55 protein-coding genes and 3 tRNA genes (1 of these 58 running past the window's edge) are annotated in these 55595 nt (G+C 72.5%); 27 read left to right on the forward strand and 31 right to left on the reverse strand.

Annotation, left to right across the window (positions count from 1 at the left end; genetic code table 11):
- The 6 genes from OO62_RS37025 to OO62_RS18830 all read right to left on the reverse strand — a co-directional run.
- The coding region (locus tag OO62_RS37025) for a WXG100-like domain-containing protein (protein WP_106974871.1) at positions 1–2407 on the reverse strand (2407 nt) is incomplete at its 3' end.
- A 123-nt stretch (positions 2408–2530) separates the two neighbouring features.
- On the reverse strand, positions 2531–3034 hold the full coding sequence (locus OO62_RS18815; RefSeq protein WP_033268636.1) for a hypothetical protein: 504 nt from the start codon (positions 3032–3034) through the stop codon (positions 2531–2533).
- Between the two features lie 115 nt (positions 3035–3149).
- Positions 3150–3566: a hypothetical protein gene (locus OO62_RS38035; protein ID WP_033268637.1), complete on the reverse strand. Its 417-nt coding sequence runs from the start codon at positions 3564–3566 to the stop codon at positions 3150–3152.
- Positions 3567–3614: 48 nt separating this feature from the next.
- Complete coding sequence (locus OO62_RS40720; protein ID WP_228332440.1) at positions 3615–4112, reverse strand: hypothetical protein; 498 nt, start codon at positions 4110–4112, stop codon at positions 3615–3617.
- On the reverse strand, positions 4109–4906 hold the full coding sequence (locus OO62_RS18825) for a maleylpyruvate isomerase family mycothiol-dependent enzyme (RefSeq protein WP_078617246.1): 798 nt from the start codon (positions 4904–4906) through the stop codon (positions 4109–4111). Before OO62_RS18825 ends, OO62_RS40720 begins: the two co-directional genes overlap by 4 nt.
- Positions 4907–5146: 240 nt before the next feature.
- On the reverse strand, positions 5147–7096 hold the full coding sequence (locus tag OO62_RS18830; RefSeq protein ID WP_033268639.1) for an APC family permease: 1950 nt from the start codon (positions 7094–7096) through the stop codon (positions 5147–5149).
- 337 nt (positions 7097–7433) lie between these two features.
- On the opposite strand from OO62_RS18830, the gene OO62_RS18835 reads away from it, so the two are divergent.
- On the forward strand, positions 7434–8096 hold the full coding sequence (locus OO62_RS18835) for a hypothetical protein (protein WP_063739031.1): 663 nt from the start codon (positions 7434–7436) through the stop codon (positions 8094–8096).
- Positions 8097–8153: 57 nt separating this feature from the next.
- Here the strand turns inward: OO62_RS18835 and OO62_RS18840 are convergent, their stop codons facing one another.
- The 4 genes from OO62_RS18840 to nirB all read right to left on the reverse strand — a co-directional run bounded on the left by OO62_RS18840 (position 8154) and on the right by nirB (position 12283).
- The gene (locus OO62_RS18840; protein ID WP_033268640.1) at positions 8154–8459 is read right to left on the reverse strand and encodes an ArsR/SmtB family transcription factor; all 306 of its coding nucleotides are present in this window, start codon (positions 8457–8459) and stop codon (positions 8154–8156) included.
- A 164-nt stretch (positions 8460–8623) separates the two neighbouring features.
- Positions 8624–9118, reverse strand: coding sequence for an SRPBCC family protein (locus tag OO62_RS18845; protein WP_051733415.1), 495 nt, complete (start codon positions 9116–9118; stop codon positions 8624–8626).
- 109 nt (positions 9119–9227) lie between these two features.
- Positions 9228–9662, reverse strand: a complete 435-nt coding sequence (gene nirD / locus OO62_RS18850; protein WP_033268641.1) for a nitrite reductase small subunit NirD — start codon at positions 9660–9662, stop codon at positions 9228–9230.
- Positions 9662–12283, reverse strand: a complete 2622-nt coding sequence (gene nirB / locus OO62_RS18855; RefSeq protein ID WP_033268642.1) for a nitrite reductase large subunit NirB — start codon at positions 12281–12283, stop codon at positions 9662–9664. The genes nirD and nirB overlap by 1 nt, the downstream gene beginning before the upstream one ends.
- 146 nt (positions 12284–12429) lie before the next feature.
- On the opposite strand from nirB, the gene OO62_RS18860 reads away from it, so the two are divergent.
- On the forward strand, positions 12430–13782 hold the full coding sequence (locus OO62_RS18860; protein ID WP_051733416.1) for a sensor histidine kinase: 1353 nt from the start codon (positions 12430–12432) through the stop codon (positions 13780–13782).
- Between the two features lie 11 nt (positions 13783–13793).
- Positions 13794–14453 (forward strand): response regulator transcription factor, encoded by a 660-nt coding sequence (locus tag OO62_RS18865; protein ID WP_033268643.1) that lies wholly within the window; start codon positions 13794–13796, stop codon positions 14451–14453.
- 52 nt (positions 14454–14505) lie between these two features.
- On the opposite strand, the gene OO62_RS18870 is transcribed toward OO62_RS18865, so the two are convergent.
- Positions 14506–16545 (reverse strand): glycoside hydrolase, encoded by a 2040-nt coding sequence (locus tag OO62_RS18870; protein WP_033268644.1) that lies wholly within the window; start codon positions 16543–16545, stop codon positions 14506–14508.
- A 287-nt stretch (positions 16546–16832) separates the two neighbouring features.
- On the opposite strand from OO62_RS18870, the gene OO62_RS37030 reads away from it, so the two are divergent.
- The gene (locus OO62_RS37030; RefSeq protein ID WP_129322960.1) at positions 16833–17894 is read left to right on the forward strand and encodes a Vgb family protein; all 1062 of its coding nucleotides are present in this window, start codon (positions 16833–16835) and stop codon (positions 17892–17894) included.
- Positions 17895–17915: 21 nt separating this feature from the next.
- On the opposite strand, the gene OO62_RS18880 is transcribed toward OO62_RS37030, so the two are convergent.
- A complete protein-coding gene (locus OO62_RS18880; protein WP_033268645.1) occupies positions 17916–18335 on the reverse strand; it encodes a MarR family winged helix-turn-helix transcriptional regulator in 420 nt (139 codons plus the stop codon).
- A gap of 102 nt (positions 18336–18437) precedes the next feature.
- Between OO62_RS18880 and OO62_RS18885 the strand changes: the two genes are divergently transcribed.
- The gene (locus tag OO62_RS18885) at positions 18438–19259 is read left to right on the forward strand and encodes an SDR family oxidoreductase (protein WP_033268646.1); all 822 of its coding nucleotides are present in this window, start codon (positions 18438–18440) and stop codon (positions 19257–19259) included.
- Between the two features lie 135 nt (positions 19260–19394).
- Complete coding sequence (locus OO62_RS18890) at positions 19395–19805, forward strand: RidA family protein (RefSeq protein WP_033268647.1); 411 nt, start codon at positions 19395–19397, stop codon at positions 19803–19805.
- A gap of 116 nt (positions 19806–19921) precedes the next feature.
- Here OO62_RS18890 and OO62_RS18895 read toward each other — a convergent pair whose 3' ends face one another.
- Positions 19922–20785 carry a hypothetical protein gene (locus OO62_RS18895; RefSeq protein ID WP_033268648.1) on the reverse strand — a complete coding sequence of 288 codons (864 nt, stop codon included), beginning with the start codon at positions 20783–20785 and terminating at the stop codon, positions 19922–19924.
- Between the two features lie 316 nt (positions 20786–21101).
- Here OO62_RS18895 and OO62_RS18900 point away from each other — a divergent pair, with 316 nt between their 5' ends.
- The gene (locus OO62_RS18900) at positions 21102–21605 is read left to right on the forward strand and encodes a hypothetical protein (protein WP_033268649.1); all 504 of its coding nucleotides are present in this window, start codon (positions 21102–21104) and stop codon (positions 21603–21605) included.
- Positions 21606–21725: 120 nt separating this feature from the next.
- On the forward strand, positions 21726–22466 hold the full coding sequence (locus OO62_RS18905; protein ID WP_033268650.1) for a class I SAM-dependent methyltransferase: 741 nt from the start codon (positions 21726–21728) through the stop codon (positions 22464–22466).
- 45 nt (positions 22467–22511) lie between these two features.
- Here the strand turns inward: OO62_RS18905 and OO62_RS18910 are convergent, their stop codons facing one another.
- From OO62_RS18910 to OO62_RS18920, 3 genes are read right to left on the reverse strand one after another with little or no spacing between them, the layout of a single operon-like run.
- On the reverse strand, positions 22512–23702 hold the full coding sequence (locus OO62_RS18910; RefSeq protein WP_033268651.1) for a M20 metallopeptidase family protein: 1191 nt from the start codon (positions 23700–23702) through the stop codon (positions 22512–22514).
- Positions 23703–23713: 11 nt separating this feature from the next.
- Positions 23714–23935 (reverse strand): DUF397 domain-containing protein, encoded by a 222-nt coding sequence (locus OO62_RS18915; RefSeq protein WP_033268652.1) that lies wholly within the window; start codon positions 23933–23935, stop codon positions 23714–23716.
- Positions 23932–24762: a helix-turn-helix domain-containing protein gene (locus OO62_RS18920; RefSeq protein ID WP_033268653.1), complete on the reverse strand. Its 831-nt coding sequence runs from the start codon at positions 24760–24762 to the stop codon at positions 23932–23934. The genes OO62_RS18915 and OO62_RS18920 overlap by 4 nt, the downstream gene beginning before the upstream one ends.
- Before the next feature lie 506 nt (positions 24763–25268).
- On the opposite strand from OO62_RS18920, the gene OO62_RS18925 reads away from it, so the two are divergent.
- Complete coding sequence (locus tag OO62_RS18925) at positions 25269–26495, forward strand: cytochrome P450 (protein ID WP_033268751.1); 1227 nt, start codon at positions 25269–25271, stop codon at positions 26493–26495.
- A gap of 36 nt (positions 26496–26531) precedes the next feature.
- Here OO62_RS18925 and aac(6') read toward each other — a convergent pair whose 3' ends face one another.
- Together aac(6') and OO62_RS18935 are read right to left on the reverse strand one after the other, a co-directional pair.
- Positions 26532–27005 carry an aminoglycoside 6'-N-acetyltransferase gene (aac(6'), locus tag OO62_RS18930; RefSeq protein WP_033268654.1) on the reverse strand — a complete coding sequence of 158 codons (474 nt, stop codon included), beginning with the start codon at positions 27003–27005 and terminating at the stop codon, positions 26532–26534.
- A 66-nt stretch (positions 27006–27071) separates the two neighbouring features.
- On the reverse strand, positions 27072–27956 hold the full coding sequence (locus OO62_RS18935; RefSeq protein WP_033268655.1) for an aldo/keto reductase: 885 nt from the start codon (positions 27954–27956) through the stop codon (positions 27072–27074).
- Between the two features lie 43 nt (positions 27957–27999).
- Here OO62_RS18935 and OO62_RS18940 point away from each other — a divergent pair, with 43 nt between their 5' ends.
- Complete coding sequence (locus tag OO62_RS18940) at positions 28000–28788, forward strand: sulfite exporter TauE/SafE family protein (RefSeq protein WP_033268656.1); 789 nt, start codon at positions 28000–28002, stop codon at positions 28786–28788.
- A gap of 150 nt (positions 28789–28938) precedes the next feature.
- Here the strand turns inward: OO62_RS18940 and OO62_RS18945 are convergent, their stop codons facing one another.
- Positions 28939–29238 (reverse strand): DUF6506 family protein, encoded by a 300-nt coding sequence (locus OO62_RS18945; protein WP_033268657.1) that lies wholly within the window; start codon positions 29236–29238, stop codon positions 28939–28941.
- A 522-nt stretch (positions 29239–29760) separates the two neighbouring features.
- Positions 29761–30141 (reverse strand): cupin domain-containing protein, encoded by a 381-nt coding sequence (locus OO62_RS18950; RefSeq protein ID WP_051733418.1) that lies wholly within the window; start codon positions 30139–30141, stop codon positions 29761–29763.
- A 335-nt stretch (positions 30142–30476) separates the two neighbouring features.
- Here OO62_RS18950 and cutA point away from each other — a divergent pair, with 335 nt between their 5' ends.
- Both cutA and OO62_RS18960 read left to right on the forward strand, forming a co-directional pair.
- Positions 30477–30842: a divalent-cation tolerance protein CutA gene (cutA, locus tag OO62_RS18955; protein ID WP_228332438.1), complete on the forward strand. Its 366-nt coding sequence runs from the start codon at positions 30477–30479 to the stop codon at positions 30840–30842.
- 1 nt (position 30843) lies between these two features.
- On the forward strand, positions 30844–31947 hold the full coding sequence (locus OO62_RS18960) for a trypsin-like serine peptidase (protein ID WP_228332437.1): 1104 nt from the start codon (positions 30844–30846) through the stop codon (positions 31945–31947).
- Between the two features lie 69 nt (positions 31948–32016).
- On the opposite strand, the gene OO62_RS18965 is transcribed toward OO62_RS18960, so the two are convergent.
- Together OO62_RS18965 and OO62_RS18970 are read right to left on the reverse strand one after the other, a co-directional pair.
- Complete coding sequence (locus tag OO62_RS18965; RefSeq protein WP_033268658.1) at positions 32017–32400, reverse strand: PPOX class F420-dependent oxidoreductase; 384 nt, start codon at positions 32398–32400, stop codon at positions 32017–32019.
- Positions 32397–33131 (reverse strand): SanA/YdcF family protein, encoded by a 735-nt coding sequence (locus tag OO62_RS18970; RefSeq protein ID WP_051733419.1) that lies wholly within the window; start codon positions 33129–33131, stop codon positions 32397–32399. Before OO62_RS18970 ends, OO62_RS18965 begins: the two co-directional genes overlap by 4 nt.
- Positions 33132–33280: 149 nt before the next feature.
- On the opposite strand from OO62_RS18970, the gene OO62_RS18975 reads away from it, so the two are divergent.
- The 8 genes from OO62_RS18975 to OO62_RS19010 all read left to right on the forward strand — a co-directional run bounded on the left by OO62_RS18975 (position 33281) and on the right by OO62_RS19010 (position 43060).
- Entirely contained in the window at positions 33281–33805 is a 525-nt protein-coding gene (locus OO62_RS18975) for a gamma-glutamylcyclotransferase family protein (RefSeq protein WP_078617256.1), read from the forward strand.
- A 4-nt stretch (positions 33806–33809) separates the two neighbouring features.
- Positions 33810–34850, forward strand: a complete 1041-nt coding sequence (locus OO62_RS18980; protein ID WP_228332436.1) for an adenosine deaminase — start codon at positions 33810–33812, stop codon at positions 34848–34850.
- Positions 34851–34948: 98 nt separating this feature from the next.
- A complete protein-coding gene (locus OO62_RS18985) occupies positions 34949–35827 on the forward strand; it encodes a sirohydrochlorin chelatase (protein ID WP_033268659.1) in 879 nt (292 codons plus the stop codon).
- Complete coding sequence (locus tag OO62_RS18990; protein WP_033268660.1) at positions 35824–37137, forward strand: deoxyguanosinetriphosphate triphosphohydrolase; 1314 nt, start codon at positions 35824–35826, stop codon at positions 37135–37137. The genes OO62_RS18985 and OO62_RS18990 overlap by 4 nt, the downstream gene beginning before the upstream one ends.
- A 288-nt stretch (positions 37138–37425) precedes the next feature.
- Complete coding sequence (locus tag OO62_RS18995) at positions 37426–38691, forward strand: NAD(P)/FAD-dependent oxidoreductase (RefSeq protein ID WP_033268661.1); 1266 nt, start codon at positions 37426–37428, stop codon at positions 38689–38691.
- Positions 38692–38700: 9 nt separating this feature from the next.
- Entirely contained in the window at positions 38701–39699 is a 999-nt protein-coding gene (locus OO62_RS19000) for a threo-3-hydroxy-L-aspartate ammonia-lyase (protein ID WP_033268662.1), read from the forward strand.
- A 70-nt stretch (positions 39700–39769) separates the two neighbouring features.
- The gene (gene dnaG, locus OO62_RS19005; protein WP_033268663.1) at positions 39770–41686 is read left to right on the forward strand and encodes a DNA primase; all 1917 of its coding nucleotides are present in this window, start codon (positions 39770–39772) and stop codon (positions 41684–41686) included.
- 129 nt (positions 41687–41815) lie between these two features.
- The gene (locus tag OO62_RS19010) at positions 41816–43060 is read left to right on the forward strand and encodes an RNA polymerase sigma factor (protein ID WP_033268664.1); all 1245 of its coding nucleotides are present in this window, start codon (positions 41816–41818) and stop codon (positions 43058–43060) included.
- 39 nt (positions 43061–43099) lie between these two features.
- Here OO62_RS19010 and OO62_RS19015 read toward each other — a convergent pair whose 3' ends face one another.
- The gene (locus tag OO62_RS19015; protein WP_180290033.1) at positions 43100–44587 is read right to left on the reverse strand and encodes an FGGY family carbohydrate kinase; all 1488 of its coding nucleotides are present in this window, start codon (positions 44585–44587) and stop codon (positions 43100–43102) included.
- A 79-nt stretch (positions 44588–44666) separates the two neighbouring features.
- Complete coding sequence (locus OO62_RS19020) at positions 44667–44966, reverse strand: hypothetical protein (protein ID WP_033268666.1); 300 nt, start codon at positions 44964–44966, stop codon at positions 44667–44669.
- Positions 44967–45184: 218 nt separating this feature from the next.
- Between OO62_RS19020 and OO62_RS19025 the strand changes: the two genes are divergently transcribed.
- From OO62_RS19025 to OO62_RS19035, 3 genes are all read left to right on the forward strand, one after another.
- A tRNA-Asn gene (locus tag OO62_RS19025) sits at positions 45185–45257 on the forward strand.
- A 5-nt stretch (positions 45258–45262) separates the two neighbouring features.
- Positions 45263–45335: transfer RNA gene (locus OO62_RS19030), tRNA-Asn, on the forward strand.
- Positions 45336–45514: 179 nt separating this feature from the next.
- Positions 45515–45591, forward strand: a tRNA-Ile gene (locus OO62_RS19035).
- A gap of 176 nt (positions 45592–45767) precedes the next feature.
- Here OO62_RS19035 and OO62_RS19040 read toward each other — a convergent pair.
- Both OO62_RS19040 and OO62_RS19045 read right to left on the reverse strand, forming a co-directional pair.
- Positions 45768–46349 carry a GNAT family N-acetyltransferase gene (locus tag OO62_RS19040; protein ID WP_033268667.1) on the reverse strand — a complete coding sequence of 194 codons (582 nt, stop codon included), beginning with the start codon at positions 46347–46349 and terminating at the stop codon, positions 45768–45770.
- A gap of 78 nt (positions 46350–46427) precedes the next feature.
- A complete protein-coding gene (locus OO62_RS19045) occupies positions 46428–47303 on the reverse strand; it encodes a glycosyltransferase family 2 protein (RefSeq protein ID WP_033268668.1) in 876 nt (291 codons plus the stop codon).
- A 313-nt stretch (positions 47304–47616) separates the two neighbouring features.
- Here OO62_RS19045 and OO62_RS19050 point away from each other — a divergent pair, with 313 nt between their 5' ends.
- The 3 genes from OO62_RS19050 (at position 47617) to OO62_RS19060 (ending at position 49273) form a co-directional block, all read left to right on the forward strand.
- Positions 47617–47979 carry a cupin domain-containing protein gene (locus OO62_RS19050; RefSeq protein ID WP_033268669.1) on the forward strand — a complete coding sequence of 121 codons (363 nt, stop codon included), beginning with the start codon at positions 47617–47619 and terminating at the stop codon, positions 47977–47979.
- A gap of 293 nt (positions 47980–48272) precedes the next feature.
- Entirely contained in the window at positions 48273–48665 is a 393-nt protein-coding gene (gene trxA / locus OO62_RS19055) for a thioredoxin (protein WP_033268670.1), read from the forward strand.
- 11 nt (positions 48666–48676) lie between these two features.
- On the forward strand, positions 48677–49273 hold the full coding sequence (locus OO62_RS19060; RefSeq protein ID WP_033268671.1) for a histidine phosphatase family protein: 597 nt from the start codon (positions 48677–48679) through the stop codon (positions 49271–49273).
- A gap of 70 nt (positions 49274–49343) precedes the next feature.
- Here OO62_RS19060 and OO62_RS19065 read toward each other — a convergent pair whose 3' ends face one another.
- The 3 genes from OO62_RS19065 to OO62_RS19075 form a co-directional block, all read right to left on the reverse strand.
- On the reverse strand, positions 49344–50375 hold the full coding sequence (locus OO62_RS19065; RefSeq protein ID WP_033268672.1) for a rod shape-determining protein: 1032 nt from the start codon (positions 50373–50375) through the stop codon (positions 49344–49346).
- A gap of 190 nt (positions 50376–50565) precedes the next feature.
- Positions 50566–51195 (reverse strand): hypothetical protein, encoded by a 630-nt coding sequence (locus OO62_RS19070; protein WP_033268673.1) that lies wholly within the window; start codon positions 51193–51195, stop codon positions 50566–50568.
- 122 nt (positions 51196–51317) lie between these two features.
- Positions 51318–52316, reverse strand: a complete 999-nt coding sequence (locus OO62_RS19075; RefSeq protein ID WP_033268674.1) for a TetR/AcrR family transcriptional regulator — start codon at positions 52314–52316, stop codon at positions 51318–51320.
- 170 nt (positions 52317–52486) lie between these two features.
- Between OO62_RS19075 and OO62_RS19080 the strand changes: the two genes are divergently transcribed.
- Entirely contained in the window at positions 52487–54148 is a 1662-nt protein-coding gene (locus tag OO62_RS19080) for an MFS transporter (RefSeq protein ID WP_033268675.1), read from the forward strand.
- A gap of 269 nt (positions 54149–54417) precedes the next feature.
- Here OO62_RS19080 and OO62_RS19085 read toward each other — a convergent pair whose 3' ends face one another.
- Together OO62_RS19085 and OO62_RS19090 are read right to left on the reverse strand one after the other, a co-directional pair.
- A complete protein-coding gene (locus OO62_RS19085) occupies positions 54418–55041 on the reverse strand; it encodes a mycothiol-dependent nitroreductase Rv2466c family protein (protein ID WP_033268676.1) in 624 nt (207 codons plus the stop codon).
- Between the two features lie 124 nt (positions 55042–55165).
- Positions 55166–55595: the 3' portion of a MarR family winged helix-turn-helix transcriptional regulator gene (locus OO62_RS19090; protein WP_033268677.1), read on the reverse strand. Its footprint extends 2 nt past the window's final position; only the last 430 of its 432 coding nucleotides appear in the window; only part of the start codon is in view: it crosses the right edge, with 1 base visible at position 55595; its stop codon occupies positions 55166–55168.

Consider the following 55595-nt stretch of genomic DNA (forward strand, 5'->3'; position numbering starts at 1 on the left):
AGGAGTCTCGTGGGCTCGGAGATGTGTATAAGAGACAGGTGTCGCGCTGGGGGCCGTCGAGGCGCGGGTTGTGCGGGGGGCGCTCCGGGCTCTGCTGCTGGGTGTGGTCCTGGACGGCCTGGGAACCGTCGGGACGGCGGTTGTCGCCGGGGGGCGCCGTGGGGGCGTCCTGGCGGGGGCCGTCGAGGCGCCGATCGTGCGGAGGCGGCGTCTGGTCGCGGCGGGGGCCGTCGAGACGGGGGTTGTAGGCGGGGCGGTCCGGGCTGGTCTGCTGGGTGTGGTCCTGGATCGCCTGGGACCCGTCGGCACGCCGGTTGGCGGGACGGGCAGAAGCGTTTCCACTGCTGGCCGACGGGCTGCCGGCGCGGGGCGGGGTGCCGCCGCGCGGGGCGGTGGGGTTGGCGCTGCCACCGTGGGGCGGCATCGCGCCCATCATCATCGGCCCATTGGCCTGGGAGGCGTTGGGCTGTGCCTGTTGGGGCGTAGGGGTGGAGGGGGCGCTGCTGGGGTCCGCGGTGTGCTGGGTGGGCGGGGGCAGGGTCGCGGTGCCCGCGGACTGTGTGCTGACGGTGGTGTCGTCGGGGTCCACGGTGGGCATCGGGTCGCCCGGCGCCGCGTCGCGCTGCTGGACCGGCTGTCCGGACGAGGGGGTGTGGTGGACCGGTGCGCCCTGGGGCGCTGTGCCGACATGCGGCATGGAGGGGCGGCCACCGCCGCTGCCGGTGGAGTTGTCCCCGTTGGTCGTACCGCTGCCGGCACCGTCGTGGGAGGTGCCGGAGTTGTCGCTGTACGAGGGCGGGTTGCCGGCCACGGGGTCGGGCGCGGGCGCGGGGGAGGGCGACTGGGACGCGTCCGGTCGGGCGGCGTCGGGGGTGTTGTCGTGGGTCGGCTGGGTGCTGACCGGGTCGGAGTCGGGGCGGGCCGCGTCCGGGGTGTTGTCGTGGGCCGGCTGGGTGCTCACCGGGTCCGAGTCCGGGCGGGAGCTGTCCGGCGTAGGGCCGGAGTCCGGGCGCGAGGAGTCCTGGGTCGGCTCGGAGTCCGGGCGTGAGGAGTCGTGTGCCGGGCCGGAGTCGGGGGTCGGGCCCGCGTCCGGTGTGTGGCCGGAGCCGGAGTCGGGGGTGTGGTCGGCGCTGTACGGGCTGTCGTTGCCGCCCTGGTAGCCCTCGTCGAACGGGGAGCGCTGGTCCGGCGGCGGGAGGGGCTGGGAGTCCGGGACGGTGTGCGGGGTGTCCGAGCCGTTGGAGCCGTTGGAGCCGTTGGAGTCGTTCGCGGAGTTGTTGGACGTGGCGGACGGGCTGGCGGCGCCGTTGCTGTCTCCGCCCGTGGTGCCCGCGTTGTCGGAGGCGCGGGGGGTGTGGCTGGTGGAGCCACCGCCGTTCGAGCCGCCGTCACGGCCGCCCGCGCCGCTGCTCCCGGATCCACCACCGTCGGAGCCGCTGCCCGATCCGTTGCCCGACCCGCTGTCGGAGCCGCCGTCGGACCCCGTGTGTGAGCCGGTGTCGGAACTGCCCCCGGAGCCCGAGCGGTTGCTGTCGGAGCCGCCGCTGTCCCCGCTGCCGTTGCCCGAGCCGCTACCGCTGCTGTTGCTGCTGTTGCTGTCGCCGTCGGAGCCGGTGGACTCGCTGGAGTTGCCGTGCTCGCCCCCGTCCCTGCCGTGGTCGCCGCCGTGGCCGGCGGCGGAGTCCAGGCCGCCGCGGGCGCGGTGGCCGGCGCGGTGGCCGGCGCCGTCGCGCAGGCTCTCGCCGAGGGTCTCGCCGGTGTTCTTGATCGCGTCCGTGGCGGCGCTCTGACCCTCCTTGAGGGTGCGGCCGACGTTGTAGCCGTTCTGGGCGCCGAAGTTCTGGTTGACGGTCTGGGCGATGATGTCCGAGACCATGGCTTCGAGCGCCGAGATCACCGGCTCCTTGGCGGCCTCCAGGATCGCGTCGAGCAGCTGCTTGGCGACCTCCTTGAGGATCTTGCGGACGATCTCGCGGGTGGCCAGCGTTGCCGCGCCTGCGCCGATTTCCGATAGGCCCAAGGTGAAGGGTGCCGCGGCTTGCGCGGCGATGATTTCGGCCGCCAATATCACCAATTGGGCGATAACCGCGACTTTCATGCCGATGACGAGGCCGGCGGCCGCCTCGAGGGTGAAGGCGATGACCTCCGCCGCCTCACGGGCATCGTTGAAGTAGCCCGAACTGCCGCCGAACTTGTCCCATGCCTTGCCGAAGCCCTCGATCGAGTCGCCGGCGTTCTGGCTGAGCACGTTGGACGCCGACGTGACGCCCCGCGCCTGGTGCCCCTCCACCTCTGCGGCGAACGTGCGCCACACCTGGGCGCACTCGATCAGCTTGTCCTCGTCGGCGGTGGGCCACTCGAAGCCGAGCATCTCGAGGACCCACTCAAGCGCATTCGGCAGCATCATGGACAAGGCGGAATTCCCCCGTGAAATTTATGCATTTCGGCTTGGTGCGGACGAGGGCCTCGCGGAGAGGCGCCCTCGTCGGAAGAGCGGGCCCGGGCCGGGCGTGTGATCCGGCCGGTGCGCTCAGTGCTTGGCTGGGTACCAGGCGGTGGTGGTGACCTCTTCGGGCTTCTTGGTCGGGTCCTGCCACGCCTGCTTGTTCTCGACGTGCTGCTTCATCAGCGCGTTGTTGAAGTCCTCGTTCTCCGCGTGGTTCTTGGACATGTCGGTCAGTGCCTTGCCGATTTCCTGGAGCTTCGCGGAAAGGTGGCCCATGGACTCGTACATGCCGTCGCGCACGCCCTCATAGGCGACGCCGAACTTCTCGCCGAGGTCGTCGTCCCCCCACGGCGGAGCGCCGTCCTTGCTGTCGAACGTCGTCAGGCCGCTCACGAACTGCTGGCCGAACGACTTCTCCGCCGGCTGGGGCTGCTTCGAGGGATCGGCCGGCGGGCCCGCGCCGAGCGCACTCAGGCCGTTCATCAAGCGCGCCACGGACTGGTAGAAGTCCTCGCCGAGCTTGGTGAAGTTCGTGCCCTCGGACTTGAGGGACTCCACATCGCTCTGGAATCCACCTGCTCCGGCCACAACGCCCCCCGCGTTCGTAATGGTTACCCAATGAAAGCTTCAAGCCAAAGCTTAACTGTCGTCGCTGACAACCCACCAGCCCGCCATGGAGCGGGCAAAGGGGGCGGCGTCTGGCTCAGGAACCGCTGGGGCGGTAGAAGCGGTGGTAGAGCTCCACGGCCTCCGCCGGGGGGAAGTTGGGCAGGAAGGTGATGTCGCCGTTCTCCTTGGAGATGGCGACATTGCTCCCGCCGGGCTCCGCGGGCGGGGCGGTGGGGTCCTCGGGGGCCGGCCAGCTCGCGTGCACCAGATAGCCGGCGTCGAATTCGTGGACGAACAGGCCGGCGGGGCCGCCAGGAGAACCGATCTCGGGGAAGTGCTGCCGGCCGATTTCCAGTGCCTCGTCCTCGTTCGCCGGTACGGGCTTCGGCCCGCCGTCCGCGAGGCCGTCCTGCGGAGGGGCTGGGGGCGGCGGAGGAGTGGGAGGCGTGGGCGGAGTGGGAGGCGTGGGCGGCTGAGGGGGATTGCTGCCCGTCTGGTCGGAATCGGCCATGACGCTGTCTCCTTTGGTGCTGACCTGGTCGGTGCTGGTCAACTTAACTCACGCCCTGGCGGCCCGATTGGTTCGCGTCCGGGGCGGATCGTTGCGCACAACTCCTGCTGCCCCTGGCTCAGGACGTCGTGCGGCAACGGAACGGCGGTAGTGCTCCATCGCCTGCTCCGGGGGGTGATTGGGCACGTAGGTCACTTCCCCGGTGGCCTTGGCGATGATGATGTTGCTTCCGCCGGGCTCCGCGGGCGGGGCGGTGGGGTCCTCGGGGAGCGGCCAGCCGGCCTGGATCAGGTAGCCGAGGTCGAATTCATGCACGAGCAGGCTGGCGGGGCCGCCGGGCGAGCCGACCTCGGGGTGGAGCCGGCGGCTGATGTCGAGTGCTTCGTCGGCGTTCGCCGGGACGGGCCAGGGGGTGTCGTCCGCTGCTTGGGGAGGCAGCGGCGGAGGAGTGGGCGGCAGGGACGTGCCGTTCCCCGCTCCCGTCGGGATTCCTCCCGGCAGGCCGTTTCCCGTCTGGCCTGCGGGCGGTGAGGACCGGGCGCTCATTCGAAGTTGACCAGGGACAGCCAGAACTCCAGCAGTTGGGTGTCGCCGGTGACCACGAACGTCTCCTTGTCGGTGGGGCGGCGGCCGTAGAGGAGCAGCAGGAGGTCCGTGAGCGGGGCGCTGACGGAGACCGCGGCGGGTTCGCGCGTACGGCGCCAGGCGAGGGCGTCGCCGGTGAGGTCGACGAGCCAGTCGGCGGCCGCCTCGGGCGGGGTGTCCGTGGCGTGGAAGCGGAGGGTGCGGCCGGGGCCGAGGAGCGCGCGCCGGTCCGGGTGGAAGTCGAACATCTCCGGGAGCGAGCCCAGCTCCATCCACTCGTCGAGCGCGTCGATGGCGACCGGCTGCTCCAGGGTGAAGCCCGTCCCGAGGGTCAGGGTCGCATCGGCTCGGTGGATGACCGTTTCGTGGGCCATGCGGCGGGCGAAGAAGGCGGTGTTCCCGTGCGGGAGCGGGGTCCAGATCTTGGTGTCGGGGCCGGCGGCGCGGAGGGCGGCGGCGAGCAGTTCGGCGCCTTCGGTGAGCCAGTCGGCGAGCTCGGCCGGGCTCTGGACGGTGTCGCGGGGCAGCACGCGCAGGGCGGTCTCGGGCGGGGGCTCGGTCGCCCGGGTCCGTACGATCTCCTCGGCCCAGCGGTAGACCTCGCCCAGATGCCGCAGCAACTGGGCGAGGTTCCAGTCCGGACAGGAGGGGACGGTGGCCGTCAGGTCCGTGCCCTCGGTGAGGCAACTCCCCAGCAGCCGGGCCTGGGTGACGATCTCCGAGCAGTGCCCGTCAAAGTCCATGGTGCGCTCCATACCGTCACGGTAAGGGCCGCCACTGACAATGCGGCGTAGGCGACGTCGGTGACGTAGGCGAAGTAGGCGTCGTAGGCGTTGTGCGTGCGCGTCTCCGGGCTCGCGCCGTGCGTCCGAGCCGCAGGGATACGTACGGCCCCTGGGCCCCAGGCGCGCCTGGATACGCATGGCTCCTGGGCGCCAGGCATCCCTGTGGTCTCTGGGCCCCGTACGCCCCCGCGCCCGCTCACGGCCCCGGCGTCACCGTGCGGCCCCCGTCCCCAGTCGGAAGCGCAGGCGGCAGATCGCCGCGTCCGTGTCCCGGCGGACCGCGTGGGCCACGACCGCGCCGCGCTGGTTCTGGAGCAGCCGCTGCCAAAGGTGGGCGGGCTCGGCTTCCGGGATCAGGACGGTGATGCGGGTGCCGGGCCGCCGGGCGGTCAGGTCGGTGACGTAGTCGGCTATCGGGCGGCCGACGGAGCGGGTGGCGGAGGGGAGTTCGAGCAGCTCGACGCCGGGGTTCCACAGCTCCCAGTCGCGGCGCAGCGCCTCGGTGGCCGGGCGGTCCGCGAGGTCGTCGTACGTGACGGTGACCGCCACCACCTCGTCGCCCAGGGACACCGCCGCGTTCAGTGCCTCGCGGGTCAGCCGGGACAGGTGCGAGACGGGGACGACGACGAGGGAGGGCGCGCGGCGCGGGGGCTCGGGTACCCGGCCGAGGCCGAGGCGCTCGCCGATCCGGTCGTACGCCCGGTGGACGGCCTCGAAACCGAGCACCATCAGGGGAAGCGCGATGACGATCAGCCAGGCGCCCTCGGTGAACTTGGTGGCGGTGACGACGAGCGCCGAGACACCGGTGAGCACCGCACCGAAGCCGTTCAGCAGCACCTTGCCGCGCCGCCCGGGGGAGCCTTCCCGGCGCCAGTGCCGGACCATTCCGATCTGGCAGAGGGTGAAGCCGACGAAGACCCCGATGGCGAAGAGCGGGACGAGGGTGTTGACGTCGCCGCCGGAGAAGACCAGAAGGACCGCGGCGACGGCGGCGAGGGCCAGCACGCCGTGCCGGTGGACCTGGCGGTCCGCTTTCAGCCCGAAGACGTGCGGCAGGTAGTTGTCCCGGGCGAGCAGGCCCATCAGGACGGGCAGCCCGCCGAAAGAGGTGTTCGCCGCCAGCGCGAGCAGGACCATGGTGGCGAACTGGACGACGTAGAAAGCCCAGTTGTGGCCGAGTGAGGCGTCCGCCAGCTGGGCGAGGACGGTGACGCCCGCCACCGGCTGGAGGTGGAAGCGGCCGATCAGGACGGACAGCCCGATCAGCATCACGCCGAGCAGCGCGCCGAGCGCCACCTCCGTCCGTTGGGCGCGCCGGACGGCCGGCGCCCTGAAGGACGGCACCGCGTTGGCGACCGCCTCGACCCCGGTCAGCGCCGAGCAGCCGGAGGCGAATGCCTTGAGCAGCAGCAGGGCGCCGACGGAGGTGGCGTGGTGGGCGAGGACGGAGTCGTGCCCGTCGGCGGTGACGGTGGAGGCGGGGGCGTCGCGCACCAGCCCGACGACGACCACCGCCAGGACGGCCCCGATGAAGACCGCGGTGGGCACGAGGAACGCCTTCGCCGAGTCGACGATCCCCCGCAGGTTGATGCCGGTGATCAGGACCAGGACGGCCAGGCAGATCGCTCCGCGGTCGTCGTACAGGCCGGGGAAGGCGGAGGTCAGCGCCGCGACGCCGGCCGTCACCGAGACGGCGACGTTGAGGACGTAGTCGAGGAGGAGGGAGGCGGCGGCGACCAGGGCGGTGCGGCGGCCGAGGTGGGCCTTGGCCACCGCGTACGAGCCGCCCCCGTCCGGGAACGCGGCGATCACCTGACGGTACGAGGCGACCAGGACGGTGAGCAGGGCGGCGATGGCGAGGGTGACGGGGAGCGTGAAGCCCAGGCCGTAGCTGCCGGCCGCGGCCAGGACCAGCACGATCGACTCCGGGCCGTACGCGACGGAGGCCATGGCGTCGAGGGAGAGGGCGGCCAGGCCCTGGAGGGCGGTGAGCCGGTGCCGGGCGTCGGCCGGTTCGGTGGCCGGCTCGGGGGTGGGTCCGGCGGTGGTTTCCGTGCGCGTGGCGGGAGTGGCGTTGCCGTCGGGACGGGTGGTGACTGTGCTGCCGGCGGTATCCGGGGGTTCCTCGGGCCGGCCATCGGGCTGGGACACCGTCGACATCGTTCGTCGTACCTCCGTACGCCGCTGTGGTGCTGTGCGCCTTGACCGGCTCAGCGTGCGGGTGGGGTGGGCCGCCGGCGGGCCGTCTTGGCGGCACCTTGGCGGGCGTACGCGCGTTCTTCACGGCGCCTTGACGGGGAGGGGCGGGCGGCCAGGGCTCGGTGCCGGGCGACGGGCGGGCGGCGGCCGGTTCCCGCGCCTGGCATGGCCGCATTCCGGCGGAGGTGTCGCGGAGGCGTCAACGGCACGTCATCGGCGCGTCAAGCTTGCCGGGGGGCGCGTCAGCGACGCGCAAACGCCCCCGGAAGACCCGGGGCGCGGCCCTAACTTCGCGGCCATGGACCACGACCGGACCTGGCTGTCCGAATTGCGTGCCGCCCTCGGGTGCTCGGGCGGGTTGCTCGCCCTCATGCTGCTGGTCGACCTCGCCAACGGGACGCTCGCCCTGTGGCGCGTGCTGTGCTGGACGGTGGTCGCGGTGCTGCTGCTCGCGATCCTCTGCCCGCCCCGGGTGACGGCCGGCGAGCACTGGCTGGCCTCCCGTGGGCTGGTGCGTACGCGGCGGGTTCATACGGATCTGCTGGTCGCCGTCCGTGGCGAGGGCGGGCCGGCACCGCGCCTGGTGCTGCGCGACGCCCTCGGCGGACGGGTGGTGCTGGATCCGGCGGTGCTGACCGCGAATCCGGTGCTGTGGCACCGCCTCGACCAGGGCGTACGCCGCTCCCGCGAGCGCGGTGTGCTCCGCTGCGGCGCGGCACCGCTCCGGACGCTGGCGGACCGGATCGACGGCGACGGCGCCCGCGCGGTCTTCGAGGCGTCCGGCCTGCGGTGCGGGGCGGCGAGCCGGCCCGCACACGATCCGGGCCCGGGGCCGGGCTCGGTACGTGAGCCAGGCCCGGGATCCGCAGGCGATCCAGGCCCGGGATCCGCAGGCGACCCCGGCCCCGGATCGGTGCGCGAACCCGGGCCGCCCCCTCAGAGGCCCGGAGAAGCCGCGTGACGGACGGCCCGTCAGGAGGGCGCCCGCACTGCTACGTCCCCCGGGGCATGCGCTCCCTCACTCGCCTTCCGCGAGGCGCTTGATGGCCGACAGCCGGCTGTCCCAGGCCGCCGCGACCCGGTCCATCCACCGGGCCGTGACCCCCAGCCGCTCCGGTATGACCCGGTAACGCGCCTCCCGGCCCTCCCGGTGGCCGGCGACCAGCCCGGCCCGGTCGAGGACGCCGAGGTGTTTGACGATGGCCTGCCGGCTGACCGGGAGTTCGGCCGCGAGGACCGTGGCGGTCGCCTCGCCGTGTGCGGCGAGGGCGTCGAGTATCCGGCGGCGGGTCGGGTCCGCCAGCGCGGCGAACACCTCCGCCACCGCGTCCGGACCCGCACCCGCCCCGGCCCCCGTCCCCGCACCCGAGCCACCCCCAGGGCCCGAGCCCGCCCCCGGTCCCGAGCCGGCCCCACCCCCCGGGCCCGCGCCCGCCCCGGAGCCCGCCCCGGAGTCCGGGCCGGCCCCGCCCGCTCGTTCGTCCGTCGTCATGCCGGGAGCTGCTCCGTGTACTGCCTGAGCTTCTTCGTCATCTCGGTCCAGCCGTCGGAGTGGCTCTCGTACCCGGCGGTCGAGGCCCGCTCCGCCGGGATGGCGATCTCCTCGAATCCGGTCTCCACGACGCGCAGGCGGGTGCCCGCGCCGTCCGGGGTGAGCGTGAACTCGACGAGCGTGGAGTTGCCCTCGACCGCCACCTCGCCCGGGTGGGCGCTGGCCCAGCGGTACGAGAAGTAGTGCGGCGGGTCCACCTTCACGATCGTGGTGGGGAACTGGCCGTACTGGCCGTGATCGAGGTGCATGATGCCGCCGGGCCGCAGGTCGACCGGGGTCGGGTCGCCCTGGCCGAACCACGATCCGACGTGCTCGGGCTCGGTCAGCACTGCCCAGACCCGTTCCACGGGCGCGTCGATGCTGATCTCCCGCTCGATGCGGTTGCGGTCCTCGGCGGTCTCGTCAGCGCTGTGGGTTCTGTCGGTGCTCATGGGGTGTTCCTCCCTGCCGTGCTCTGGCTTCCCTACGTGCTACCTCATGGTTGCACGTAGGGGTGGGAGGTGCAACCCAACGGTTGCGCATGCGTCCCGCCGGGACTCGTCAGTGAGCCCGGCCCGCGCCCTGTGCCGCCTTCCGTTCCGGACCCCGCACGCGCACCCCATAGGCCGGAACCGACACTTCCGGATCGTCCAGGCAGTCCCCCGTCGCCAGGTCGAAACGCTGCTTGAGCAGCGGCGATGCCACAAACGGGCGGCCCGCTGCCGAGCCGGTGAGCCCCCGGGAGAGGACCTGCGCGCCGGTGAACGGGTCCCGGTTGCTGATCGCGTGGATCCGGCCGGCCCGGTCCAGGAAGAGCGCGGCCTGGCTGCCGTCCGGGAGGAGGGCGGCGACGCCGCGCCCCGGGGTGAGGTCGTCCGGCCCGCAGACCGCGAGCCACCCGCCGTCGGGGCAACGGATCTCGACCGTGCCGGTCTTCGGATGGGCACCGGCAGGAGCAGGAGCCGTAGCAGTGGTAGCGGTAGCGGTGAGGGTCATCAGACGGAGGTTCCTTCCAGGGTGCGTACGGGCAGGGTCGGGCCGGCCAGCAGCGTCAGATCCGGTTTGACCTGGTCGCGCTCCGGTACGAAGCGGACGGACGGGTCCGGGGCGCCGGGGGCGTTGACGAAGGAGACGAAGCGGGCCAGCCGCTCGGGGTCGGCGAGCGTCTCGGCCCACTCGTCGCGGTAGTGGGTGACATGGGCGGCCATCAGGGCCTCCAGCTCGTCACACAGTCCGAGGGAGTCGTGCACGACCACGTCGCGTACGTGGTCGAGGCCGCCCTCGATCCGCTCCAGCCAGGCCGCGGTGCGCTCCAGGCGGTCGGCGGTGCGGATGTAGAACATCAGGAAGCGGTCGATCAGCCGGATCAGCTCGGCGTCGCTCAGGTCCTGGGCGAGCAGGTCCGCGTGGCGCGGGCTGGCGCCGCCGTTCCCGCCGACGTAGAGGTTCCAGCCGTTCGCCGTGGCGATCACCCCGAAGTCCTTGGACTGGGCCTCCGCGCACTCCCGCGCGCAGCCGGAGACCGCCGACTTCAGCTTGTGCGGGGCGCGCAGCCCCCGGTAGCGCAGCTCCAGTTCGATCGCCATACGGACCGAGTCCTGCACGCCGTAGCGGCACCAGGTCTCGCCGACGCACGACTTCACGGTGCGCAGCGCCTTCCCGTAGGCGTGGCCCGACTCGAAGCCCGCCGCCACCAACCGGTCCCAGATGACCGGCAGTTGATCGACCCGGGCGCCGAACAGGTCGATCCGCTGGCCACCGGTGATCTTGGTGTAGAGGCCGAAGTCGCGCGCCACCTCACCGATGACGATGAGCTTCTCCGGGGTGATCTCGCCGCCCGGGATGCGGGGGACGATCGAATAGGAGCCGTTCTTCTGCAAGTTGGCGAGGAAGTGGTCGTTGGTGTCCTGGAGCGCCGCCTGCTCACCCTGCAGGACATAGCCGTCGGCGCCGACCGCCGGCGCGAGTGAGGCGATCACCGAGCCGATCGCCGGCTTGCAGACCTCGCAGCCCTCGCCGCCGCGCGCCTCCTCCCGGCCGTGCGCGTCCAGCAGCTCGGCGTAGGAGGCGATCCGGCGGACCCGGACGATCTCGTACAGCTCGGCGCGGGTGTGCGGGAAGCAGGCGCACAGGCCCTGCTCGCCGCTGTCCGGCAGCAGCTTGCCGATCATCTTGACGCAACTGCCGCACCCGGTACCGGCCTTGGTGCAACGCTTCACCTCCGGCAGCGTCTCGCAGCTCTGGATGGCGTCCTTGGTGACGTTGTGGCAGCTGCAGATCACCGCGTCGCCGGGCAGCGCCTCCGGGCCGAGCGCGGCGGGCGCGCCCGCACCGGCCGGCAGCACCAGCTGCTCGGGCGCCACCGGGGGCACGCTGCCGGTCAGGGGCCGCAGCATGCCGTACGAGTCGGCGTCGCCGACCAGGACGCCGCCCAGCAGCTCGCCGGTGGCACCGATCACCAGCTTCTTGTAGACGCCGCTGCGGGCATCGGAGTACACCACGTCCAGACAGCCGTCGGTGGCGCCGTGCGCATCGCCGAAGGAGGCGACGTCCACCCCCAGCAGCTTGAGCTTGGTGGACAGATCGGCGCCGGTGAAGCCGGGCTGCCGGGCGGCGTCCGGGCCGCCGTGCACCGCGTCGTCCAGTTGGGCGGCGACCTCGCCGGCCACCACCCGGGCCATGTCGTAGCCCGGTGCGACCAGCCCGTAGACCCGGCCGTCGGCGGCCAGTGCGCACTCGCCGATCGCGTACACCGCCGGATCATCGGTACGGCACTGCTCGTCGACGATGATGCCGCCGCGCTGCCCGACCGGCAGCCCGCACTCGCGGGCGAGCTGGTCGCGGGGGCGGACCCCCGCCGAGAAGACGACCAGGTCGGTTTCGATGCGGGAGTCGTCGGACAGTCCCATCGCGGTCACCGCGCCCGCCTCGTCGGCGACGATCTCCGTGCCGCCGACGCCGGTGTGCACCTCCAGGCCCATTTCCTCGACCGTTCGGCGCAGGGCCCGGCCGCCGCCCTCGTCGACCTGGAGGGCCATCAGCCGCGGCGCGAACTCCACGATGTGGGTGCGCAGTCCGAGCCCCTTGAGCGCACCCGCCGCCTCCAGTCCGAGCAGCCCGCCGCCGACCACGAGCCCGGTGCGGGCGTGCTCGGCGTACTCCTCGATGGCCAGCAGGTCCTCGATGGTGCGGTAGACGAAGCAGCCCTTGCTGTCGCTGCCCGGCACCGGTGGGACGAACGGGTACGAGCCGGTGGCCAGCACCAGCGCGTCGTAGCGGACGGTCAGCCCGGAGCGGGCGGTGACCGTGCGGGTGGTGCGGTCGATGGCGGTGGCCGGGTCGCCGAGGTGCAGCTCGATGCCGTGCCGGGCCAGGAAGTCCGGGTCGACGAGGCTCAGCTCGTCCGGCGTCCGGCCGGCGAAGTAGGAGGTCAGCTGTACCCGGTCATAGGCCGGCCGGGGTTCTTCACACAGCACGACCACCCGCGCCCGCCCGGTGACCCCGCGGTCGGCCAGCTCCTCCAGGAAGCGCTGGCCGACCATGCCGTGGCCTATGAGGACGAGGGTCGGGGTGGCGCCTGGGGCGGCGGTGCCGGGGTGCGGGTGCGTGGTGGTCATGTGCGTCAGCGTGCGGCCCGGCTGTTACCCGCCCGCATCTGTGCTGTTTCCCGTGCGGAACGCTGCCCTCAGTGCGCGGGCGGCGGGCGTGTGAGGGTTCCGGCCCCCGCGCCACGCCCGCCACCGGCACGCCCTACCTTGATCCCGTGCCCCGTCCCCACCGCCCGGCCGCCCTCCCGGCCGTGCTCACCGCGCCCTTCACCCCGCGCAGCCTCGCCGCCGTGCTGCACGCGGTGACCGCGCTGCCGCTCGCGCTGGCCGGGCTGGTGCTGGTGCCGGCGGGCCTGGCGGTCGGTGCGGTGCTGTCGTGGACGGCGCTCGGGCCGTGGCTGCTCGCCCTGACCGTACGCGGCGCCCTGGCCCTGGGGAGCACCCAACTCGCCCTGATGCGAGGGCTGTTGGGTGAGTCCGTCGAGCCTGCCCGGCGGCGCGGCGGGCCCGGAACGGCGGCCGGGCCGTTCGGCTGGCGGCGCGCGGTCCTCGGCGACCCGGCCGGCTGGCGCGCCGTCGCCGCCGCCGTGCTCGCGCCCCTGACGGCCGTCCTCCCGCTCCTCGCCGTCCTCGTCTGCTACGTGTACGGCCTGCTGGCGCTCGCGCACCCCGTGCTGCGCCACTGGAACTACGTCACCCTGCGTGCCCGGGACGGCTCCGTACGCCATGTGGGGCTCCAGATCCACGGCGTCGAGTTCGACAGCTGGCCGCGCTGGCTCGTGGTGGTCGCCGCCGGGGCGGTCCTCGTCCTGCTCGCGCCCCGGCTGGTGCGCCGGGCGGGCGCCCCGCACCGGCTGCTGCTGCGCGCGCTGCTCGGCCCGAGCGCCGCGGACGCCCGTATCCGCGTCCTGGAGGAGACCCGGGCGCACGCCGTCGACGACGCCGTCGCCACCCTCCGCCGGATCGAACGCGATCTGCACGACGGCACCCAGGCCCGCCTGGTCGGCCTCGGCATGCACCTCACCCTCATCCGGGAGCTGATCACCCAGGGCGCCGCCGCCGACCGGCTGCTGGCGGTCGTGGAGACCGCACAGGGCAACGCCACGCAGGCCGTCGCCGATCTGCGCCACCTCGTCCGCGGGATCCACCCGCCGGTGCTCGACCAGGGCCTGCAATCCGCGCTGGCCGGCCTCGCCGCCGACGCGCCGCTGCCGGTCACCGTCCGCGCGGACCTGCTCCGGCGGCCCACCCCCGCCCTGGAATCCATCGCCTACTTCTGCGCCGCCGAACTGCTCGCCAACGCCGTCAAGCACAGCGGCGCGACGCGGGTGGCGATCGAGGTGCGCACCGACGGCGAGGGCGGCGCGGGGGCCGCTGCGGACCTGGCGCTGGTCGTGCGCGACGACGGGCGGGGCGGCGCGGTGATCGGCGCGGGCAGCGGACTGACCGGGCTGCTGGGCCGGATTCGTACCGTCGACGGGACGCTGACCTGCGACAGCCCGAACGGAGGGCCTACGGTGGTCACCGTCCGGCTCCCGTACCCGGACCGCCGCCCCGATCACCGCTAGAGGCAGGGACCATGCGCGTCGTCATCGCTGAGGACTCCGCGATCCTGCGGGACGGCCTGGCGCAACTCCTGGAGCTGCGCGGGGCGGAGGTGGTGGCGGCCGTCGCGGACGCCGAGAGCCTGCTCGTCGCCGTCGCCGCCCACCGGCCGGACGCCGCCGTCGTCGACATCCGGCTGCCGCCCGGCCATACGGACGAGGGCCTGCGGGCCGCCGTCGCGCTGCGCCGCGACCACCCCGAAACCGGCGTACTGATCTTCTCCCAGTATGTGGAGACCGCCTACGCGGACCGGCTGTTCGGCGCGGGCTTCGCCGGCGTCGGCTACCTCCTCAAGGAACGCGTGGTGGACATCGGGGAGTTCGTCGACGCCCTGCGGCGGGTCGCGGCCGGCGGCACCGCGCTCGACCCGGACGTGGTCTCCCAGCTGTTCACCGCGAGCCGCCGGGCCGGTGCGCTGGACGCCCTGACCCCGCGCGAGCGCGAGGTGCTGGCCCTGATGGCGCAGGGCCGCACCAACCAGTCCATCGCCTCGGCCCTGACCGTCACCGAGCGCGCGGTCGAGAAGCACATCGCCCACGTCTTCGGCAAGCTCGACCTGCCGCCCTCGGAGACCGGCCACCGCCGGGTGCTGGCCGTGCTGCGCTACCTGGAGAGCGAACGGGCCGGGGGCTGACGGGCCGGCCGGGCCCGCCCCGGGGCGGGCCCGGCCCCCGCGCACGACGTGCTCAGAAGCGCAGCCGGCCGTCCGGGCCGGCGGTGGGGCACAGCCGGCGCGGCGCGCTGTCGGTGCGGAGCCGGGCCTCGACGCAGCCGCCCGGCAGGCCGTCGTGGGCCGTGCTGCCGAAGTTGGCGGTCACGGTGAGCGTGCCGTGGCCGAAGACCGTGCGCTGGACGGTGCGGTCGTCGGTCAGCCGGCGGAACGAGGTCATCGGCTCGGTGCCGGCGGCGCGGTGCAGCGGCGCGAAGTACTTCTGCAGCGTGGCGAGTTCCGGCCCGTTCTTGGCAAGGGTCGGGCCGTCGAGGACGTAGTTGAGCGGGGTGTTGTACAGCATGGCGAGCAGCGCGCGGGTGCTCTTCTGCTCCGGCAGCTTCTCGTACGACAGCTCCCAGCGCTCGGCGTTGACCAGCGAGCCGTGCAGCGCCGTCTCGTACAGCGGTGCGCGGTACTTCGGGTCGTACATCGCGGTGGCCAGGTCGGCGGGCAGGCGGACCGGCTTGAAGAACGTCCTCGGGGCGTTCTGCGGGTAGTAGCCGCCCCAGGTCTGCTTGTCGCGCTCCAGCTTCCACAGGCCGTCGGCGACCGGGGTGCCCGAGCCGTGGTCGAAGGCCAGCACCCGGTTCGCCCAGGGCTGGGCGGACTCCGAGCCGAGGACCAGGTGCTGGGACAGGCGCTCCATACGGGCCAGGCGGTACCTGCGGTCGTCCGCCTTGGTCATCCGGTGGCCGGCCCCGTGGTCGCGGAAGAGCTCACCCGTCGCGTCGACATCGAGGAAGTAGCTGTCCGCCCCGTTGGCGACCATCGTGCGGGTGCGGTCGGCGAGGTAGTGCTTGCCCGGTTCGGCCTGCTCGAAGGCGCGGGAGCTGAGATAGCAGCCGCGACCGCCGAACCCGGTCTCCGGAGTGCCGTCCGCCTTCCGCACGCAGAAGTCGGGGTAGACCCGGCCGGGCCAGGCCGAGGTGGGGCTGTCGGCGGTCTTGGGGTCCTGCCCGTTGGCGAAGGAGTCGTACGGCCCGACGAGATAGCCCGCCTTCTTGGCGGCGCGCACCGCGGCGGCGTCCATCGGGCCGGGCCCGGCGTCGTAACCGAGCCACATCCGGTCCACGCCGAGCTGCCGGAGCTTGCCGATGCCGGCGGCGGTACGGGCGTCGCCCCACACGTAGGCGTGGAAGGCGCCGAGCAGCTCGGCGTTGGCGGGGTGCTTCCGGATCTTCTCGCGCAGGCTGCCGAGCCGGCCGCGCTGGGAGAGGTACGCGCGGTAGTCGGCGGCGGGGGCGACCGGGTTGCCGTCGGTGAGGGCGAAGGTGACGTCGTAGTCGCGGGTGCCCTCCCCGGCGTCGAAGGCGTGCGCGGCGGTGGCGCGCAGCCGGCCCCCGGCGGAGCTGAAGCGCAGCGAGGTGCCGAGGTCGGTGGGGGTGAGGTAGCTGACGCCGTGCCCGCCGCGGGAGCCGCCCGTCGCGCCGCCCATGGTGTACCCCCACAACGGCAGGGCGAGATCGGCGCCCACGTCGACGGTGCTGCCGGCCAGCCCGGCCCTGGGCGAGTTCCAGAATGCGTCCCGTACGGGGATGTCCAGGCCCTCCCCGCGCGGCAGCTGGACGGCCGAGGCGGTGCGGTCGGTGCCGGTCACCGGCCAGTTGACCGACCCGTCGCGGTCCGATCGCAGCCTGATCCGCAGCCGCCCGTGGTCGGTTCCGGCCGTCACGCTCAGCCCCTTGGCGGGGTAGCTCCAGCGCGCGCCGTCGGCGGTACGGGTCACCGGCCCCGGCCGGCCGAGTCCGTCCCCGGCGGCCGCCTCGGAGAGCAGCAGCAGCCGCCCGTCGCCGGCCCGCGCGCTCACCGCGAGGGAGTCGGTGTCGACGACGGCGGTGCCGCCGGCGACCGGCAGTTCGAGCCGGCTGCCCTTGAGGGTGCCGGCGGCGGCGCTGTCACATCCCGTGACGCCGAGCGCCGTCGCGGCGAGCGCGAGGGAGAGGGCAAGCGCGCGGGTGGTGACGCTTCGGCTATCGCCCTTGCCCGTAAGGGACTTGAGGAGGTCAGAGGTCATGGGGACTGGATAGTCCCGGGGTCTAAGAGGGTTCTAAGAGGCGCGACCCGTTCGGCCCCTCGATTCGCGCCGCCCCGCACCGGTGAGCGAGGGCGGATCGGGCCGTCGCGCCCGCTGCGGGGCGAACTTCCACGTGCTGGGTTAGCCTCGACCCGGAACGGACATTACGGTCATTTTACGGAAGCCCGGTGAGGTGGGCGCGGCTCCTGGGTGGGCGGGTGTCCGAGGTCCCGGCGCCCTCTCCGGCGCGCCGAGGGCATTCGCCTGCTGCGATGGAGGAGTTCGTCATGCCTCGTGTGGTGAAGTTACCGAGACGGCGGCGGGTGCCGGCCCTGGCCGCGGCCCTGGGGGCGGCCGTTCTGGTGATGGCCCCCGGCCTGCCGGGAGCGGCGGCCGCGCCCCCGGACCCCCCTGCTCCCGCCCCGGGCACCGTGCACGAGTACCTGATGCCGCTGCCCCGGCTGGGCAGCACGCATGAGTTGGTCATCGGGCCGGACGGCAATCTGTGGGTCTCCCAGCAACTCGAGGACCGCGTCCTCCGTGTCTCCACGACCGGCCGGGTGGTGGGGATCATCGAGTTCCCCGCCAACAGCATGCCCCACGGCATCGACAAGGACCGGCGCGGCCATGTCTGGGTCACCGAGGAAGCCACCAACGCCCTGGTGGAACTGGACCCCGCCGGAAAGCGCATCGGCAGCTACCCGATCCCGGTGCCCGGCGCCGGGCCGCACGGCCTGCGCATCGGTTGCGACGGGCGCACCGTGTGGTGGACGGGGAAGGAGGGCGGATCCATCGGGAATTTCGACCCTCGCTCCCGCAGATGGACCGTGTATCCCCTCGCCCCCGACAGTCAGCCGATCTTCCTGGCGCGAGGGCCCCGCTGCGCCATGTTCTTCACCGAGCTGACGGCCGGCCGCGTCGGCCGGATCGACGCGAACGGCCGGTTGCGCGAATACGCCACCCCCACACCTGACAGCCGGCCCATCGCCGTCGCCGTCAACCGGCGCGGCCATGTCTGGTTCACCGAGGAGGCCGGCGCGGCCTACGCCCACCTCGACCCCGATACCGGCCGCATCACCGAGCACCGCACCGACGTCCCGAACGCCAAGCTGGCGGCGCTGGCCTTCGACTGCTTCGGCAACCTGTGGGTGCAGTACAACCAGCCCGGACTGATCGACCGCGTCCGCCCGGACCTGACCACCACCCGCTACACCCTGCCCACCACCGTCCCGGTCGGCCACCGCATCATTCCCGGCCCGGACGGCTCCATGTGGTTCAGCGAACTGGCCGCCGACACCGTCGGCTCCATCACCACGGGCTGCCCGCCGACGGTGTCGGCCGTCGAGTAGCGGGCGCCGGGCCGGCCGCCGTCATGCCTCCAGGATCAGCTGCAGCAACTCGCGCAGGTTCTCGCGCTGCTGCGCGGTGAGCGGGGCCAAGGGGTCGGCGGCGAACGGCATGCGTGCGCGGAGGTCGGCGGCGACGCTACGGCCGGCGGTGGTGGCGGCGACGCGCTTGACGCGGCGGTCGGCCGGGTCGGGGCTGCGCTCGACCAGGCCGCTGGACTCCAGCCGGTCGATGATCGCGGTCACGTTGGACGGCTCCGCGTGCAGCCGTTCGGCGATGCGGCGCATCGGCACCGGGTCCTCGATGGCCAGCAGCGCCTTGGCCTGGAGCGGGGTCAGGTTGTGGGGCGTCGCCGCGGCCTCGCAATCCTGCAGGTAGCGGCGGTTGATGGCGGCGAAGAGGCCGAGGACCTCTTTGCTGACCTCGTCCGGTGGGTTGGGCATGGCGCCCAGCGTACCGATGTGCTTGACAACGTCAAATATCCGTGCTCATAGTTATGAAGCATATTAGTTATGACGCATAAGCAAAGAGCAGAGGTACGAGGCATGAGCACCAAGACCGTCCTGATCACCGGCACCTCCTCCGGTATCGGCCTGTCCACCGCCGTGGCCGCCGCGCGGAGCGGATGGCAGGTGATCGCCACCATGCGCGACACCACCAAGGCGGGCGCACTGCTGGCCGCGGCGGAGGAGGCCGGGGTCACCGTCGACGTCCGGGCCCTGGACGTGACCGACCCGGCCTCGGTCGAGGCGTGCCTGGCCGGCCTCGACCGGCTGGACGCGCTCGTCAACAACGCCGGCGCGGGTCACGTCGGCACCCTGGAACGGGAGAGCGTCGAGGACGTGCGCGCCGTCATGGAGGTCAACTTCTTCGGCGTCCTGCACGTCACGAAGGCGGCCCTGCCCCTGCTGCGCGCGAGCAAGGGCCGGGTGCTGACCGTGACCAGCGTCGGCGGAGTGATCGGCCAGCCCTTCAACGAGGCGTACTGCGCCGCCAAGTTCGCGGTCGAGGGCTTCATGGAGTCCCTCGCGCCGGTCGCCGCCACGGCCGGTGTGCGGGTCAGTGTGGTGGAGCCGGGTGCGGTGGCCAGCGAGTTCGTCAGCAACGTGGGCCTCCCGGACGACGCGCTGGAGCAGGCCGGGCCGTACGCGCCGGCCCTGTCCCGCTACCTGGAGCGGACCCGCGAAGCCTTCGCCCAGGCGCAGACGTCGCAGGACGTGGCGGCGCGGATCGTCGACCTGCTCGCGGCCGAGCGGCCGGCCTTCCGGGTGCTCACCTCGGACGCCGCGCGCGCCTTCGCCGGGACGAAGCTCAAGGACCTCGACGGCTCGGCCGTGCAGGCGCTGACCAACTCCTGGGTCGCTTAGGAACGTTCCGGCCGACGCGAAGTCAGGCTGCACCCGCAGCCTTCGGCGTCGCAGGACGAAATGGGGAGGCGGGCCCCCAGGGGCCGTTGGCAGGATGGCCGCGCTCAGCACCCCAGGGGAAAGGACCCCACAGCCGTGGCTCGTGCCATCACTCTGATCCGCTCCGCAGCCCTGTCCGACGTCGCCGAGTACGCCTACGCGGCCACGGCGCCCGCCGAGTCCCGCCTGATCTTCCTCGCCGGGGCGTGTCCCCTGAACGACGACGGTTCCACGGCAGCGATCGGGGACTACAGGGGGCAGGCAGCGAAAGCCGTCGAGAACATGCAGGCCGCTCTCGCTGCCTCCGGCGCGGCACTCCAGGACGTCATCAGCACCAGGGTCCTCGTCGCCTCGGCCCGTCAGGAGGACCTGGTGGCCGCCTGGGAGGTGGTCCGGGACGCGTTCGCCGACCACGACGTACCCAGCACCTTGATGGGCGTCACGGTGCTCGGCTACCACGATCAACTCGTCGAGATCGAGGCCGTTGCCGCCGTGCTCGATTCCTGAGTTACGGGGCCCGGCGAAACACCTGGCGTGCTGCCGGCCGCCCGGCGCGGACCTGTGCCGGTCCGTGCGCCGGGCGGCCGGCGCGGGGGCGGGGCGTGTCGCCCGCCCGCGCGGCTTTACTTCACGTCGACGTAGTCGCTGGTGGCGGTCGCCACCGAGGTGGTCGACGTGCCGGCCCAGACGTAGCGCCAGTAACCGTCGGCGGCGGCCTTCACCGTCGTCTTCAGGTTGCCGTGGCTGTCCGAGGTGACCGTCTTGACGTTGGTGTACGTGCTGGTGCCGGCCTTGCGGAACTGAAGCTGCACGGAACCCACGCCGTAGGCCCCGTACTTCTGGGTGTCCCAGTTCGCCCGGGTCAGCGCACCGGTGACGGTGAGGGTCCCGCCCATGGCCACCGGCTCCGGCGAGGCGTTGGTGGTCAGCTGCGCGGCGCGCTTGACCCAGCCGGACCGGTAGTTGTCCTTGATGGAGTAGTCGCCGTCGTTGCCCACCGCGGAGGCGTAGACGTGCCACCGGCCGGCGAGGATGTTGCCGTAGATGTTGTCGTTGGGGTCCGCGACCAGGGTGACCGAGCAGGTGGAGGTCGTGGCGTTGACCACCGTGCAGGTGCCGTGGTCCGTGCTCGGCGTCATCGCGCCGTCGACACCGGTCTCGGAGTTCAGGTCGGTGCCGTGCCACAGGAACGCGTAGCCGTCGTAGATGCCGGCCGGGTCGGTGGCGGTCACCGAGACGGTGAAGGTCTTCTTCAGGCTGGTGCCGACCACGATGTCCTTGCCGCCGTTGACGGTGACGTTCGTGATCGTGGTGTCGCCCTGAGCGTCGTCCGCCGCCGCGTTGGCGGGGGTCTGCGCGGCGGACGCGAAGAGCTGCGCCTTGGCGGCGCCGGGGCCCGGGGCGTCCGCGGCCTGAGCGGCGGGGACGGCGAGGGCGGCTATGGCCAGGGCGCCGGACAGTGCGGCAGCAGTGGCACGAATGCGCATGTGTTCCTCGGAAGGGACAGGGGGTTCCGCCGGCGTGGAGCACGCACGGCGGTACCCGGATCGATTGCGAGTTCAACGAACTCGCACACCAGACCCGTCAGCAGGGCGAATGGTTGTGCGCTGATGTGAAGCTTCTGTGAAGAGATTCGTGCGCGCTTGGGCAAGGCGGCGCCGGCGGCCGCTTACCATGTCCCGGTCAACTGATCATTACGGGGGAACGGGGAGCGCGGTTGGCCTTCTTCGCCCCCGCGCGCAGCAGGGACACCACCGCATCCGGACGGTGCCCGGCGCGCAGCCACAACTGCAAAGGGACGTCATGCGTTTCCAGCGAATTCTCGCCGCGGCCGGCACCTTCGTCGCCCTGGCCTCGGTCTCCGCGTGCGGCAGCAGCCTGCCCTCGGCGGACTCGCCCCAAGGAGCCGGGGAGCTGCTCCGGACGACGCTCGGCTGTGAGCACGTCGAGATCGCCCCGCCCCGGGACGTGGCGAAGGTCGAGGCCATGGGGATGAAGGGCATCAACGGCGGCGGTCAGTGCGAGAACACGGCCGGCGGCGGCGAGGACGCGGACTTCCTCACCATCGAGGACATGGCGGCGTTCCAGACCGCCGTCAAGGCGGACGAGGACGAGCAGGACGACCTCATGATCGGCGACGACTTCGCCGTCGACCCCGGCAGCGACGACCAGCGCCGCAAGCTGCTCGACGCCGGTCTGCTGTTCCTGAACTGCACCCCGGGCTTCCACGCACCCGAGGGCCGGACCGTCGAGGACGGCGAGGTCGACGGGTGCGCGACCACCGACTACTCGAAGGACCTCGACTGACGTCCTCCGGCTGACGTCCGCCCGCTGACGTCCTCCCGCGCATCCCGGCCAGCGGTACGGCGGCACTGGCCGGGATCACCGGTGTTGACCGCCCCCGGCAGGCAGTGCTGGAGTCGGCACGTGGACAGCATCCCCGCCAACCGGCGGCTCTGGAACCGGATCAGCAGCGCCTACCAGCGCGAGCACGACCCGCAGATCGGCGCCACACCCCGGCTGTGGGGCATGTACTCCATCCCCGACGCGCACCTGCACGCCCTGGGCGACGTCACCGGCAAGCGCGTCCTCGAACTCGGCTGCGGCGCCGGCCAGTGGTCCAGGGCACTCGCCGCCGAGGGCGCCACCGTGGTCGGGCTCGACCTGTCCGAAGCCCAACTCGCCGCAGCGGCCCGCGCGATGGGAGCGGCCCGCTACCCGCTGGTGCAAGGCGCCGCCGAACAACTCCCCTTCGCCGCCGACAGCTTCGACCTGGTGTTCTGCGACTTCGGTGGGCTCAGCTGGGCGCCCCCGCACCTGGCCGTCCCGCAGGCCGCACGCGTCTTGCGCCGAGGCGGGCGCCTGGTGTTCAACGTCGCCAGCCCATGGTTCGAAGCGTGCTACGACGAAGCCGTCAGCCGCGTGACCACGACGTTGCAGCAGGACTACTTCGGGCTGAACACCATCGCCGAAGACGGCGGCGCGACCAGCTATCAGCTCACCTACGGCGACTGGGTCAAGGTCCTGCGCGGCGCGGATCTCATCATCGACGACCTCATCGAGCCGCGGCCCGAACCCGGCACACCCAACGGCTACAACAAAACCGACCCACCCGACTGGGCACACCGCTGGCCGGCGGAACTGCTCTGGGTAACCCACAAACCGTAAGTTCCGCCGCGCCGAGACGTGAAGGCATCCCTCGCCGGACAGGCCCTAGGCGCCTGCCAGCCGCCGGGCCGCCAGTTCCGCGTACACCGCCGCGCCGTCCGCCAGCACCGCGTCGTCGAACTCCGCCAGCGGCGAATGGTTGTTGGCGCTGCGCTCGGGGTCCGCACCGGCCGGCGGGGCCCCGAGGAAGAGCATCGCCCCGGGCACCTCGGCCAGCACCCGGGAGAAGTCCTCCGAGCCCTGGAGCGGCTGCGGCTGCGGCGTGAAACGCTCCTCGCCCAGCGCCTCGCGGACCGCGTCCGCCGCGAAGTCCGCCTCCGCGCCGTCGTTGACGGTCACCGGGTACATCTCGACGAACTCCGCGTCCACGCCCACGCCGTACGCCGCGGCGATGCCCCGGCACACCTCCACGGTGCCGTCCTTGACCCGCGCCTGGGCGGCGTCCGAGAAGCTGCGGACGGTCGCCTCGAAGACCGCGGTGTCCGGGATGACGTTCTGCTGGGTGCCGGCGTGGAAGGTGCCCACCGTGAGGATCACCGGGTCGAAGACGTCGAAGGTGCGGGTGATCCATGCCTGGAGGGCGGTCACCATCGCACACGCCGCCTGTACCGGGTCCTTCGCGCGGTGCGGCATCGAGCCGTGCCCGCCCTCGCCGCGCACCGTCACCCGCAGCACGTTCGACGCGGCCATCGCCGTGCCGCCGCGGGTCCGGAAGACCCCGCCGGGCAGCCCGGCGGACAGCACATGGATCGCGTACGCCGCCTCTGGCCGCCGCCCGGCCGCGTCCAGCAGCCCCTCGGCCAGCATCTGCCCGGCGCCGTCGTAGCCCTCCTCGCCGGGCTGGAACATGAACAGCACATCGCCCGCGAGCCGTTCGCGGTGCGCGCTGAGCAGCTTGGCGGCGCCGGTGAGCATGGTGGTGTGCAGGTCGTGGCCGCAGGCGTGCATCCGGCCGTTGTCGGCGGCGAAGTCCAGGCCGGTCCGCTCGGCGACCGGCAGCGCGTCCATGTCGCCCCGCAGCAGCACAGCCGGACCGGGCCGCCCGCCGCGCAGCACCGCGGTCACCGAGCTGAGCCCGGTACCGGTGATGATCTCCAGCGGTAGCCCGTCGAGTTCGGCCAGCACCGCCTCCTGCGTACGCGGCAGGTCGAGCCCGGTCTCGGGGATGCGGTGCAGCGTGCGGCGCATCCGCACGAGGTCGTCGGAGAGAGCGCGGGCGTCGTCACGCAGATGCACAGGAGATCCCTTCAGGCGGAGAGATCCCCGCTCTTGATGGCCGAGACGAATGAGGTCCAGTTACCGGCGGGGAAGACGAGCGCCGGGCCGTGCGGGTCCTTGCTGTCACGAACGGGGACGAGGCCGTGGGAGTGGGTGAGGGTCCGGGAGAACTCCACGCACTGACCGCCGTTGCCTTCGCTGTAGGAGGACTTGACCCATTGCGCGGTGGTGAGATCCAGGGCGGGGCTCATACGCGGTACTCCTTCAGCAGAGTCTTGATCAGGGCCAGCGATTCATCAGGGGACAACGCATGTGCTCTGAGCAGATCATAGTCATCCAGGGCCGCGTCGACTGTTTGTTCGGAGTCGTGTATGCGGCCTCCTGCCCGGGTTTCCGTGTACAGCACAGTGGGTGAGTCCGGGAAGCGCAACACGGTGAAGGGCATTGTGGACGTGGCCGGAATACCCGCCGAGAACGGCATGATTTGAAGTTCGATGTGTGGGGAGGCGGCCGTCGTCATCAGGTGATCAAGCTGGCCGGCCATGACCTTGGCATCGCCCACCACGGTTCGCAGACACGCCTCATGATGGATGATCCACAGGAGTGGCGGTGTCTCCCGTTCGAATACCTCACGCCGCCGTAGCCGAGCGGCCACCTTGTCCTCGATCGCCTCTGCACTTGCCCGAGGGTTGGATACGCGGAAGACGGCCCGCGCGAAGTCCTCCGTCTGAACGATGCCTGTTACGAGGTTCGTCTCGTAGGTAAGGATCCGAGACGCCTTCTTCTCCAGATTGAGGTACGGGGCGAACCAGCTCGGGTGATCACCCTGGTCGATCCTCTGCAGCATGCCCGCGAATAACTCACCGGTTCCGAAAGCGATGTCGCACCCCTTGGCGAACTTCTCGCTGGGCCGGGGCAGCAGCGTGCCGGACTCGACCTTGCTGACGTACCCCTCGGAGTAGCCCGTCGCCTTGCCCAGATGCTTCTGCGTGAGCTTGCGGGCCAGCCGTACCTGTTTGATGTCGCGCCCGAAGCGCTGGAGCGGATTCAAGTGCTCGGAAGGGGTCGTCTCGTCCAACGCTATGACCTCTCGTCATGTGTGCGTACGGCGACAGTGCGGCAGGCCGAAGCCTTGAAGGCCGCCGGTTCAACCACCGCCATTCTATTGCCCGTTGCGTTGCCACGGTGACGAATTGACTACACCCGGTATTCACCGCAACGCACGGGACGGACGACATGGCCGACGCAACAGAAACCCTCCGGCTGCTGCCCTGGGAGGGCGCCGAGGGCAAGCCCTGCCTGCTCTCGGGGGACGGGACCGGCTTCCTGTCCCGTCTCGCCGACGACATCGAGGCGGAGCAGCTCAGTTACGCCGCGGAACTGCTCAAAGAGGCGCGGCGGTTGCTCGACAGCCGGGCGTGGACGACCGGCGAACTTCAGTTACTGGCCGTCGAGCTGACCGAGGCGCTCATCGAGGTGCATCGGGTCGCGGTGAGCCGGGGTGCACGGTGTCAGGACCGTGTCAGCCGTATGTCAGGACCGTCGGCGAGGGTGGTCGCAACAACCGCTTCGAAAGGCGATCCGATGACTCAGACGGTTCCCATCCCGCTCGGCCTCCCGATGGAGCGCGATGCGGGCCCCTTCGACCCGCCCCGCGACATCACCCGGCTGCGCGAGGCGCGCCCGGTCAGCCCCCTGATCTTTCCCGACGGCCACGAGGGCTGGCTCGTCACCGGCTACGACGCGGTCCGCCAGCTCATGGCCGACACCCGGTTCAGCTCCCGCCAGGACATCGGCGTGCTCCACGTGCCGTACGAGACCCCCGGCATGCCCGCCATGACCGAACCGTCCCCGCAGGTGCCGGGCTTGTTCATCGCCATGGATCCGCCGGACCACACCCGGCTGCGGCGCAAGCTCACCGGCGCCTTCACCGTCAAGCGCATGAAGAGGCTCGAAGAGCACATCAGCGACATCGTCGAGCGGCAGCTTGACGAGATGGCGCGCCTCGCCCCGCCGGTCGACCTGGTCAAGGCGTTCGCGCTGCCGGTGCCCTCGCTGGTGATCTGCGAAATGCTCGGCGTCCCCTACGAGGACCGGGAGAGCTTCCAGGCCAACTCGGCGAAGTTCATGGAAAAGGACGTGGCGCTCGACGAGAAGATGGCCGCGTACTCCGGCCTGACCACGTACCTCGCCGAACTGGTCTCGCGCAAGCGCGCCGAGCCGGGCGAAGACATCCTGTCCGACCTGGCCCGCGATGACGACCTCAGCATCGAGGAGCTGACCGGCATCGCCTTCCTGCTGCTGCTCGCGGGGCACGAGACCACCGCCAACCAGCTGGCACTGGGCACCTTCGCGCTCCTGGAGCACCCCGAGCAGGCGGCCGCGTTGCGCGCCGAGCCGGATCTGCTGCCCGATGCCGTCGAGGAACTCATGCGGTACCTGTCCGTGGCGGACATCTTCTACCGCTACGCCACGGAGGACATCGAACTCGGCGGGGAGACGATCGGCAAGGGATCGACCGTCGTCGTCTCGCTCCTGGCCGCCAACCACGACCCCCGGCGCTTCGACAACCCCGACACCCTGGACGTCCACCGCAGGGCCCGCGGCCACCTGTCCTTCGGGCACGGCGTCCACCAGTGCCTCGGCCAGCAGCTGGCCCGCATCGAGATGCGCGCCGGTTTCGGCGGACTGCTGCGCCGCTTCCCGACCCTCCAGCTCGCCGTCCCCGCCGACGAGGTGAAGCTCCGGACCGACATGAACATCTACGGCGTCCACGCACTGCCGGTCACCTGGACGGAAACGGAGCGGTAGAGCCGTCGGCCGAGGCGTCGGGCACGTCGAACGGTGTCAGGTCAGCTCGTCCGCGAGCAGGTCCATCAGCAGCCCGTCCTGCCAGGTGCCCGTCCGGTGGCCGCGCCAGTACTTGCGCATGATCCCCACGGGTTTGAATCCGACCTTGCGGTAGCTGCGGATCGCCGCTGTGTTGGCTGCGGCGGGATCGATGGTCAGCCGGTGGTGGCCGCGTTCCCGTACCAGCCACCGGGCCAGCGTGCGGACCGTGTCGGTGCCGAGCCCCTGCCCGTGGCGCCGCGCCGTCAGGAAGATGTCGATGCCCGCCCGGCGGAACTCGGGGTCGGTCTCCTCGTCGAACTGGACGGCTCCGATGACGTCACCCCCGAGGACGACGGCCAGCATGCCGGCGTAGTCGTCCGGGGGCGACCACCACGCCGCGACTTCCGGTTCCCTGACGATCCGGTCGAGGACTTCGGGATCGCCCTCTGCCACCGGCCGCAGCACGACCCTGTCCCCACGCAGTTCCATGCCCTCATTCTCCCCGGGCGGGGCATCGCCGGCCGGATGGGCCGCCGTTACGCCGGTGAGCCGCCGTTACACCGGTCCGGCGAGCTGCGCCATGTCCTCGTCCGTCAGGGCGATGCCGGCCGCCGCCAGGTTCTCGTCGAGGTGCGCGGGCGATCCCGTACCGGGGGTGGGGAGCAGTACGGGGGAGCGGTGCAGCAGCCAGGCCAGCGCGATCTGCCCGCCGGTCGCGCCGTGCCGGGCGGCCACCTCGGCGAGGGCCGCGCCCGCGCCGCCGGTCAGCGCGCCGTGGCCCAGCGGGAACCACGGCAGGAAGGCCGTTCCCCGCCGCGCGCACAGCTCCAGTACGTCCTCCGAGGCGCGGTCCAGCAGGTTGTAGCGGTTCTGCACGGACGCGATGGCCGCGATCTCCTGCGCCTGCCGCAGCTGTCCCGCGTCGACCGAGTCGAGCCCGATGTGCCGGATCTTCCCCTCCTGCCGGAGCTCGTGCAGCGTGCCCAGCTGGTCGGCCATCGGGACGTCGGGGTCCAGGCGATGCAGCTGGTAGAGGTCGATGGTGTCCGTACGCAGCCGGCGCAGGCTCGCCTCGCACATGGCGCGCAGCTGCTCCGGGCGGCCCGCGATGTGCCAGACGTCCGGCCCGGTGCGCACCACCCCGCCCTTTGTCGCGATGACCAGGCTCTCCGGGTACGGGTGCAGAGCCCGCGCCACCAGCTCCTCGGCCACGTCCGGGCCGTAGTTGTCGGCGGTGTCGATCAGCGTGACGCCACGGGCCACGGCCCGGCGCAGCAGCGCCACCGCGTGCTCGGGGTCGTCGTGCCGCGGCCCCCAGTAGCCGGGGCCGACCAGCCCGCCGGTCCCGAACCCGAGCCGCCGGACGGGCAGTTCACCGCCGAGGGCGAAGGTGGCCGCCGGGGAGGCGGTCGAGCCGGCCGGGTGCGTCGTGGCGTCCATAATTGCGGAGCCTAGTGGGGCGCCCGGTTCGTAAGATCGGCCGGTGCCCGCTGACATATCGCTCTTCACCCTGACCCTGCTGTGCCTGGCCGCGCTCGCCGCGGGCTGGATCGACGCCGTGGTGGGCGGTGGTGGCCTGCTGCTCCTTCCCGCGCTGCTGGTCGGCCTGCCGCACACACCCGCCGCCTATGTCCTGGGCACCAACAAGTCCACCGCCATCGTGGGCACCACCGCCGCCGCGGTCACCTACGTCCGCAGGGCCCCGCTCGATGTCCGTACCGCGCTGCGGATCGGTCTCGCCGCTGTCGCCGGCTCGCTGGTCGGGGCGTTCTTCGCGGCCGGTATCAACAGCGCGGTGCTGCGGCCGCTGATCATGGCCGTACTGCTGGCGGTGCTGGCCTTCGTCCTCTTCCGTCCGGCCTTCGGGACCGCCCCCGCGCCGTCCGGGCCGGTCTCCCGGCAGCGGATGCTCGCGGCGGTCCTCGTCGCCGGGCTGGGCATCGGCTTCTACGACGGCCTGATCGGGCCCGGGACCGGCGCGTTCCTGGTCGTCGCGCTCGCCGCCGTGCTGCACATGGACCTGGTCACGTCCTCGGCGACGGCGAAGGTCGTCAACGTCTGCACCAACGTCGGTGCCCTGACGATGTTCGCGATCCAGGGCACCGTGCTGTGGCAACTGGGCGCCCTGCTCGCGCTGTTCAACCTGGTCGGCGGGATGGTGGGCGCCAGGATGGCGCTCAAGCGCGGCGCCGGGTTCGTGCGCGGGGTGCTGGTGGTCGTGGTGGTCGCCCTGCTGTGCAAGCTGGCGTACGACCAGTGGCTGGCGGCCTGAGCCCCGCCGTCCCGTACGGCACGCCGGGGCGGCGGGCGGCTCAGGCGCTCAGAACCGGCAGTGGTACAGGAAAGTCGATCGGACCTCGCCAGCCCGACAGCGCCTTCGGGTCTCCCGGACGGCCGGACCTGGCCTTCCTGCGGCGTACGGTCAGGAAAAGATCGCGTGGACCTGATCGACCGCTTCAGGTCCGTAGCCGACCGTGCCCACGGGGACCGCACCGTCGATCGCCTCGATCACGCGCCCAGCCCAAACAGGCCCGAACCCCCCGCACAACTCGATCAGCTGCACCCCCTCGTCCACCAGGCGCCGGGCAGCCTCAATGCCTTCCTCGGGCTTCCCCACCCCCACCAAAACGGTGCGGCACGTGCCGGTGTCCACAACATTGACATCGCCGCCTGCAGCGCTGCCGGCCGCCGTGTAGATGAATCCCCAGTGTGTGAGCGCCATGAGTGTGAACCCCCTGTGTCTATCGGCACCATCAGCCAAACAGAAGTAGGCCGGATATGCCGAGGATCGCCCTTGTCCCTGGTGTGACGCGCCCCTCACATGGTCGCGGCACCGGGCTCGGCCGCCCCTCCGCCGGGGGCGGGGAAGGGCGCGTCCGCCCGCGTTCCAGCTGGCCGGACCGTGTCGTAGCAGGCGTGGGGCGAGCCCGTGCTGGGCGCACCATCGCGCCACCTCTTTCGTCGCCGGTGCTGATCCGCATCTTCGAGAAGTCGTAGTCGAGCCGCCGCACGGTGTCGACGGCCAGCGGGTCGCCGAGGACCGGCCGTGCGGAGCGGCTGTCCACCGCGCGGCCGTAGAGCGTGCCGAGGAGGGTCTCCGGGGCGCCTGTCAGCGGCACCTTGATGCGTGGACCGGTCACGCTCCGGAGGCTACATAACATTCAGAAAAATGTGAATTCTGGAAACCTCTGCGTACTCCGTCGGGACGTTCCGGGCCCTCCCGGCGGAAGGGGCCGTGCTCCCGCTACCCGCGCGCCGCCACCGTCCCCGTCCCCACCGGCGCCTTGCCGCGCACCCGTGCCGGCATCTCGGTGACGGCCGTCAGCAGCACCGCCGAGTCCTCGACGGCCTCCAGTCCGTGCCGCTCGTGCGGGATCACGGCGACCTGACCGGCCGTCAGCTCCTGGCTGCTGCCTTTGGGTCCGGTCAGTCGGACGCGGCCCTCCAGCACCTGAAGGCTCGCCGCCGGTGGCGCATTGTGTTCGTCCAGCGCGGCGCCCGCGATCAGGGCGATCACGGTCTGCCGCAAGGGGCCGTCGTGCAGGAAGAGGTGGGCACTGCGGCCGTGCGCGGACGCCCTGGCGTCATCGAGCTGCTGGCGGGTGAGCGCGGTGAGATCGTCCATGATGCTGGCCTTTCGCGAGCGGACCGGCGGCGGCTCCCTTCCATGGTTGCCGTTGCGCGATCCGACGCAACCGGGGGCCTCCCGGACGTCCTGCGTACCGGACAGACCGGCTTCGACGCCGCCTACGGGGCCCCGTTCTTCCAGCACCTGGCGGCCTGCTCGCGGGGGCGGCGCGCGGGACAGCCGCCGCCCCTTGCTCCCGGGCGCCGGATTCAGCCCCGGCGTCCGGGTGCATACCGCCGTGGGGCGGGCCCGTCACTCACGGGATGATCATCACGGTCCGTACGATGCGGGCCGTGTGTCCCCTGTACCCCCACCGCGAAGGATGCGCACCAGTGGCCGACCCCACAGCCCTGAGCGAACTGCCCGACCCGGCCGGGCCGCCGACCGGATTCCTGACCGTGATGACCACCACCGACAGCGAGGAGAAGGCCCAGCGGCTGGCACGCGGCGCCATCGAGGCCCGGCTTGCCGCCTGCGCCCAGGTCAGCGCGCCGGTGACCTCGGTCTACCGCTGGGACGGTGCGCTGGAGACCAGCCAGGAGTGGCAGGTGCTGTTCAAGACGTCGCAGGCACGCTACGCCGAGCTGGAGAGCTACCTCCTGCAGACCCACGACTACGAGACCCCCGAGATCATCGCCACCCCGATCACCCGCGGTGGGGCCGGCTACCTGTCGTGGATCGCAGAGGAGACGAGCTGACATGGCGCGCCCGAGCACGGAGCCGACCGTCAGCACGGCCCCGACCGGCAGCATGGCCCCGACCGGCAGCACGGAGCCGACCGATCCGGCGCGCGTCCGGCGCCGCTGGAGCCACGCGGCGACCGCCGCCCTCGGCATGGTGGTGTGCCTGGCCACCGCGCCCGCCGGCCACGCCGCCGAGAGCGCGCGCGGCGCGGCGGCGGGTGCCGCCCGGCCGGGACTGGCGCCCGCGGCGTCCTGGACCAGCCGGGACGCCGCCGCCTACTGGACGTCCGAGCGGATGGCGGCCGCAGCCCCCGGCCGGGACGACACCCCGGGCGGGTCCGCGAGCGCTTCCGGCACGGCGGCCGCCGCACCGGCCGCCGAGCCCGCCAAGCCGGCGGCCGAACCCGCCAAGCCGGCCGCCCCGGCCGCCCAAGTCCCCAACACCGCCCAGCACTTCGACGGCGTGCCGTCCGTCGGCGTGCTGTTCTCCGTCGACGGGGACGCCCGTACGCACCACTGCACGGCCAGCGTGGTGCACAGTCCGCACCGCAATCTGATCCTCACCGCCGGGCACTGCAACCCCGGCACCCACGCGGCCTTCGTCCCGCAGTACCGCTCGGGCGCGACCACCCAGCCGTACGGGGTGTGGGCGATCGAGGAGTCCTTCGCCTACGACGACCGCGGCACCACCGGCGACAAGGCCGACCTCGACTTCGCCTTCGCCACCGTCGCGCCCGCCGAGGACGGCCGGTCCCTCGAAGAGGTCACCGGCGGCAACCTCCTGACACCCACGCCCGGTTACACCAACGACGTCACCGTCATCGGCTACCCCAACGTCCGCAACGACCCGGCGGACCGGGCCGTCCGCTGCGCCGCCCGCACCGCCCGGCTGACCGGCACCCGCGAACTGCGCATGGACTGCGGCGGGTTCTACGGCGGCACCTCGGGCAGCCCCTGGCTGACCGACCTCGACGACGAGACCGGCACCGGCCGGGTCATCGGCGTGATCGGCGGCCTCAACGGCGGCGGCCCCAAGGGCCCGCACAACGACCGGACCTCCTACAGCCCGTACTTCGGCGGGAAGATCCTCAGCCTGTACTCCCGCGCGGTCCGGTCCTGACCGTCCGCCCCGTTGCTGCGGGGGCGCCCGGCGGCCGGCCGGGCGCCCTCCCGCGGCACGGGACCGGCCCTACAGCGTCACCGAGATCCCCACGTGCGGCCGCTTGCCGCCGCGCACCAGCGCCCCGACGCCGTCCAGCAGCCGGAACCGCAGCCCGTACTTGCGGGCCATCGCCCGCCGCACCCGGCCCAGCCCGGCGGCGTCCTCCAGCAGCCTGCCGGTGCCCTCGACGGCCGGTACGCCCTCGGCGATCCGGCCGCGCACATCGCACGGGGTGACGGTCACCCGTGCGTCGCGGCGCAGCCGCTTCACCTTCCAGCTGTCGTCCCGCGTCCACACCAGGAGTTCGTCCCCGTCGGCCACCGCCCAGACCGGCGTGGCCACCGGAGTGCCGTCCCTGCGGTAGGTGACGAGGCTGACGTACGGACTGTCGGCGACCGCTTCGGGAATCATGACCGCAGCCTAGGGCCCGCCGGGGGAGGCACCTGCTGCCGTAGGGCCTCCGTGACCCCCTTCTCGCGCGGTCCCAGGAACTGCGGGTCCGGGCGCAGCATCGCGTCCACCGCCGCCTTCCCGGCCGCGAAGAGCTCCCGGACGCCGCCGTACGCCCAGGTCGCGTCGTGCCGTTCGCCGGCCCCCACGCCGTAGGCGTCCACGCCCGCCGCCCCGCACAGGGCCAGCGCGCGCCGGATGTGGAAGCCCTGGCTGACCAGCACCGCTCGGTTCACCCCGAAGATCCGGTGCGCGCGGCTGCAGGAGTCCCAGGTGTCGAAGCCCGCGTAGTCACTGACGATCTTCCGCGCCGGGACCCCGTGCCGCAGCAGATAGGCCCGCATCGCGTCCGGTTCGTCGTAGTCGTGCCGGCTGTTGTCCCCGGTGACCAGCACCGCGCGGACCGTGCCCCGGTCGTACAGCGCGGCGGCGGTGTCGAGCCGGTGGGCGAGGTACGGGGACGGCTCGCCGTTCCACAGGCCGGCGCCGAAGACGATGGCGACCGGTGCCGCGGGCGCGTCGGCGACGGTCCGCACCCGCGGGCCGGCGGTGGCGTTCATCCAGGTGGCCGGGGCCAGCCCGAGCACCGCCGCGGCCACCACCGCCTGGTAGACGCGGCGTTGCCCGCGCCGGGTCCGTGGCAGCCGTACGCGGGCCACCGCGCCCCGTATCCGCCGCAGCAGTCCTGGCATCCCCTGCCCCCGTACGTGATCGCATCCGATCACGTCCGGTCGTGATCGATCCTGAAGCAAGCGACGCCGTCCGGCCGATGATGGTTGCAGGAGCACCTGGCATCGTGGCCGACGACGCCCGCACCCCCGAGAGCGAGGACCGCACCACCATGACGCCCGAGTCCGAGCGGCTGCCGTTCTTCGTCTACGGAACGCTGTGCCCCGGCGGGACCAACCACGCCTGGGCCCTGCGCGGCCGCACCGCGCGCGAGGAACCCGCCCGGATCACCGGCGCGCTGCTCTACGACGGCCCCGGCTACCCGTACGCCGTCGCCGGACCCCCGGAAGCGGTCGTGCACGGCGCCCTCGTCCTGCCCCGCGAGGCCGACTACGACGAGGTGCGCGCGACCCTCGACCGGCTGGAGGGCTACGCCCCCGGCGACCCGGCGAACCTCTACGAACGGGTGGCCACCGAGGCCGTCCGCACCGACGGGAGCACCGAACCGGCCTGGGTCTACCTCGCGGCCGAGCCGCTCGCCGGCCGGCTGCGCAGCACCGGCACCCCCGTCGAGGGCGGCGCCTGGCGCGGCGCGGCCGCGGCCGGCGGGCACGCCCCGGCTAACCTGGACGACCCCTCCCGAACCGACGGTCCCTCCTGCCCGGAGGGCCCTTCCCGTACCGCAGAACAGGTGTGACCCCGTGGCTCCCGCTTCCCCCTCCCCGTCCGAACGGCCCGCCCCCGGGCCGCTGCCCAAGGCCGAGCTGCATCTGCACATCGAAGGCACCCTGGAACCCGGACTGGCCTTCGCGCTGGCCGAGCGCAACGGCGTCACGCTCCCCTACGCCACCGAGGACGAGCTGCGCCGCGCCTACTCCTTCTCGGACCTCCAGTCGTTCCTGGACCTCTACTACGCGCTGATGGCCGTGCTGCGCACCGAGGACGACTTCGCCGACCTCGCCCACGCCTATCTGGCACGCGCCGAGGAGCAGGGCGTACGGCACGCCGAGATCTTCTTCGACCCGCAGGCGCACACCGCCCGCGGCGTCCCGGTCGGCACGGTCATCGGCGGGCTGGCCCGCGCGCTGGACAGCGCCGAGGAGACCTACGGCATCAGCACCCGCCTGATCATGTGCTTCCTGCGCGACGAGACCGCCGAGTCGGCCCTCGCGACCTTCGAGGCGGCCCGCCCGTACCTCGACCGGATCACCGCCGTCGGCCTGGACTCGGCCGAGGTCGGGCACCCGCCGTCGAAGTTCGAGGCGGTCTTCCGGCTCGCCAAGGAGGCCGGCCTCAAGTGCGTGGCGCACGCGGGGGAGGAGGGCCCGCCCGCGTACGTGTGGGAGGCCCTGGACGTGCTCGGCGTGGACCGGATCGACCACGGCGTGCGCTCCATGGAGGACGAGCGGCTGGTCGCCCGCCTCGCCGCCGAGCAGGTGCCGCTCACCGTCTGCCCGCTGTCCAACGTCCGGCTGCGGGTCATCGACGACCTCGCCGACCACCCGCTGCCCGCCATGCTGGAGGCCGGGCTGCTGGTGACCCTCAACTCCGACGACCCGGCCTACTTCGGCGGCTACGTGGACGACAACTTCACCGCCGTGCGCGACGCCCTCGGCCTGGACCCGGCGACGCTGCGCACCCTGGCCCGCAACTCCTTCCGCGCCTCCTTCCTGGACGAGGCGGTGCGCGAGAAGTACCTCAAGGAGGTCGACGCGCACGAGGCGGGCGCTCACCGGGAGTAGCGGACGCACACCGATCGCGCAGGGCGCGGCAGCCGGACGGAACACAGAGTTCGCCGCGGGGAAACGGGCCCGCAACGCCCGGCTGCCACGCTCCCGTCATGACGGCGCCGATACCGCACCCCTCCGCCCCGTCCTCCGCGCCCCTCGGCGCCGGGGACCTCGCCGCCGAGATCACCGCCCAGCTGAGCACCCGGCTCCGCACGGTCCGGCTGCACGGCTTCCACCGCCCCGGACCGGCCGCCCCCACCCTCGTCGCGGTGGCCCACGGCAGCCGCGATCCGCGCGCGCTGCCCACCGTCCGCGCGCTCCTCGACCGGGTCCGCGCGCTCCGCCCCGGCCTCCCGGTACGGCTCGGCCACCTCGAACTCAACCGTCCGCTGCTCGCCGACACCCTCGCGGAGCTGTCCGGCCGGGCCGTCCTCGTACCGCTGCTCTTCGGCCACGGCCACCACGTCACCCACGACCTGCCCGCCGCGCTGGCCGCCGCCCCGCACCTCACCGGCCGGATCGCCGAGCCGCTCGGGCCGCACCCGCTGCTCGCCGAGGCGCTGCACGGCAGGCTGCTGGAGGCCGGTGCCACCGCCGGCCGCGACTGGACCGCCGTGGTCCTGGCCGCCGCCGGCTCCCGGGCCGCGCGCTCCGCCCGGGACACCGAGCGCACCGCCGCACTCCTCTCCGCCTGCCTCGGCGGCCTGCCCGTGGTCCCCGCCTACGCGTCCGCCGCCACCCCGTCCGTGCCCGACGCGGTCCGGGAACTGACCGCCCGCGGCCACGAACGGATCGCCGTCGCCGGCTGCTTCACCGCGCCCGGCCGCTTCGCCACCCAGTGCGCGCAGGCCGCCCCCGGGGCCGCCGCCGCGCCCCTGGGCGACCACCCCGCACTGGCCCGTCTGGTCCTGCACCGCTACGACCAGGCGCTCCTGACGCGTACCGGATCCGACCCCGAGAGCACCAGGGCGGCTACCGTCGCTGTATGACGGGCACCTCACCGACCATCCCCGGCTACACCCCGGCCGACACCGAGCGCTGGGTCCCCGAGCCCGACAAACGGCCCGGCCGCACCGCCTTCCAGCGCGACCGCGCCCGCGTGCTGCACTCCGCCGCGCTGCGCAGGCTGGCCGGCAAGACACAGGTCGTCACCCCCGGCGCGCACACCCACGCCTGGGACGCCACCCCGCGCACCCGGCTGACCCACTCCCTGGAGTGCGCCCAGGTCGGCCGCGAACTGGGCGCCGCGCTCGGCTGCGACCCGGACCTGGTCGAGACCGCCTGTCTGGCGCACGATCTCGGCCACCCGCCCTTCGGCCACAACGGCGAGCAGGCCCTCAACGAAGTCGCCGCGTCCTGCGGCGGCTTCGAGGGCAACGCCCAGTCGCTGCGGCTGCTGGCCCGTCTGGAGCCCAAGCGCTTCGTGTCCGCCCCGGGCGGCACCGTGCTCAGCGTCGGCCTGAACCTCTCCCGCGCCGCCCTCGACGCCGCCACCAAGTACCCCTGGCCGCGCGGCGGCCACCCCACCGACCCCGGCTCCCGGAAGTTCGGGGTCTACGAGGACGACCTGCCGGTCTTCGGGTGGTTCCGGCAGGGCACGCCCGACGGGGCGCAGAGCTTCGAGGCCCAGGTCATGGACTGGTCCGACGACGTCGCGTACTCGGTGCACGACGTCGAGGACGGACTGCACGCCGGGCACCTCGACCCCAACGTCCTGCTCGCCGACCCCGAGCGCGCCGAGATCTTCGCGGTCGCCGCCGAGCGCTATGCGCCGGGCGCCGGCGACGCGGAGCTGGCCGCGGCGCTGGACCGCCTGCTGGAGCAGGAGTGGTGGCCGCACGGCTACGACGGCTCCGCCCTCGCCCAGGCCCGCCTCAAGGACGCCACCAGCCAGCTGATCGGCCGCTTCTGCCTGGCCGCCGAGGCCGCGACCCGCGTCCGGTGGGGGAGCGGCCGGCTCACCCGCTACGGAGCGGAGCTGGTGGTTCCGGCCGAAACCCGGCTGGAATGCGCCGTTTTGAAAGCCGTCGCCGACCGCTACGTCATGCAGCGCCCCGACCAGGAAGCGCTCCGCGCCGACCAGCGCATCGTCATCGCCGAACTGGCCGAGGCACTGCTCGCCCGCGCCCCGGACGGCCTTGACCCACAGTTCCGTTCGCTGTTCGACGCGGCCCCCGACGACACCGCCCGGATGCGCGCCGTCATCGACCAGATCGCGGCCTTGACGGACCTCTCGGCACGCTCTCTGCACGCCCGCCTCACCCGACGCCCTGGTAACGCAGAGGCCAACCCAGGGTGACCCTAGGGGGGAAGCCCCTCTTCCCCCCTTACGCTCCGTGCGGGACGCTCGAAGCCGACCGTTTTCGAACGGGGGTCGCGGACAACCCCACCACCACCGAACACCTCTACGGGGGAAAGCGAACCGGGACCGCACCCGGGGACCGACCAGGGGGGAACCGACCAGCCGGACGAACCAGCCGGAACCGACCGGGGGAAGCACCAGCACACCGGAGACCGAACCGGGGCACATCGGGGGCGTTTACGGACGCGGACGCGGACGTACGGCACCGCAACGAGGAGGAAGCAAGTGGTCGACGCACACCAGACGTTCGTCATCGTCGGGGGTGGCCTGGCCGGAGCCAAGGCGGCGGAGACGCTCCGCTCCGAAGGCTTCACCGGCCGGGTGATCCTCATCTGTGACGAGCGCGACCACCCCTACGAACGGCCCCCGCTCTCCAAGGGGTACCTGCTCGGCAAGGAAGAGCGCGACAGCGTCTTCGTCCATGAACCCGCCTGGTACGCCCAGGCCCACATCGAGCTCCACCTGGGCCAGCCCGCCGTCCATCTGGACCCCGACGCCAAAACCGTACGCCTCGGCGACGGCACCCTGATCGCCTACGACAAGCTGCTGCTGGCCACCGGCGCCGAACCGCGCCGCCTCGACATCCCCGGCACCGGCCTGGCCGGCGTCCACCACCTGCGGCGCCTCGCGCACGCCGAACGGCTGCGCGGCGTGCTGGCCTCCCTCGGCCGGGAGAACGGCCAGTTGGTCATCGCCGGCGCCGGCTGGATCGGCCTGGAGGTCGCCGCAGCCGCCCGCTCCTACGGCGCCGAGGTCACCGTCGTCGAGGCCGCCCCCACCCCGCTGCACGGCATCCTGGGCCCCGAACTCGGCGGCCTGTTCACCGACCTGCACCGCGAACACGGCGTCCGCTTCCACTTCGGCGCCCGCTTCACCGAAATCGTCGGCCAGGACGGCATGGTGCTCGCCGTGCGCACCGACGACGGCGAGGAACACCCCGCCCACGACGTGCTCGCCGCGATCGGCGCCGCGCCGCGCACCGCGCTCGCCGAACAGGCCGGCCTCGACCTCGTCGACCGCGCGGCCGGCGGCGGCATCGCGGTGGACGCCGCGCTGCGCACCTCCGACCCGTACATCTACGCCGCGGGCGACGTCGCCGCCGCCGACCACCCCCTCCTCGACACCCGCCTGCGCGTCGAACACTGGGCCAACGCCCTCAACGGCGGCCCCGCGGCCGCCCGCGCCATGCTCGGCCAGGACGTCAGCTACGACCGCATCCCGTACTTCTTCTCCGACCAGTACGACGTCGGCATGGAGTACTCCGGCTACGCCCCGCCCGGCTCCTACGCACAGGTCGTCTGCCGCGGCGACGTCGCCAAGCGGGAGTTCATCGCCTTCTGGCTCGCCGCCGACGGCCGGCTGCTGGCGGGCATGAACGTCAACGTCTGGGACGTCGCCGAGAACATCCAGCAGCTCATCCGCGCCAACCACCCGCTGGACCCGATCAAGCTGGCCGATCCGGAGGTTCCGCTCACCGCGCTGCTCCCGTAGCGTGCGCGTATGACGCAGCGCACCGGCCCCGCCCACCCCGGTGGTGACGCCCCGGACCTCGTCACCTTCGACGACGTCCGGGACGCCGCCCGGCGGCTGGCGGGCGTGGCCCACCGCACCCCCGTGCTCCGCTCCCGCACCCTCGACGCGGCGGTCGGCGCCGAGGTGCACCTCAAGTGCGAGAACTTCCAGCGGGTCGGCGCCTTCAAGTTCCGCGGCGCCTACAACGCCCTCTCCCGGCTCTCACCGGAACAACTGGCCCGCGGCGTCGCCGCCTACTCCTCGGGCAACCACGCCCAGGCCGTCGCGCTGGCCGCGCGGGAGCTGGGCAGCCACGCCGTCATCGTCATGCCCGAGGACGCCCCGCGGTCCAAGACCGACGCGACCGCCGGCTACGGCGCCGAGATCGTCCGCTACGACCGCTACACCGCCGACCGCGCCGCCCTCGCCCAGCAGCTCGCCGAGGAACGCGGACTGGCCCTCATCCCGCCCTACGAGCATCCGCACATCATCGCGGGACAGGGCACCGCCGCCCTGGAGCTGCTGGAGGAGACCGGCCGGCTCGACGCGCTGCTGGCCCCCATCGGGGGCGGCGGGCTGATGGCCGGCTCGGCCACCGCCGCCACCGCGCTGGCACCGGACATCCGCATGATCGGCGTCGAGCCCGAGGCCGGCGACGACACCCGCCGCTCGCTGGCCGCCGGCCACCCCGTCACCATCCCCGTCCCGCGCACCATCGCCGACGGGCAGGCCGTCGACACCCCCGGCGCCCTGACCTTCGCCATCAACCGGCGCCTGCTCGACTCCGTCGTCCTGGTCAGCGACGACGAGATCCGCGCCGCCATGCGGTTCGCCTTCGAACGGCTGAAGATCGTCACCGAACCCAGCGGCGCCAGCGCCCTCGCCGCCCTCCTGGCCGGCCGCGTCAGCCCCCTCCCGGCCCGCATCGGCGTGATCATCTCCGGCGGCAACATCGGCCCGGACCGCTTCACCGAACTCCTGGGGTGACCCCGGGCGACGGGGCCGCCACCGTGGGCGCCCGGACGGGAGTGTCCGACCCCGGCCGTAGAATTCACGCGTGGCAGGCAGGATCAACGATGACGATGTGAAGGCGGTACGGGACGCGGTCCCGATCGACGCCGTCGTGTCCGAATACCTCCAGCTCCGCAATGCCGGTGGCGGCAACCTCAAGGGCCTGTGCCCCTTCCACGACGAGAAGTCCCCGTCGTTCCACGTCAGCCCCGCCAAGGGCCTGTACCACTGCTTCGGCTGCCAGGAGGGCGGCGACACCGTCGACTTCGTCATGAAGATCGACCACCTCTCCTTCGCCGAGACCATCGAGCGCCTCGCCTCCCAGGCCGGCATCACCCTGCGCTACGAGGAGGGCGGCTACAGCCCCGGCCGCCAGCAGGGCGAACGCACCCGCCTGGTGGAGGCCCACAAGGCCGCCGCCCAGTTCTACGCCGAGCAGCTCGACAGCCCCGAGGCCGAGATCGCCCGCGCGTTCCTCGCCGAGCGCGGCTTCGACCAGGCCGCCGCCCAGCACTTCGGCGTCGGCTACAGCCCGGCCGGCTGGGACCACCTCACCCGCTTTCTGCGCGGCCGCCGCTTCACCGACCAGGAGCTGGTCCTCTCCGGCCTCTCCCAGGAGGGCCGCCGCGGCCCCATCGACCGCTTCCGCGGCCGGCTGATGTGGCCGATCCGCGACATCGCCGGCGAGGTCGTCGGCTTCGGCGCCCGCAAGCTCCGCGACGACGACAACGGCCCCAAGTACCTCAACACCCCCGAGACGCCCCTCTACCGCAAGTCGCAGGTCCTCTACGGCATCGACCTCGCCAAGAAGGAGATCGCCCGGACCAACCGCGCCGTGGTCGTCGAGGGCTACACCGATGTGATGGCCTGCCACCTGGCCGGCATCACCACCGCCATCGCCACCTGCGGTACGTCCTTCGGCGAGGGCCACATCAAGATCCTCCGGCGGCTGCTGATGGACAACTCCGGCTCCGAGGTCGTCTTCACCTTCGACGGCGACGCCGCAGGCCAGAAGGCCGCCCTGCGCGCCTTCGAGGACGACCAGAAGTTCGCCGCCGAGACCTCCATCGCCATCACCCCGGGCGGCATGGACCCCTGCGACCTGCGGCTCGCCAAGGGCGACCAGGCCGTCGCCGACCTCGTCGAGTCCCGCACGCCGCTCTTCGAGTTCGCGCTGCGGCACGTCGTCTCCCGGCACAACCTGGACACCACCGTGGGCCGGGCCGCCGCGCTGGACGAGGCGGCCCCCATCGTCGCCCACATCAAGAACAGCTCCATCCAGCACGAATCCGCCGTCCAGCTCGCCGGCATGCTCGGCATCCTGGACACCCAGTTCGTCGTCAAGCGCGTCGCCCAGCTCGCCCGCTGGGCCCGCGAACGGGGCCGCGACGGCCGCCCCGACCAGAACCGCGGACCGCAGCGCCGCCCGGCCTCCGCGCCAGAGCAGGCCCGCCCCGCCCCCGGCCCGCGCGGCCCCGCGCTCAACCTCCGCAGCCCCGCCCACCGCGTCGAGCGCGAACTGCTCAAGCTCGCCCTTCAGCGCCCCGACCTGGTCTCCCCGGCCTTCGACGCGTACGGCGCCGACGAGTTCACCGCACCGCCCTACGCCGTGGTCCGCCAGTGCATCGAGGACGCCGGCGGCGCCACGGCCGGCGCCTCCGACGACGACTACGTCGCCCGGGTGCGCGAGGCCGCCCCCGACGACACCGTCCGCGCCATGGTCACCGAGCTCACCGTCGAACCGCTGCACACCCGCCGCGACCCCGACGAGGCGTACGCCGGCGTCCAGTTGGTCACCGTCCGCCTCGCCGCCGTCAACCAGCGCGTCACGGAGATCCGCGGCACCCTCCAGCGCCTCGGCCCCCGCGCCGACCCCGAGCACCTCGCCGCCGTGCAGAACGAACTGTGGGTACTCCAGCAGTACGGCCAGTCCCTCCGCGAACGGGGCTACGCCGCGCTGTAGGGCTGCCGCTCGGACCCGGCCCCGGGCCCCGGGAACACCCCGCGGTAGCCGTCCGGTCACGGACCGGACTCAAAAAGTGGTCGCACGCCCCTCGTGGCGGGAGTGTGTCGTACCCCACACTGAGGAGCGGTGCCTGAGTCATCGGAGCGCGGCGGGTCCGGTCGTACGCCCCCGGAAACCCCCGCGGAACCGCTCTCGATGTACGGGACGGACGGCGGCTCGGCCGCCACCGTACCCGGCCTTTCTGCCGCCTCAGCAGCGATCACCCTGGAGGTCGCCCCCGTGCAGAGCCAGACCCTCGCCGACGCGCCGGCCGCCGCGGAACCCGCCGACGAGCCGGCCCCGGAGCCGGTCACCGTGGTGCAGCAGGCCGAACCGCCCGCCGCCGAGCTGCTCCTGGAGGAGATCCCCCAGGAGCCGGCGGTCCCGGACCCCGGCCCCGCGCCCCGCGCCGAGACCGGCAGCCCGTCCTCCGACCTCTTCCGCCAGTACCTCCGCGAAATCGGCCGGATCCCGCTGCTCACCGCCGCCGAGGAGGTCGACCTCGCGCGCCGCGTGGAAGCCGGCCTCTTCGCCGAGGAGAAGCTCACCAACACCCCCGACCTCTCCTCCCAACTCGCTTACGACCTCGACCAGTTGGTGGTCCTGGGCCGGATGGCCAAGCGCCGCCTGATCGAGGCGAACCTGCGCCTGGTGGTCTCCGTCGCCAAGCGCTACGTCGGCCGCGGCCTGACCATGCTCGACCTCGTCCAGGAGGGAAACCTCGGACTGATCCGTGCCGTCGAGAAGTTCGACTACGCCCGCGGCTACAAGTTCTCCACCTACGCGACCTGGTGGATCCGCCAGGCGATGTCCCGCGCGCTGGCCGACCAGGCCCGGACCATCCGCGTCCCGGTCCACGTCGTCGAGCTGATCAACCGCGTGGTGCGCGTCCAGCGCCGGATGCTCCAGGAACGCGGCTACGAACCCACCCCCGAGGAGGTCGCCGCCCACCTCGACCTGACCGGGGAACGCGTCAGCGAAGTGCTGCGGCTGGCCCAGGAACCGGTCTCGCTGCACGCCCCCGTCGGCGAGGAGGAGGACGTCGCCCTCGGCGACCTCATCGAGGACGGCGACGCCGCCTCACCCGTCGAATCCGCCGCTTTCCTGCTGCTCCGCGAGCACCTCGACGCGGTCCTGTCCACGCTCGGCGAACGCGAACGCAAGGTCGTCCAGCTCCGCTACGGACTCGCCGACGGCCGGCCCCGCACCCTGGAGGAGATCGGCCGGATCTTCGGCGTCACCCGCGAACGCATACGGCAGATCGAGTCCAAGACCCTCAACAAGCTCCGCGACCACGCCTTCGCCGACCAGCTCCGCGGCTACCTGGACTGACCCCGCGGCCCGCGGCAGAGCGCCCGGGCCCCCGGTACGTCACCCCTCCCGCCGGTCCGCCCACGCACCCGGATGGATCTCGTCGCGCACCGTCGCGTACTGCTGCCGCACGGCCTGCCCCACCGGCAGCTCCTCACCCGGCTCGAACACCTGGCTCGCCGCGGCCGGCCACTGCGGCGGATCCACCCAGACGGACCCGCCGCCCGGCCCGGCCTCCGCACCGGCGGCCGGCGCCAGCGTGCCGTGCGCCACCCCCCACGCCCAGGCCGCCTGCCGCGCCGCACCCAGCGCCGCGTAATCGGCCGGCTGCGGCACCACGACCTGTACCCCGAACAGCCCCGGCGCGGCCGCCTGCACCGCACCCAGCTCCGCCGCCGCACCCAGCAGGAACACCCGGCGCACCGCCACGCCCCGCCCGCGCAGCACGTCCAGCGCGTCCGCGAGGCCGCACAGCATGCCCTCCACGGCCGCTCGCGCCATGTGCTCCGGCTTCATGCTCTCGCGCCGCATCCCGTGCAAGGACCCGGCGGTGTGCGGCAGATGGGGTGTCCGCTCGCCCTCCAGATAGGGCAGCAGCACCATCCCGTACGCACCGGGCGACGACTTCAGCGCCAGGTCGGACAGCCCCTGGAGGTCCGTCCCCAGCATCTCCGCCGCGCCCCGCAGCACCCGCACCGCGTTGCTGGTGTGCACCACCGGCAGATGCCGCCCGGTCGCGTCGGCGAAGGAGGTGATCGTGCCGCTGGGGTCCACCAGCGCCTCGTGGTGGATGCCGAACACCGACCCCGAGGCGCCCAGCGACACCACGGCGTCGCCCTCCCCGACGCCCAGTCCGAAGGCGGCCGCCATCGTCTCGCCCGTACCGGCCGAGATCAGCAGCCCCTCCGGGGTGAACCCGGCGGTCCCCGAAGGACCCAGCACCTCCGGCAGCCGCACCTGATGGCCCAGCGCCAGTTCCACCAGATCCGGCCGGTACGACGCACTCGCCGCCGACCAGAAACCCGTCCCCGAGGCCGCGCCCCGGTCCGTGGTCCGCCGGGCCGGCCGCCCCAGCAGCTGCCACACCAGCCAGTCGTGCGGCTGCATGACCTCCGTCACCCGGGCCGCGTTCTCCGGCTCCGTACGCGCCAGCCAGCGCAGCTTGGTCACCGGATGCGCGGCCTGCGGCACCGCCCCGACGGCCTGCGCCCACGCGGTACGCCCGCCCAGCGAGTCCACCAGGTCCGCCGCCGCGCTCTGCGCCCGCCTGTCATTGCCCAGCAGCGCGGGCCGTACGAGGTTGCCGTCCGCGTCCAGCACCAGCAGCCCGTGCTGCTGTGCCGAGACCCCGATGGCCTGCACGCCCTCCAGAAGCCCGCCGCCGGCCGCCTCGCCCAGTGACATCAGCCACGCCTGAGGATCGGCCTCCGGCCCCTTCTCGACCGGGTGCGGCGCATACCCCTGCCTGATGACGGCACCCGTGTCCGCATCGCAGACGACGATCCGTGTGCTGTCGGACGAACTGTCCAATCCGGCGACTATCCCCATGGCCCCAGATGATGCCCCATGGGGCGCATAGGGAAAGAGTCAGGGTTTGCCCGACCGGACACCGCCCGGGATCACCGGCTCAGGTGTTGCTGGTGCCCCACTCGTCCTCGGTTGACGCGCGCTGCTCGCGCAGCGACCGCACCCGGCTGCCCACGGACGCGGGCAGGTGCCCCTCGACCTTGGCCGAGACCTTCCCGAACGCCTTCGACGCCGCGTCCCGCCCGGTCAGCGCCACCGATTCGGCGCTGTTCCGGACCGCCGGATTCCGCGTGACCCGCTGGGCGGCCTTGCGGATCTGCTCATACCGCTCCCGGCCGGCCCGTGAGCCGAGCACGTAGCCCGTGGCCAGTCCCGCCATGAACGTGAGCCGGTAGCGCATCGCTCCACCCTTCCTTCTCTGTGGTCCCGTCCGGTGCCACCGCGCACCGCGTCCCGGGCTTGCCGCGCGCCTACCCTCCGGGGCCGGAGATCACCCGAGGTGACCTGAGGCGATACCGATTGGCGGAGCACCCCCCTGCTTGCGCTAATGTATGTGTCGCAGCGAGCGCGCGCCGTCCGGAGCCCCGGACAGCGGTGCATTCGAGGCACACAGAGCAATCCCCTGTAGCTCAATTGGCAGAGCAGCCGGCTGTTAACCGGCAGGTTACTGGTTCGAGTCCAGTCGGGGGAGCTCGGTCCCCTGTAGCTCAATTGGCAGAGCATTCGGCTGTTAACCGGAGGGTTACTGGTTCGAGTCCAGTCGGGGGAGCAGAGAAAAAGGACCTCGTAAGGGGTCCTTTTTTCATGCCGGTGGAACCGAACCCCCGGTGATCGAAGTCCTCTTGGGCGTGCAAGGTCGCCCGACGACGGCCCTCACGGGCAGCAGATCGTATGAGCGGCTATGCTGCGGCAGACGGCGCGCACAAATGTGCGCGACGCGCCGTGGAGGGGGCGGTAGCTCAGCCGGTTAGAGCAGCGGACTCATAATCCGTCGGCCGTGGGTTCGAGTCCCACCCGCCCCACCACAGCCCGATGCAGCAGAAACGATCATGTTTCCTCAGCCCGGGCGGTGCACGGCACCGAGGGCCCTCACACGATCCGTGAGGGCCTTTTTCGTACGCCCGGGTCCCGGACGGCGAGGAGTCCGGAGGAGGGGCCGGGGCGGCTTTCCGTCTGCCGGCCGGGGATGACGCTCCCGCGGTCACCAGAGCTTGTCGATCTCGCCGGGGTGCAGCTCCAGGCGGGTGTGCCGGAACGCGGTGCGGGACTCCCGGGCCGTGGTGGAGAAGAAGTCGGCCATGGTGACCTTGTCGAAGCCGGGCCGGTCGCTGGGGAACGGGGCCGTGGGTGTTCCCCCGACGAGCACCGTTCCGGGCAGCAGCTGCCAGCCGGCGCTTTCGTAGAAGCTTCGCAGCGGCCGGTCGCAGGTGAACACTCCCAGGTCCAGGCCGGAGCGGGACATCGCCTCGCGGGCGGCGGCCACCAGGCGGCGGCCGTGGCCCCGGCCGCGGGCGGCCTGCCGCGTCACCACGGTGCTGAGCCCGCCGGCCCGGTAGTGCCGGCCGGCGTGCACCAGCGGTTTGCTGAGGATGTCCAGGGCGGCGAGCACCGTGCCGTCGTCCACGAGCAGCATCGACCGGGGGTGCAGCGCGGGGTCGTGGCCGGTGTCGGAGTCGTGGTCGGCCGGCGGGTCGCTCGGGGGCCATGCCTCGTCGTGGAGTTCCCGCACCTGGGCGCGGAGGTCGGGCGGGGTCGCGGCTTCGGGGAAGGAGAGGAGCTGCACGCGCCGATTGTGCACATCCGTCCCCTGGGTGAACACCCGGACAGGGCCCGGGTTTTCGCTTCTGTGGGTGAGCGGCCGTCAGATGATCGGGGGCCGCCCCAGCCGGGTCATCCGCCAGACCGTGCGCCAGCGGATCGGCCGACGCCGGCCGCAGGGTGTGCGTACCCCTTCGGCGAAGCCGGCGGCCCAGGCGCGCAGACCTGCCGCGGAGCGGCTGCGTACGGCCGTCAGTACCGCCCATACGCCCAGGTAGAGCGGCACCAGGACGGCCGGCAGGTGGCGTTTCGCCAGCCACACCCGGTTCCTGGCGACCATTCGGTGGTAGACCGCGTGCCGGGTCGGCGAGGTGTAGGGGTGCTGGAGCACGAGGTCCGGTTCGTAGCGGATGCGCCAGCCGTCGTCCAACGCCCGCCAGGCCAGGTCGGTTTCCTCGTGCGCGTAGAAGAAGTCCTCGGGCCAGTCGCCGATCCGGTCCAGCATCGCCATGGACAGCGAGTGCCCGCCGCCGAGGAACGTCGTCACCGGTCCGCCGCGGCGGGGGTCGCCGACCCGCAGCCGGGGGACGTGCCGGCGCTGGGTCCGGCCCAGCTCGTCGGCGATGCGGAAGCTGATGACGCCCAACTCGGGTTCCCGCTCGTGCAGTTCGGCGACCCGTCGCAGGACGTCCGGGCTGATCAGCAGGCCGTCGTCGTCCAGGTCGACCACCACGTCGACGTCCCCGAGCTTGCGCAGCTCGTCGAGGGCCACGTTTCTGCCGCCGGAGACACCGAGGTTCTCGCTCAGCTCGACGCCGTGCGCGCCATGGGGGAGGGACGGCAGCGGGGAGCCGTTCCCGACGACCACGACGTGGACCGGCTGGAGGTCCTGCTTGGCGACCGAATCCAGCAGTGCGTGGAGTTCGGCGGGGCGGTTCCCCATGGTCAAGACGGCGACGCCTACGCGCAGATGAGGCACAGAAGGATGCTCCGTTCTCAGCGGCCCCGGCGGTGACCGGTGCGGTGCCCGGGGGGACGGCCTCGGGCGTGACCGGTGCGGTGTGCTCGCGCGAGCCGGTCGGGTTCTCGGCAGGCCCGGTCGGCCTGTTCCGGATGCTAGTCCCCGGGGAACGCGGTTGCGCGCCACGGCACTCGCGCGGCGACATCCCCGTCGTACGCGCGAGTAGCAGGAGGACGGACGCTCCGTACGGCGGGCGGGGAGGCGCGAGCGCACCATGGAAGGGCCAGGGGTTCACGGAGGGGACGGCGGGGGGTGAGAGGAGGAGCCCCTCATGATGGAGGTCAAGACCATAGACAAGCCGGACGAGCGGCGTGACTTTCCCCGAGGCCACCTCGAAGCGCTGCACCTGACCGGGCTGGACTTCGCCGTGGCCACCTTTGAGCCGGGCTGGCGCTGGTCGGAGTCGGTGGGGCCGATCGCCGGGACGGACAGCTGCGAGGTCCACCACAACGGCTTCATGGTGCAAGGACGTATGCGCATACGGATGGACGACGGCGCGGAGTCCGAGGTGGGTCCGGGCGATGTCTTCGTCTGTCCGCCCGGACACGACGCCTGGGTCGTCGGCGACGAACAAGTCGTCGTGTACGACTTCGCGGGCGGTATGGCGGTGGGGTACGCCAAGGCGAAGGAGTAGGAGTCAGGAGTAGGAGTAGGGGCGGCAGTCAGGGAGAAGAGGGGAAGAGGGAGGCTGAGGGGGAGCAGGAGGGGTGTGCCAGGTCCAGGTCCGGGGAATTCGGGCCGGGGCCTGGTGACGTGTGCCACGTGCGGGTTTCCGTGGCGATCGGGATGTCTAGGAATGCGTTCGGTGGGCAGGGGAGCGGGACGGTCCGGTCATGCGGAATACATCAGGGGGCGACCCCGTTGCCGCAGCCGGGGACCGCAGGAACAGCAGCACAGCCTCGACAGACCGGAAGCAGGGACATACGCATGAGCACCGTTGAGCTCACCAAGGAAAACTTCGACGACATCGTCTCCGGCAACGACTTCGTCCTGATCGACTTCTGGGCCGAGTGGTGCGGCCCCTGCAAACAGTTCGGCCCGGTCTTCGAGCGCTCGTCCGAGAAGCACGACGACCTGGTGTTCGCCAAGGTGGACACGGAGGCGCAGCCCGAGCTGGCGCAGGCGTTCCAGATCCAGTCCATCCCGACGGTGATGATCGTCCGGGACAACATCGCGGTGTTCGCCCAGCCGGGCGCGCTGCCGGCCGAGGCCCTGGAGGACGTCATCGGCCAGGCCCGCGCGCTGGACATGGAGGAGGTCCGGGCCTCGGTCACCGAGGCCCAGCAGGACGAGCAGGCGCAGGCCGAGCAGGCCCAGTAGGCTCTGGGCTCGTGAGCGAGCTACTTCTGGTCCGGCACGGCGAGACCGAGTGGAGCCGGAACGGTCGGCACACCAGTTGGACCGACCTGCCGCTGACCGCCAACGGTGAGGAGCAGGCCCGCGCGCTGCGTCCGCTGCTGTCGGACCGGAAGATCGGGCAGGTCTGTGCCAGCCCGAGGGCGCGGGCCCTGCGCACCGCCGAGCTGGCCGGCCTCCCCGAGCCGGAGATCGACCCGGACCTGCGGGAATGGGACTACGGCGGTTACGAGGGCATCGCCACCGCCGAGATCCACCGCGAGCGGCCCGGCTGGTACCTGTTCAGCGACGGCGTCCCGCCCGGCCCCGAAGGGCATCCGGGGGAGTCACCCGACGAGGTCGGGGCGCGCGCCGACCGGGTGCTGGCCCGCCTCACGCCGTACCTCGATGCCGACGACGGTGATGTGGTGCTGGTGGGGCATGCGCACTTCTCGCGCGTACTGGCCGCCCGCAGGCTGGGGCTGCCGGCCTCCGCGGGCGGGCTGTTCACGTTCGAGACCGGGGCGGTCTGCGTCCTGGGGACCGAACACGACCGGCCCGCGGTGGTGGCCTGGAACGCCCGGAGTCTTTAGCTCGGGGACCTGGGGCCCGGCAGCCTGTGGCCCGGGTCGGTCCGGCCGCTCGCGCCCTCCGCGGGACGGGTTACGGCGCCATCGGGTCCAGGTGCAGCGGCTGCACCTTGCCCTCGATCATGGCGCCGAGGCCCATGACCGCGCAGGTGTCGGGGCGGTCCGCGGTGTGCACCGGCATGGTGGTGGCCTGATGGATCATCGGCTCCAGGCCGGGGATCAGCGCACTGCCGCCCGCGAGCATGATGCCGCGCTCCCCGAGGTCGGCCACCAGATCGGGCGGGCAGCGGCGCAGCACCGCCCCGATGCCGTCGAGGATCGCGGTCAGCGGGGTGGTGATGGCATCCAGTACCCGCTCGGTGTCGACATGCACGGAGCGCGCCATTCCGCTGACCACGTCCCGGCCGTGCACCTCGGTGGAGCCGGGCGTCCGCCCGTCGCCGCCGGAGAGGATCAGCTGGAGCGGGCGGACGGCCTGGCCCGCCAGCATCAGTTCGTGGTGCAGCCGCAGATGCTGGATGACGGCGTGATCGATGGCGTTGCCGCCCACCTGCACGGTCTCCGCGGCCACGATCGACCCCAGTGACAGCACCGCGACCTGGGTCGTGCCCGCGCCGCACACCACGATCATCGTCGCCTCCGGCTGCTCCACCGGGAGGCCGGAGCCGATCGCGGCGGCCACCAGGGTGTCGACCAGCTCGACCCGGCGCGCGCCGAGCCCGGTGAGCGTCTCCACGGCCGCACGCTGGGCCAGCGGCTCACTGCCGTACGGAAGACAGACCGCGGCCCGCATCGTGGGCCGGCGCCGCCACGTCTTGCGCAGCTTGTCGCCGACCAGGGTGCGCAGCAGCCGCTGGGCCATGTCGATGTCGACGACCGTCCCGCCGGACACCGGGCGGACCACCCGGATGTAGTCGGGGGTGCGGCCGTCCATCACCTCGGCCTGGGCGCCCACCGCGAGCAGCGCCCCGGTGCGGGTGTTGACGGCGGCGACGGTCGGTTCGTCGACCACCAGCCCCTGGTTCTTCACATACACCCTGGTCCGGGCCGCGCCGAGGTCGACGGCGGCCGAGCAGCGCCGCAATTGGGCGAGGCTGATGGTCATGGGTGATTCCTCCCCGATGGGCCGAGATGGACGAAGCGCTCGCGCGGTCCGTCCGCACGGACCGCTCCGTGCGCCATCCTCTGGGCGCCCGCGGAGCTCCGCCTGTTGGGAGCGTCCGGTCGGGGGACGGGGCGGGGGCGGTTGCTGCGGCCGGGTGACCTCCCGGTGGCGGGACGCGGCCGGCCGGTGCTCAGTCGACGCGTCGCTGGTACAGCCCCCAGGTGAATTCGGCGACGAGCTTTTCCGGGGTGCCGTCCGGACCGGGAGCCGTACAGGCCAGGCGCCAGCGGGTCGGCGCGCTGCCCTCCAACGGGCGGGCCGGGGCGAAGGCCCGGGCGACCTCGTCGACGGTGCAGCACCACGGAGCGAGGTCCGGCGCCGTCCGCAACTCGGGAGCGGCCGCACCGGGCGCCCGTACGAGCCATGCGTTCCAGACGGTGCCGCGCCGCTCGTCGGTGAGCACCTCGAACCGCAGATCGGGCCAGAGCGGGACCGGCCAGGTGAGAACCTTGCAGGTCAGGTCGCCGATCCGGCGGGTGGTGAGGGACTCGGGGGCGCCGAGCAGCGCACGGTACGGCTGCACGCCGCGCCCCCGCGGGGTGTGCATCGTCGCCTGCCAGCGGCGATTGGCCTCCCTCATCTGCGCGCGCGTGACGCCCAGGGCGCGCAGCGCGTCCTCGACCCGGCCGGGGTGGTGGTCGGCCATCCGGCGCAGCAGTACGCACTGGAAGGCGACCGGTCCGGGCAGGTCGGCGGGGGCGCCGGGACCGGTGGGGGTGCCGGCGCCGGTGGGCGGGTCGTTGTCGGCGGTGGGATTCATGGGGACATGGTGGTCGACGGTGGCGTCTCAGGTGTGCGGACCGTGGCGTATCACGGTGCGCGGCCGGTGCCATACCACGGTGTGCGGGCGGTCACGTATCACGGTGTGCGGACGGTGCCGTGTCACGGTGTGCGGACGGTGGCGGCCCCACCCGCCCGGCGTTCGACCAGTACTTCCATCCCGTCCAGCAGGCGCTCCAGCCCGAAGTCGAAGAGCGTCCCCAGGTTCACCTTGTCGTCGTCGGTCCCGGCCATTCCCGCGTACATCGGGTACGAGCCGGACGTGAGGATGCCCTCGAACACCGGATCCATTGCCGCCATCCACTGCTCCTGGTCCATCCCGGTCTCCTGCTCGGCCTCCAGGTCGTCCTCCAGGCCGGCGGCGGTGGACAGGACGAAGCCCAGCAGCGTCAGGGCCATGTGGATCAGCGTCACCGGATCCATTCCCTCGACCCGCGCCATGGTCCATTCGACCAGCGCCATCGCCCGCGGCATCGGCTGCGGGCGGGTGAGCGACAGGTACTGCGCCAGCCACGGGTGCCGCTGGTAGAGCTCCCACTGGAGCCGCGCGCCGGCCTCCATCCGCTCGCGCCAGCCGTCCGGTGCGGGATCGGGAAGGGTGACGTCCGCGAACGCGGCGTCCGCCATCAGCAGCACCAGTTCGTCCTTGTTGGCCACGTGGCGGTAGAGCGCCATCGAGGACATCCCGAACTCGGCGGCGACCCGGCGCATCGACAGGCCCCGCAGGCCCTCGGCGTCGGCGACCTTGACGGCGGCGCTGACGATGCGGTCCCGGTTCAGTCCGCCGCCGTCGGGCTCCCGCGGCGCCCGCTCCGGAGCGGGGGCGCCGCGGGCGGGCTTCCGGGCCCGGGTCTGTGGCTGGTCCGGGGGCCCGGCCTGCGGGTCGCTGACCACCGTGCCGACGCCCGGTACGGCCTGTACGACGCCCTCCTGACGCAGCGTCGTCAGTACCTTCGTGGCGGTCGCCATCGCCACTCCCCACTCCCGGGTGATCCGCCGGGTCGACGGCACCCGGTCGCCCGGTGCCAGCTCTCCGGCGTCGATACGGCGCCGGATCTCCTCGACGATCCGCCGGTAGGGCGGCGGGGCCGACTGCTCCACGGGGGAACCTCCGTACTAGTGCACCAGGGTCCAGGGATGGGCTGCGAGCGTAACAGTGCGGGCGCGACCAGGGTGGTGCGCGACCGAGGTGCACTAGTGTGATGCACCTCCAACTCCCTCCTGCTGTCTGGTGTTTGCGCCGTAAGCACCGCCTGCTTACCGTGTCACCCATGCCGTTTACTTCGTACACATCGCGTCCGTGCGCATCCCAGCCGTCGGCCGGGCGCCGCGAGTGGATCGCCCTGGCCGTCCTCCTGCTGCCCTGCCTCCTCGTCTCGATGGACGTCTCGGTGCTCTACTTCGCGGTGCCGTTCCTCACCGCCCAACTGGAGCCCAGCAGCGTCCAGCAACTGTGGATCCTGGACGTCTACGGCTTCGTCCTGGCCGGCCTGCTGATCACCATGGGGGCCCTGGGCGACCGCGTCGGCCGGCGCAAGCTGCTGCTGTCCGGTGCCCTCCTCTTCGGCCTCGCCTCCGGACTCGCCGCCTACTCGGGGAGCGCCGAAATGCTGATCGCCGCACGGGCGTTGCTCGGTGTCGGAGGCGCCACCCTGATGCCCTCCACGCTCGCGCTGATCCGCAACCTCTTCCACGACGCCAAGCAGCGCGGCAAGGCGGTCGCGATCTGGTCGGCGGCGATGATGGGCGGGATCGCCATCGGACCGGTGCTGAGCGGGGCGCTGCTGGAGCACTTCTGGTGGGGCTCGGTCTTCCTGATCAACGCGCCGGCGATGGTGCTGCTGCTGGTCTGCGGCCCGCTGCTGCTCCCGGAGTTCAAGAATCCGGCGGCCGGCCGCTTCGATCTGCCCGGCTCGCTGCTGTCCCTGCTCGCGATGCTCCCGCTCGTCTACGGCATCAAGGAGATCGCCCGCGACGGGGTGTCCGCGCTGCCGGTCGTCGCCCTCGCCGCGGGCCTGCTGGCCGCCGCCGCCTTCGTCCACCGTCAGCGCACCGCCCGCCATCCCATGCTTGACCTGGAGCTGTTCCGGCACCGCGGGTTCAGCGTCTCGGTGCTGATGAACCTGCTGGCGATGTTCGCGGTCGTCGGCTGTGCGGTGTTCTTCACCCAGTACCTGCAGACCGTACGGGGCATGAGCCCGCTGGAGGCGGCGCTGTGGAATCTGCTGCCGACCCTCGCGGTGGGCGGAATGACGGCGGTGGCCACCTCGCTCGCCCAGCGGATGGACCGGGCGTACGTCATCGCTCTGGGGTTCGCCATCGCGGCCGGCGGATTCGTCTGGCTGTCCTGGCTGGAGCCCGGTTCGGCCCTCTGGTACGTGCTGGTCGCGTCGTCCGTCTACGCCTCGGGCCTGGTGATGGTGATGTCCCTGGGGAACGAGTTGGCCATCGGGGTCGCCCCGCCGGAACGCGCGGGCTCCGCCTCCGCGCTGCTGGAGTCCGGCACGGAACTGGGCGGCGCGCTGGGCATGGCGATCCTGGGCAGTATCGGGAGCGCGGTCTACCGCGGTCACATGGATGACGCCGTATCGGCCGGGCTTCCCTCCGGGGCGGCCGACGCCGCCCGCGAGACCCTGGCGGGCGCCGCCGCGGTCGCCGGCGAACTCCCGGGCCGGGCGGGCGAAGCACTGCTGGCCGCGGCCCGGACCGCGTTCACCGACGGGCTGCAGACGGCGGTGCTGGTCGCGGCCGGCGTGATGGCCCTGGCCGCGGCGCTGACGATCGCGCTGCTCCGCGGCCTGCGCACCACGGAGGGCGAGGGCCCGAACGGCGCGGGAACGGGGGATGCGGCGGCCGCGGCGGACGCGGCAGGCGTGACCGGTGCGGGAGCGGCGGGCGTGGCGGACGTGGCCGGTGCGGGAACGGGCATCTAGCGGCCATGGCCGGTGCGGGAGCGGGGATCCAGCAGGAGGCATGGCCGGTGCGGGACCGGCGGAGGTGGCGGACATGGACGATGCGATGTCCTGGTCCGCCGCCTCCCTGACGGATCCTGCTCCGCCATCGGCTTCGATTCCGGCTCCGCCTCCGGCTCCTGGTTCCGGTCCCGTCCCTGGCTGGCTTCCGGTCCCGCTCCCGGTTCCGGTCCCGGCCCGGGTGCTGCTTCCGTGACGGATGGGGCTGCCCACCGCCGCCCCCGGGGGCGTCAGCTGAAGTCGAACTCGCCGGTGCGGGACCGCTTCAGCTCGAAGAACTTGTCGTAGCCGGCGAGGAGACGGGCACCGTCGAAGACCCGCACCGCGTCCTCGCCGCGCGGGATCGCCATCAGCACCGGGCCGAAGAAGGCGACCCCGTCGATGTGGATCGTCGGAGTGCCGACGTCCTCGCCGACCGGATCCATGCCCTCGTGATGGCTCTTGCGCAGCGCGTCGTCGTACGCCTCGCTGTCCGCCGCCCCGGCCAGCTCGGCCGGCAGCCCGACCTCGGCCAGGGCCTCCTCGATGACGGTCGCGGTGTCCTCGCGGCCGTCGTTGTGGATACGGGTGCCGAGCGCGGTGTACAGGTCGCGCAGTACGCCCTCGCCGTGCTCCTGAGCGGCCGCGATGCACACGCGTACGGGGCCCCAGCCCGCGTCCAGCAGCTCCCGGTACTTCTGCGGGAGATCCTCACGGCCTTCGTTGAGCACCGACAGGCTCATGACCCGGAACCGCAGATCCAGGTCGCGGTGCTGCTCGACCTCCAGGATCCAGCGGGAGGAAATCCAGGCGAACGGGCAGATGGGGTCGAAGTAGAAGTCGACGGAGTGGCGGGTACTGCTCGGGTTGGTCATAGGGCCGAGATTAGAACGCCACCCGGCCCGCTCGCGCGGTCCACCTGCCCACGGTGATCGTGGGCCACTTCCGGGGCCGGTGCCCGGGGTGCTCCCCCACCCGGGGCCGGCCGGCGGGCGCGGCCTACTCGGGCGCCACGCCCAGCATCCGCTGCAGCAATTCCTTGAGCAGCGTGCGCTCGGCGGCCGTCAGCTTGCCGAGGGGCTCGCGCGCGAAGTGCAGCGACGTGCGCAGTGCCTCGGCCGTGCGTGCGCCCTCCGCCGTCGGGGCGGCGAGCTTGACGCGGCGGTCGGCCGGGTCGGGGCGGCGCTCGACCAGGCCGCGGGCCTCCAGGCGGTCCACTATGCCGGTGATGTTCGACGGCTCGCACTTCAGCCGCTCGGCGACCTTACGCATCGGAAGCGGCTCGACGGAGAGGAGAGTGAGCACCCGGGCCTGCGCACCGGTGAGGGAGTGCTCGGCCGCGGCGTGCTCGTACTCCTCGTGGTAGCGGACGACGACGGTGCCGATGAGGTCGACGACCTCGACGGTCAAGGAGTCTGCGCGCGGTGTC

This window comes from Streptomyces lydicus, assembly GCF_000717345.1.
Taxonomy (GTDB): domain Bacteria; phylum Actinomycetota; class Actinomycetes; order Streptomycetales; family Streptomycetaceae; genus Streptomyces; species Streptomyces lydicus.

Coding starts and splice junctions, on each gene's coding strand:
- OO62_RS38035 (WP_033268637.1), bottom strand. CDS start 3,566: ATGGCCGATTCCGACCAGACGGGCAGCAATCCCCCTCAGCCGCCCACG.
- OO62_RS40720 (WP_228332440.1), bottom strand. CDS start 4,112: ATGAGCGCCCGGTCCTCACCGCCCGCAGGCCAGACGGGAAACGGCCTG.
- OO62_RS18825 (WP_078617246.1), bottom strand. CDS start 4,906: ATGGAGCGCACCATGGACTTTGACGGGCACTGCTCGGAGATCGTCACC.
- OO62_RS18830 (WP_033268639.1), bottom strand. CDS start 7,096: ATGTCGACGGTGTCCCAGCCCGATGGCCGGCCCGAGGAACCCCCGGAT.
- OO62_RS18835 (WP_063739031.1), top strand. CDS start 7,434: ATGGACCACGACCGGACCTGGCTGTCCGAATTGCGTGCCGCCCTCGGG.
- OO62_RS18845 (WP_051733415.1), bottom strand. CDS start 9,118: ATGAGCACCGACAGAACCCACAGCGCTGACGAGACCGCCGAGGACCGC.
- nirD (WP_033268641.1), bottom strand. CDS start 9,662: ATGACCCTCACCGCTACCGCTACCACTGCTACGGCTCCTGCTCCTGCC.
- nirB (WP_033268642.1), bottom strand. CDS start 12,283: ATGACCACCACGCACCCGCACCCCGGCACCGCCGCCCCAGGCGCCACC.
- OO62_RS18865 (WP_033268643.1), top strand. CDS start 13,794: ATGCGCGTCGTCATCGCTGAGGACTCCGCGATCCTGCGGGACGGCCTG.
- OO62_RS18870 (WP_033268644.1), bottom strand. CDS start 16,545: ATGACCTCTGACCTCCTCAAGTCCCTTACGGGCAAGGGCGATAGCCGA.
- OO62_RS37030 (WP_129322960.1), top strand. CDS start 16,833: ATGCCTCGTGTGGTGAAGTTACCGAGACGGCGGCGGGTGCCGGCCCTG.
- OO62_RS18880 (WP_033268645.1), bottom strand. CDS start 18,335: ATGCCCAACCCACCGGACGAGGTCAGCAAAGAGGTCCTCGGCCTCTTC.
- OO62_RS18885 (WP_033268646.1), top strand. CDS start 18,438: ATGAGCACCAAGACCGTCCTGATCACCGGCACCTCCTCCGGTATCGGC.
- OO62_RS18895 (WP_033268648.1), bottom strand. CDS start 20,785: ATGCGCATTCGTGCCACTGCTGCCGCACTGTCCGGCGCCCTGGCCATA.
- OO62_RS18900 (WP_033268649.1), top strand. CDS start 21,102: ATGCGTTTCCAGCGAATTCTCGCCGCGGCCGGCACCTTCGTCGCCCTG.
- OO62_RS18915 (WP_033268652.1), bottom strand. CDS start 23,935: ATGAGCCCCGCCCTGGATCTCACCACCGCGCAATGGGTCAAGTCCTCC.
- OO62_RS18925 (WP_033268751.1), top strand. CDS start 25,269: ATGACTCAGACGGTTCCCATCCCGCTCGGCCTCCCGATGGAGCGCGAT.
- OO62_RS18935 (WP_033268655.1), bottom strand. CDS start 27,956: ATGGACGCCACGACGCACCCGGCCGGCTCGACCGCCTCCCCGGCGGCC.
- OO62_RS18945 (WP_033268657.1), bottom strand. CDS start 29,238: ATGGCGCTCACACACTGGGGATTCATCTACACGGCGGCCGGCAGCGCT.
- OO62_RS18950 (WP_051733418.1), bottom strand. CDS start 30,141: ATGGACGATCTCACCGCGCTCACCCGCCAGCAGCTCGATGACGCCAGG.
- OO62_RS18960 (WP_228332437.1), top strand. CDS start 30,844: ATGGCGCGCCCGAGCACGGAGCCGACCGTCAGCACGGCCCCGACCGGC.
- OO62_RS18965 (WP_033268658.1), bottom strand. CDS start 32,400: ATGATTCCCGAAGCGGTCGCCGACAGTCCGTACGTCAGCCTCGTCACC.
- OO62_RS18970 (WP_051733419.1), bottom strand. CDS start 33,131: ATGCCAGGACTGCTGCGGCGGATACGGGGCGCGGTGGCCCGCGTACGG.
- OO62_RS18975 (WP_078617256.1), top strand. CDS start 33,281: ATGACGCCCGAGTCCGAGCGGCTGCCGTTCTTCGTCTACGGAACGCTG.
- OO62_RS18985 (WP_033268659.1), top strand. CDS start 34,949: ATGACGGCGCCGATACCGCACCCCTCCGCCCCGTCCTCCGCGCCCCTC.
- OO62_RS18990 (WP_033268660.1), top strand. CDS start 35,824: ATGACGGGCACCTCACCGACCATCCCCGGCTACACCCCGGCCGACACC.
- OO62_RS19000 (WP_033268662.1), top strand. CDS start 38,701: ATGACGCAGCGCACCGGCCCCGCCCACCCCGGTGGTGACGCCCCGGAC.
- OO62_RS19015 (WP_180290033.1), bottom strand. CDS start 44,587: ATGGGGATAGTCGCCGGATTGGACAGTTCGTCCGACAGCACACGGATC.
- OO62_RS19020 (WP_033268666.1), bottom strand. CDS start 44,966: ATGCGCTACCGGCTCACGTTCATGGCGGGACTGGCCACGGGCTACGTG.
- OO62_RS19050 (WP_033268669.1), top strand. CDS start 47,617: ATGATGGAGGTCAAGACCATAGACAAGCCGGACGAGCGGCGTGACTTT.
- trxA (WP_033268670.1), top strand. CDS start 48,273: ATGAGCACCGTTGAGCTCACCAAGGAAAACTTCGACGACATCGTCTCC.
- OO62_RS19065 (WP_033268672.1), bottom strand. CDS start 50,375: ATGACCATCAGCCTCGCCCAATTGCGGCGCTGCTCGGCCGCCGTCGAC.
- OO62_RS19070 (WP_033268673.1), bottom strand. CDS start 51,195: ATGAATCCCACCGCCGACAACGACCCGCCCACCGGCGCCGGCACCCCC.
- OO62_RS19080 (WP_033268675.1), top strand. CDS start 52,487: ATGCCGTTTACTTCGTACACATCGCGTCCGTGCGCATCCCAGCCGTCG.
- OO62_RS19085 (WP_033268676.1), bottom strand. CDS start 55,041: ATGACCAACCCGAGCAGTACCCGCCACTCCGTCGACTTCTACTTCGAC.